Annotated in this window: 49 protein-coding genes and 1 pseudogene (2 of these 50 cut by a window edge); 37 read left to right on the top strand and 13 right to left on the bottom strand. The window is 47.6% G+C overall.

Annotated features, from left to right (window positions below):
• Positions 1-742 carry the 5' portion of a peptidase T gene (gene pepT, locus B7991_RS12115; protein ID WP_088631059.1) on the bottom strand. It extends 506 nt beyond the left edge of the window, so the window shows 742 of its 1,248 coding nt (coding positions 1-742); its start codon is at positions 740-742; its stop codon lies off the left edge, out of view.
• Positions 743-830: 88 nt separating this feature from the next.
• On the opposite strand from pepT, the gene B7991_RS12120 reads away from it, so the two are divergent.
• The 14 genes from B7991_RS12120 to B7991_RS12185 all read left to right on the top strand — a co-directional run bounded on the left by B7991_RS12120 (position 831) and on the right by B7991_RS12185 (position 17,176).
• Positions 831-1,337, top strand: coding sequence for a very short patch repair endonuclease (locus tag B7991_RS12120; protein ID WP_088631106.1), 507 nt, complete (start codon positions 831-833; stop codon positions 1,335-1,337).
• 50 nt (positions 1,338-1,387) lie between these two features.
• Positions 1,388-2,098 (top strand): nitroreductase family protein, encoded by a 711-nt coding sequence (locus tag B7991_RS12125; protein WP_088631060.1) that lies wholly within the window; start codon positions 1,388-1,390, stop codon positions 2,096-2,098.
• 285 nt (positions 2,099-2,383) lie between these two features.
• The gene (locus B7991_RS12130) at positions 2,384-2,887 is read left to right on the top strand and encodes an RNA polymerase sigma factor (RefSeq protein WP_088631061.1); all 504 of its coding nucleotides are present in this window, start codon (positions 2,384-2,386) and stop codon (positions 2,885-2,887) included.
• Positions 2,884-3,729, top strand: a complete 846-nt coding sequence (locus B7991_RS12135; protein ID WP_217898063.1) for a hypothetical protein — start codon at positions 2,884-2,886, stop codon at positions 3,727-3,729. Before B7991_RS12130 ends, B7991_RS12135 begins: the two co-directional genes overlap by 4 nt.
• A 5-nt stretch (positions 3,730-3,734) precedes the next feature.
• A complete protein-coding gene (locus tag B7991_RS12140; protein WP_176421826.1) occupies positions 3,735-6,008 on the top strand; it encodes a caspase family protein in 2,274 nt (757 codons plus the stop codon).
• Positions 6,009-6,308: 300 nt separating this feature from the next.
• Positions 6,309-8,759: a TonB-dependent siderophore receptor gene (locus B7991_RS12145; RefSeq protein ID WP_254917965.1), complete on the top strand. Its 2,451-nt coding sequence runs from the start codon at positions 6,309-6,311 to the stop codon at positions 8,757-8,759.
• Positions 8,743-10,467 carry a hypothetical protein gene (locus B7991_RS12150; RefSeq protein ID WP_088631065.1) on the top strand — a complete coding sequence of 575 codons (1,725 nt, stop codon included), beginning with the start codon at positions 8,743-8,745 and terminating at the stop codon, positions 10,465-10,467. Before B7991_RS12145 ends, B7991_RS12150 begins: the two co-directional genes overlap by 17 nt.
• A gap of 91 nt (positions 10,468-10,558) precedes the next feature.
• Positions 10,559-11,395 carry a DUF3450 family protein gene (locus B7991_RS12155; protein WP_088631066.1) on the top strand — a complete coding sequence of 279 codons (837 nt, stop codon included), beginning with the start codon at positions 10,559-10,561 and terminating at the stop codon, positions 11,393-11,395.
• A complete protein-coding gene (locus tag B7991_RS12160; protein ID WP_088631067.1) occupies positions 11,392-12,972 on the top strand; it encodes a MotA/TolQ/ExbB proton channel family protein in 1,581 nt (526 codons plus the stop codon). Before B7991_RS12155 ends, B7991_RS12160 begins: the two co-directional genes overlap by 4 nt.
• Before the next feature lie 45 nt (positions 12,973-13,017).
• Positions 13,018-13,764 carry a MotA/TolQ/ExbB proton channel family protein gene (locus tag B7991_RS12165; protein ID WP_254917966.1) on the top strand — a complete coding sequence of 249 codons (747 nt, stop codon included), beginning with the start codon at positions 13,018-13,020 and terminating at the stop codon, positions 13,762-13,764.
• 24 nt (positions 13,765-13,788) lie between these two features.
• Positions 13,789-14,193, top strand: coding sequence for a biopolymer transporter ExbD (locus B7991_RS12170; protein WP_088631068.1), 405 nt, complete (start codon positions 13,789-13,791; stop codon positions 14,191-14,193).
• Between the two features lie 98 nt (positions 14,194-14,291).
• On the top strand, positions 14,292-14,939 hold the full coding sequence (locus B7991_RS12175) for an energy transducer TonB (RefSeq protein ID WP_088631069.1): 648 nt from the start codon (positions 14,292-14,294) through the stop codon (positions 14,937-14,939).
• A 1-nt stretch (position 14,940) separates the two neighbouring features.
• Positions 14,941-15,963 (top strand): tetratricopeptide repeat protein, encoded by a 1,023-nt coding sequence (locus B7991_RS12180; RefSeq protein ID WP_088631070.1) that lies wholly within the window; start codon positions 14,941-14,943, stop codon positions 15,961-15,963.
• Between the two features lie 103 nt (positions 15,964-16,066).
• Positions 16,067-17,176 carry a hypothetical protein gene (locus B7991_RS12185; RefSeq protein WP_088631071.1) on the top strand — a complete coding sequence of 370 codons (1,110 nt, stop codon included), beginning with the start codon at positions 16,067-16,069 and terminating at the stop codon, positions 17,174-17,176.
• A gap of 7 nt (positions 17,177-17,183) precedes the next feature.
• On the opposite strand, the gene B7991_RS12190 is transcribed toward B7991_RS12185, so the two are convergent.
• From B7991_RS12190 to B7991_RS12220, 8 genes and pseudogenes are all read right to left on the bottom strand, one after another.
• On the bottom strand, positions 17,184-17,849 hold the full coding sequence (locus B7991_RS12190; RefSeq protein WP_088631072.1) for a hypothetical protein: 666 nt from the start codon (positions 17,847-17,849) through the stop codon (positions 17,184-17,186).
• A gap of 25 nt (positions 17,850-17,874) precedes the next feature.
• Positions 17,875-18,030, bottom strand: a complete 156-nt coding sequence (locus B7991_RS14885) for a hypothetical protein (RefSeq protein ID WP_170861496.1) — start codon at positions 18,028-18,030, stop codon at positions 17,875-17,877.
• Positions 18,029-18,403 (bottom strand): annotated as a pseudogene (locus B7991_RS12195) (class I SAM-dependent methyltransferase); the annotation flags it as partial. The pseudogene B7991_RS12195 and the gene B7991_RS14885, both read right to left, overlap by 2 nt.
• Positions 18,404-18,881: 478 nt before the next feature.
• The gene (locus tag B7991_RS12200; protein ID WP_072831146.1) at positions 18,882-19,244 is read right to left on the bottom strand and encodes a nuclear transport factor 2 family protein; all 363 of its coding nucleotides are present in this window, start codon (positions 19,242-19,244) and stop codon (positions 18,882-18,884) included.
• A 58-nt stretch (positions 19,245-19,302) separates the two neighbouring features.
• Entirely contained in the window at positions 19,303-20,088 is a 786-nt protein-coding gene (locus B7991_RS12205) for an ABC transporter permease subunit (protein WP_026667057.1), read from the bottom strand.
• A gap of 12 nt (positions 20,089-20,100) precedes the next feature.
• Positions 20,101-20,895 (bottom strand): ABC transporter permease subunit, encoded by a 795-nt coding sequence (locus B7991_RS12210; RefSeq protein WP_035769273.1) that lies wholly within the window; start codon positions 20,893-20,895, stop codon positions 20,101-20,103.
• Positions 20,896-20,908: 13 nt separating this feature from the next.
• Positions 20,909-21,796: an ABC transporter ATP-binding protein gene (locus tag B7991_RS12215; protein ID WP_073053486.1), complete on the bottom strand. Its 888-nt coding sequence runs from the start codon at positions 21,794-21,796 to the stop codon at positions 20,909-20,911.
• Positions 21,793-22,410: a TetR/AcrR family transcriptional regulator gene (locus B7991_RS12220; protein WP_073053488.1), complete on the bottom strand. Its 618-nt coding sequence runs from the start codon at positions 22,408-22,410 to the stop codon at positions 21,793-21,795. The genes B7991_RS12215 and B7991_RS12220 overlap by 4 nt, the downstream gene beginning before the upstream one ends.
• Positions 22,411-23,224: 814 nt before the next feature.
• On the opposite strand from B7991_RS12220, the gene B7991_RS12225 reads away from it, so the two are divergent.
• Together B7991_RS12225 and B7991_RS14890 are read left to right on the top strand one after the other, a co-directional pair.
• A complete protein-coding gene (locus tag B7991_RS12225) occupies positions 23,225-23,905 on the top strand; it encodes a PD-(D/E)XK nuclease family transposase (RefSeq protein ID WP_088631073.1) in 681 nt (226 codons plus the stop codon).
• Positions 23,877-24,014, top strand: a complete 138-nt coding sequence (locus B7991_RS14890; RefSeq protein WP_176421816.1) for a hypothetical protein — start codon at positions 23,877-23,879, stop codon at positions 24,012-24,014. Before B7991_RS12225 ends, B7991_RS14890 begins: the two co-directional genes overlap by 29 nt.
• A gap of 41 nt (positions 24,015-24,055) precedes the next feature.
• Here B7991_RS14890 and B7991_RS12230 read toward each other — a convergent pair whose 3' ends face one another.
• Complete coding sequence (locus tag B7991_RS12230; RefSeq protein ID WP_254917967.1) at positions 24,056-24,490, bottom strand: Rrf2 family transcriptional regulator; 435 nt, start codon at positions 24,488-24,490, stop codon at positions 24,056-24,058.
• Between the two features lie 154 nt (positions 24,491-24,644).
• Here B7991_RS12230 and B7991_RS12235 point away from each other — a divergent pair, with 154 nt between their 5' ends.
• The 6 genes from B7991_RS12235 to B7991_RS12260 all read left to right on the top strand — a co-directional run bounded on the left by B7991_RS12235 (position 24,645) and on the right by B7991_RS12260 (position 33,429).
• Positions 24,645-25,532 carry a sulfide/dihydroorotate dehydrogenase-like FAD/NAD-binding protein gene (locus tag B7991_RS12235; RefSeq protein ID WP_015731853.1) on the top strand — a complete coding sequence of 296 codons (888 nt, stop codon included), beginning with the start codon at positions 24,645-24,647 and terminating at the stop codon, positions 25,530-25,532.
• On the top strand, positions 25,532-27,031 hold the full coding sequence (gene gltA / locus B7991_RS12240) for an NADPH-dependent glutamate synthase (RefSeq protein WP_088631074.1): 1,500 nt from the start codon (positions 25,532-25,534) through the stop codon (positions 27,029-27,031). Before B7991_RS12235 ends, gltA begins: the two co-directional genes overlap by 1 nt.
• 220 nt (positions 27,032-27,251) lie before the next feature.
• On the top strand, positions 27,252-28,844 hold the full coding sequence (locus tag B7991_RS12245; RefSeq protein WP_088631075.1) for a glycoside hydrolase family 5 protein: 1,593 nt from the start codon (positions 27,252-27,254) through the stop codon (positions 28,842-28,844).
• Between the two features lie 219 nt (positions 28,845-29,063).
• Complete coding sequence (locus tag B7991_RS12250; protein ID WP_088631076.1) at positions 29,064-29,897, top strand: TIGR02147 family protein; 834 nt, start codon at positions 29,064-29,066, stop codon at positions 29,895-29,897.
• The gene (locus B7991_RS12255; protein WP_088631077.1) at positions 29,890-30,564 is read left to right on the top strand and encodes a hypothetical protein; all 675 of its coding nucleotides are present in this window, start codon (positions 29,890-29,892) and stop codon (positions 30,562-30,564) included. Before B7991_RS12250 ends, B7991_RS12255 begins: the two co-directional genes overlap by 8 nt.
• Positions 30,565-30,735: 171 nt before the next feature.
• A complete protein-coding gene (locus B7991_RS12260; RefSeq protein WP_088631107.1) occupies positions 30,736-33,429 on the top strand; it encodes a beta-L-arabinofuranosidase domain-containing protein in 2,694 nt (897 codons plus the stop codon).
• A gap of 202 nt (positions 33,430-33,631) precedes the next feature.
• Here B7991_RS12260 and B7991_RS12265 read toward each other — a convergent pair whose 3' ends face one another.
• On the bottom strand, positions 33,632-33,820 hold the full coding sequence (locus B7991_RS12265) for a hypothetical protein (RefSeq protein ID WP_088631078.1): 189 nt from the start codon (positions 33,818-33,820) through the stop codon (positions 33,632-33,634).
• Positions 33,821-34,269: 449 nt separating this feature from the next.
• Here B7991_RS12265 and B7991_RS12270 point away from each other — a divergent pair, with 449 nt between their 5' ends.
• The 12 genes from B7991_RS12270 to B7991_RS12325 all read left to right on the top strand — a co-directional run bounded on the left by B7991_RS12270 (position 34,270) and on the right by B7991_RS12325 (position 48,236).
• A complete protein-coding gene (locus tag B7991_RS12270; RefSeq protein ID WP_014545640.1) occupies positions 34,270-34,953 on the top strand; it encodes a DUF4956 domain-containing protein in 684 nt (227 codons plus the stop codon).
• 13 nt (positions 34,954-34,966) lie between these two features.
• Complete coding sequence (locus B7991_RS12275) at positions 34,967-36,076, top strand: HlyD family secretion protein (RefSeq protein WP_072827835.1); 1,110 nt, start codon at positions 34,967-34,969, stop codon at positions 36,074-36,076.
• Positions 36,076-37,473 carry a TolC family protein gene (locus B7991_RS12280; RefSeq protein ID WP_088631079.1) on the top strand — a complete coding sequence of 466 codons (1,398 nt, stop codon included), beginning with the start codon at positions 36,076-36,078 and terminating at the stop codon, positions 37,471-37,473. Before B7991_RS12275 ends, B7991_RS12280 begins: the two co-directional genes overlap by 1 nt.
• A 3-nt stretch (positions 37,474-37,476) precedes the next feature.
• Complete coding sequence (locus tag B7991_RS12285; RefSeq protein WP_088631080.1) at positions 37,477-38,295, top strand: polyphosphate polymerase domain-containing protein; 819 nt, start codon at positions 37,477-37,479, stop codon at positions 38,293-38,295.
• A gap of 33 nt (positions 38,296-38,328) precedes the next feature.
• A complete protein-coding gene (locus B7991_RS12290; protein WP_088631081.1) occupies positions 38,329-40,038 on the top strand; it encodes a lamin tail domain-containing protein in 1,710 nt (569 codons plus the stop codon).
• A 126-nt stretch (positions 40,039-40,164) separates the two neighbouring features.
• Positions 40,165-41,934, top strand: coding sequence for a TolC family protein (locus B7991_RS12295; RefSeq protein ID WP_088631082.1), 1,770 nt, complete (start codon positions 40,165-40,167; stop codon positions 41,932-41,934).
• Positions 41,934-42,932, top strand: coding sequence for an HlyD family secretion protein (locus B7991_RS12300; RefSeq protein WP_088631083.1), 999 nt, complete (start codon positions 41,934-41,936; stop codon positions 42,930-42,932). The genes B7991_RS12295 and B7991_RS12300 overlap by 1 nt, the downstream gene beginning before the upstream one ends.
• A 17-nt stretch (positions 42,933-42,949) precedes the next feature.
• Positions 42,950-44,161, top strand: a complete 1,212-nt coding sequence (locus B7991_RS12305) for an ABC transporter permease (protein WP_088631084.1) — start codon at positions 42,950-42,952, stop codon at positions 44,159-44,161.
• Positions 44,158-45,339: an ABC transporter permease gene (locus B7991_RS12310; RefSeq protein ID WP_088631085.1), complete on the top strand. Its 1,182-nt coding sequence runs from the start codon at positions 44,158-44,160 to the stop codon at positions 45,337-45,339. The genes B7991_RS12305 and B7991_RS12310 overlap by 4 nt, the downstream gene beginning before the upstream one ends.
• Positions 45,340-45,446: 107 nt before the next feature.
• Positions 45,447-46,283 (top strand): zinc metallopeptidase, encoded by an 837-nt coding sequence (locus B7991_RS12315; protein ID WP_254917968.1) that lies wholly within the window; start codon positions 45,447-45,449, stop codon positions 46,281-46,283.
• A 235-nt stretch (positions 46,284-46,518) separates the two neighbouring features.
• Complete coding sequence (locus B7991_RS12320; protein WP_088631087.1) at positions 46,519-47,376, top strand: TIGR02172 family protein; 858 nt, start codon at positions 46,519-46,521, stop codon at positions 47,374-47,376.
• 11 nt (positions 47,377-47,387) lie between these two features.
• The gene (locus B7991_RS12325; protein ID WP_088631088.1) at positions 47,388-48,236 is read left to right on the top strand and encodes a TIGR02172 family protein; all 849 of its coding nucleotides are present in this window, start codon (positions 47,388-47,390) and stop codon (positions 48,234-48,236) included.
• Positions 48,237-48,255: 19 nt separating this feature from the next.
• On the opposite strand, the gene B7991_RS12330 is transcribed toward B7991_RS12325, so the two are convergent.
• The gene (locus B7991_RS12330) at positions 48,256-50,253 is read right to left on the bottom strand and encodes a ScpA family protein (RefSeq protein ID WP_088631089.1); all 1,998 of its coding nucleotides are present in this window, start codon (positions 50,251-50,253) and stop codon (positions 48,256-48,258) included.
• A gap of 617 nt (positions 50,254-50,870) precedes the next feature.
• On the opposite strand from B7991_RS12330, the gene B7991_RS12335 reads away from it, so the two are divergent.
• Both B7991_RS12335 and B7991_RS12340 read left to right on the top strand, forming a co-directional pair.
• On the top strand, positions 50,871-54,566 hold the full coding sequence (locus B7991_RS12335; RefSeq protein ID WP_088631090.1) for a UvrD-helicase domain-containing protein: 3,696 nt from the start codon (positions 50,871-50,873) through the stop codon (positions 54,564-54,566).
• 383 nt (positions 54,567-54,949) lie between these two features.
• A complete protein-coding gene (locus B7991_RS12340; RefSeq protein ID WP_088631091.1) occupies positions 54,950-55,540 on the top strand; it encodes a hypothetical protein in 591 nt (196 codons plus the stop codon).
• A gap of 91 nt (positions 55,541-55,631) precedes the next feature.
• Here B7991_RS12340 and glmS read toward each other — a convergent pair whose 3' ends face one another.
• The gene (glmS, locus tag B7991_RS12345; RefSeq protein WP_088631092.1) at positions 55,632-57,461 is read right to left on the bottom strand and encodes a glutamine--fructose-6-phosphate transaminase (isomerizing); all 1,830 of its coding nucleotides are present in this window, start codon (positions 57,459-57,461) and stop codon (positions 55,632-55,634) included.
• Between the two features lie 128 nt (positions 57,462-57,589).
• Here glmS and B7991_RS12350 point away from each other — a divergent pair, with 128 nt between their 5' ends.
• Positions 57,590-57,671, top strand: the beginning of a protein-coding gene (locus B7991_RS12350; RefSeq protein ID WP_088631093.1) for an FKBP-type peptidyl-prolyl cis-trans isomerase. It continues 731 nt past the right edge of the window; 82 of the gene's 813 nt are visible here — the first part of the coding sequence; its start codon is at positions 57,590-57,592; its stop codon lies beyond the right edge, outside the window.

Consider the following 57,671-nt stretch of genomic DNA (forward strand, 5'->3'; position numbering starts at 1 on the left):
TGAGGCTTGCGTTTTTCATGATGCCCTTGGCTTCGCCGGGATGCACGCCCTTGCCGTGAATCTTGAAGGTGGCACTTGCGGCGTTGAAGTTTTCGTAAGCGATGTCGCCTTCGTATCCGCCGTCGACGGTGTAGGCGTATTTAGCCGTGAAATAGCTCAAGTCCAGACGGTCGGCGCCGCGTCCGATTTCTTCGTCTGGAGTGAAGCAGACCCAGATGTCTCCGTGGCCTGAGAGATTCTCGTAGCCGCGGCTTTCGGCGTGGCGGTCGATTTCGATGAGCTCTTCCATGGCGGTCACGATTTCGGCAATGCCTGCCTTGTCGTCGGCGCCGAGGAGCGTTGTGCCGTCAGTCGTGATGAGTGTGCGGCCCTTGAGCCATTTGAGCGTGGGGAAGTCTTCGACCTTGAGCACAGCTCCCGAGCCCTTGAGGGGTACATCTTCACCATCGTAATCTTCGATGATTTGCGGTTTCGGGTTCACGCCCGAAAAATCCGGTGACGTGTCCATGTGACTGATGAATCCGATGGGCGTGTCGCTTTCGCGGCCTTCGGTGGCGGGTAGAAGCCCGTAGACGTAGCCGTTCTCGTCCATCTTCACTTGTGAAAGTCCAATCTGTTCAAGTTCCTCGGTCAAGAACTTGGCGAGTTCAAGTTGTTGCTTGGTGCTCGGGCAACTTTCGCTCTCTTCGTCGGAGGTGGTGGTGAAGCTCACGTATTTTAAAAAGCGGTCTTGGACTTTCATTTTGTGCCTGCTATTAAAAAATCAAAATAACTTGCGATTTTATTCTGCAATTAAATTTATCTTTTTTAACGTAATTGGGAACACGATAGTGGATAAAGTTTCAAAAAAATCAAGTACCAAGAAAAGGGTGGCTAAAAAGCGCAGGGCTCGCAAGCCGATGACCCGCTCGCAGATGATGCAGGCGGTCCATTCGGAGGATACAAAGCCCGAGATGATTGTGCGCAAGGCGCTTTTTGAGGCTGGGTTCCGCTATCGGCTTCACCGTCGGGATTTGCCGGGGACGCCGGATATTTTCGTACAAAGGTATGGGGTTGCGATTTTTGTGAACGGGTGTTTCTGGCACCAGCACGGTTGCAAGCTCACGAGCCGTCCGAAGTCGAATTCTGCATTTTGGAACGACAAGTTTGACCGCAACATTGTGCGCGATATTAAAACGCAACACGAACTTTCGCTCTTGGGGTATCGCGTGGCGATTGTCTGGGAGTGTTCCTTGCGTGTAGAAGGTGTTGCCGATGCGGGGAATATGGGGGCAGCCCTCACGTTGGAGCGCTTAATTGATTTTATCAAGAGCGATGACGAGACAATTGAGCTGTAAAATTGTAGTTTAGAATAGTAATTCTTGGGAGCTTTTGAGAAGGAGAATTTATGACTATTGAAGAGGCTGTTTTAGCACGACATTCTGTGCGTAGGTATGCTTCGACGCCTTTGACTAAGGAGCAAGTCGAAGAATTGCAGTCGCGGATTCGTCGGCTGAATGAAAATTTTGCCCTCCACATGCAGCTTGTTTTAAATGACGATGTGGCATTTAGCGGTCGCTTGGCGCATTACGGATCGTTTCGAAATGTGAAAAATTACATTGCGATTGCGGGTCAAAAGTCAGTGGCGGGGTGCGAAGCTTCGCTCGATGAACGCGTGGGGTATGCGACGGCGGATATCGTGCTTTTGGCGCAGATGATTGGGCTCAATACTTGCGTGGTTGGGCTTACGTTCAAGAAGACTCCGACAATTGAAATTGACGATGGCGAAAAGCTGGAGCTTGTGATTGCGATTGGCAATGGCGAGACGCAGGGCGTGCAGCACCCGATGAAGCCTGTGACGCGAATCGCGCCGGATTACGATAAAGCTCCGGATTGGTTCAAGAAGGGGATTGACTGCGTGATGCTTGCGCCATCGGCTTTGAACCAGTTCAAGGCTAAATTTACCGTTGACGAGAGTGGCCGCGTTTTTGCGGAGAAGCGTTTGGGCTTTTTTAGCAAGGTCGATCTTGGAATTTTCAAGTATTTCTTTGAAATTGGCTCTGGCAAGGAAATTTTCCGCCGTTCCATGCAAACTTTAAGAAGTTCAGACACGATTTAGCGCTGTTTTGTCATGCCCGATTTAATCTCTTTGATCACTTAGTGCTTTGACGCTTTGCGTCAGCATCTTCGGCTCAATCATGACAGTCTGCAAGCAGCCTGTCGCGACACTCGCCTTGAATGCAACTAGCACTTATGTGAGCATGATCCGCGTATGGGGAGGGCATCGCCCTCTTGGGCTTGAAAAAAAAGGAGATTCCCGCTCGGAGGCGGGAATGACTGGTTATACTCAAATTTTTTTAAATTTTATGGTAACACTTTTGAATACCTCCGGTGTTACATAAACGTGAAAAGCCTAGAAACCTTAAAAAAAGCAGGATTTGCAAAGATTTACGAGAAGTACGCGCCTATGGTCTATAGGCGCTGCCTGCAACTCCTTCGCGATGACGCTGAAGCTAGCGACCTCATGCAAGACGTTTTTTTGCGGATTTACTCTGCATCGGAACGCCTGGATATGGAGTCGCCGAGCAGCCTTTTGTGGAATACGGCAACGAGACTTTGCCTCAACCGCATTCGTGACAAGCGCCGTCGTGGACTTGACGTAGATTCTTCTAGCCTGCTTTTGAGCATCGCCTGTGCCGAAGATGAGCATGACGATTACGAAACGAAAAATGTGCTGGCAAAGCTCTTTTCGAAGGAACCCGAATCTAGCCGCACAATGGCAGTCCTCCATTTTGTCGATGGAATGACGCTCGAAGAGACTGCCCGTGAAGTGGGGCTCTCGGTAAGCGGTGTGCGCAAGCGTTTGCGCGGGTTACAGGCCAAAGTTAAAACTCTGGAGGTTCAGTGATGATTCCCGATTGGAAATTAGAACGATTCCTGACTGGCGATTTGCCGGATGAAGAAATGAATAAGCTTCGCGAGCTTGAAGCGAATGATGCGGTATTTGCAAATCGCGTAAAAATGCTCCGTGAAGACAACAAGGCGATTTTGAGCAAGTTGCCGTTTGAAACGCTTGCCGAAAAAATCGCCGATGCAACGGATGTTGCTGAGGAAGGTCGCACGAATCTTGGAACGGGTGCCGCCGGGATTGCCGCGAAAAATGATGCAAAAAATGCGGTGCGCTTTATGCTCGTGAAATTTGCGGCTGCGGCTATGTTCGTTTTTGCGGTTGCATTGGTGGCGTTCTTTGCCCCGCGCGAAACTTCCGTGATGAACGAACGCGTGGGTGGCGATGTCGCTAATGTTAATGGCTCGCAAAACACGCAGGTTGCTCTTGCCGAAAATGAATCCGATACGCGCATCAAGGGACTTGACGCCCGCATGGAAGTATGGAAAAAGACTCCTGCCGGGATTGTCCAGCTGAACGATCTTGATTCTGTCGGCGAAGGCGATGAAATCCAGTTGCGCTATGCCGTTCCTGAGAAATGCTTTGGACTCCTTTTTAGCATGGACGGCAATGGCGCTCTGACTCTCCACATGGGCAATGGCGTGAAGGCGATTGAACTTGCTCCGGGCAAGATGAATTCGCTCCCGTTTGCGTACAAGCTTGATGATGCTCCGTACTTTGAAAAGTTCTTCTTTGTGACTTCTCCCAAGGAATTTGCGGTTGAAGAAAATGATGTTGATAAGTTGCTTAAGAGAAGCGACGTGAAGGTGATTGGTTTTACTCTCAAGAAGGTGGGTAAATAATGTTTATGATGTCGAATAAGGCTTTTGGGGTGTTGTCTGGTTTGTCTTTTGCGTTTATGCTCATTTTGTTGGTTTTTGCATCTAATGCGAATGCCGCAAATGCGACGACAGAGGGCCGTATCAATCGCTACGTTGTTGCCGTGAGTGCCAATAACGGTGGTGCTGGCCGTCCGATGCTTCGCTATGCGGAAAGTGATGCCCGTTCGTTTGCCAAGGTGCTTAAGGAAATGGGTGGCGTGCTTCCGCAGAACGTGATTCTCGTGAAGGAACCGTCTGTTGTTGCTTTGCAAAAGGAATTTGCGAATCTCGATGCAAAAATTTTGCAGGATAAGGCGTCTAACGGCCGCGACGAAGTGCTCGTCTATTACAGCGGTCACGCCGATGAAAAGGGCCTCCGCTTGGGCGAAGAAACTTACGCTTGGAAAGACTTGCGCAATCGCATTGACGCGCTCAGTGCCGATGTGAAAATTGCTGTGATTGATGCTTGCGGTTCAGGTGCAATTACCCGTGTGAAGGGCGGTAAGGCGGTGCCTGCTTTTATGGTTGACCAGAGCAGTGACATGAAGGGCTATGCGTTTATCACGAGCAGCACGCAAGATGAATCTAGCCAGGAAAGCGATAAGCTCAAGGGTTCCTTCTTTACGCACTCGCTTGTGAGTGGTCTCCGTGGCGCAGGCGACTTGAGTAGCGATGGCCGAGTGACGCTCTCGGAAGCGTACCAGTTTGCGTTCAATGAAACTTTGCAAAAGACGGAAACCACGCTGGGTGGCGCACAGCATCCGAGCCGCGATATGAATCTTGCGGGTACGGGTGACGTGGTGATGACCGATTTGCGTGCAACAAGTGCAGGCCTCGATTTGGACGAAAGCGTGGGTGGTCGCCTTTACATTCGCGATGCTGATGGCGAACTCGTCGCAGAACTCAATAAAAAGCAGGGACATGCGATGAGCCTTGGCCTCCCGGCAGGGAATTACACGGTGAATCTCCAGCAGAAAACCGATTACATGGGCGCAACAGTTGCTCTTGTGAACGGCAAGCGTGAAAAGATTTCGATTAGCAATTTCAAAAGTGTTATGGCTGAACTGACGGTGTTCCGCGGTGAAATTGGCGGCAATAGAAGTTGCCCAGGCGGCGATACGATTGCTTGCTCGCTTGATTCTCTGGATCATAATGGCAAGTTCCGTACGACGTTTAACTTCGTGGATACGGATAGTGATCCGCGTAAGGGCTTGCAGTTGGGCTTGTTTGTCGCTCGCACGAAGGATTACATGCTGGGTACGCAAGTGAGCTTGATTGCGAACATTGCCCAAAAGGAAATGCACGGTTTGCAGGCAACAACGATAGTGAACGTGGCTAAAGATCATTTTGAAGGCGCTCAGCTTTCTTCTGTGGCAAACTACGCAGGGTCTTTTGATGGTGCGCAGGTTAGCTCAACTGTGAATATTGCAAAGGACAAGTCCTCGGGGGCGCAGATTGGTATTGTGAACATAGCAGCCGATACGCTTAATGGTTTGCAGGTCTCTGCCGGTGTGAACTATGCAAAGGCTACGGATTTGCAGGTGACTGCAGGCGTGAATGTTGCACAAACTACAAAAAGCCAAGCGGTTGCTGGTGTCAATTATGCGACAAAGTCGAAAGTTCAGGTGGCTGCGGGGGTAAATGCTTCTCACGTTAACGAAAAGGTGCAAATTGGTGTTGTCAACTATGCCACGAATGAAAAGGGTCGCCAGTGGGGTATTATCAATATCTGTGCGCATTGCGAAAAGTCTCCGGTGGGTATCGTCAATATTGTCGGAAACGGCGTATGGAGCGCAACCCCTTACATGAACGAAATGGGTGCACTTGGAGGATCCCTTCATTTGGGTACTGCCTACTTCTATACCAACATTGAATGGGCGGCATTCTTCAAGAAAGGCCACATCTTTAAGGATTTCGAAAAGTTCTATGAACACGGTGTGGGTGTTGGCACTCAGTTCGGAAAGTACGGTAGCCATTGGGAACTCGAATACACATTCTTCAACGTCTACGATAAATTTGGCATGGATGAAGATGATTGGAAGTCTGGATACCACCATCGCGGTCGCGTCGGCTATGTTTATCAGGTGTTCCCAGGTTTCGGCCTCTCGGTGGGTGGCTCGCTGAACTTGACGAGCGAAGGCTATCTGAACAAGCTATTGCTCAAACCGCTTGGCGATTATCACGATGACGTGAGCTACAAAGACCATAAAGGTCGCTGGTGGCCGGGATTCTACGCTGGGCTTACCTTCGGTAGATTCTAAATACTTTACTTTATTAGCTTGTCATGCCCGCCATCGCGCGGGCATTTTCTGTATGCTCTTGTCATGCCCGCCACTGAGCTCTTTGATCACTTAGTGCTTTAGCACTTATGTGATCATGATCCGCGTATGGGGAGGGCATCTCCTGTATGCTCTTGTCATCCCCGACTTGTTCGGGGATCTCCTTTTGTATGAAAAATTTTGAGTTTACTATAAATTTTTAAATTTCTCTATTATGTGGTAACACTTTTTGTACCTTAAGGTGTTCCATTGGGGAAAGGTTTAGGAACTGTAATGAGTTTTATGTTGAAAATTGTTGTTTTTGTGTCGATGTTGGTTGCGCTTGCAGCAGCCCACGAACGTATTATCTTCAATGGAATTGTTCAGGATGACTCGTTTGAAGCTCACGAAAAGCTGAATGTCGAAATTCTTGAAACGGGCGAGGCTTTGCAGACGACCGTGGGGACGCCTTTTAGCGTCGTTCTCCCTGCCGATACGCTTTGGAACATTTGCGTGACGAATTCGGATACTTCTGGTGCCGAAAAGGAAAAATGCTATGAACTTCTGTATTTCGGTAATGATAGCACGTTCAGCAAAACGCTTGGCCCCGACGAAGTCACTGTTGACGAGGTTGGTTCCGGAACGGAGTCCGGGATAAACTCCGCGCAAGCGGAGTCGAAGGATCCAGTAGACTCTGCCAAAGGCGCGGCAATCTCTGATAGCACATCCGATGTCGATGTTGAAAAGCTTCTTGCTTCGGGCAGCACAAATTCCAAAGTGACCGAACTCAAAAAAGTCGTGGTGCAGTTGCGCCGTCGCCCCAAACGCAAGCCGGGTGAATCTGTCGTTTCCGCAAAGTCCATCAAGCGCATGCCGGGCCTTGCCGAAGCGGACGTGATCAAGAGCATTCAGGCGCTCCCGGGCGTTGTTGCGAGTTCCGATTTCAGTTCCAAGATTTACGTGCGTGGTGGCGCTGCCGATCAGAATCTATTCTTGTTCGATAACGCTGTCGTCTATTCTCCGGTGCATTTCTTTGGACTTTTCAGCACGTTCCTCGTCGAAGGCATTGACGATGTGCAGTTCTACAAGAGCGGATTCCCAGCGCAGTACGGTAACCGCTTAAGCTCTGTGCTCAAAATGGAAGGCCGCGCGGGTGGCCAGGATTCTGTCGAAGAATGGTTTAGCAAGTCGAGTGTCAAAATCAGTACGTTTGCAGCACAGCTCCATACCGAAGGCCATAAAGGTCCAGCGCGTTGGGTGCTTGCAGGTCGTACAACTTACATCGGCTACATTCTTGACTTGTGCAATGCGATTGGCCTCTTGGATTTGGATCTGGATTATGAATTCACGGATTTGCAGGGAACGTTTATGTACGATTTCTCCAAAGATACGCGAATGAAACTCAGTTTTTATATTGGCAAGGATAAACTTGAATTCGACCCGCTTTATATGGACTGGGGCAATGTTGCCATTCCGCTTGGCATTTACCACCGCATTGATGGTGACTGGGAATACAATGCCACATTTGCCTATAGCCAGTTCTATCAGACGATGAAGGTGAGCGACTTGATGTCGATTGAAATGCTCCTTTACACGTTTGCTGGTAAGCAATGGCTGAACTATCGCGGTATCGATAAGCACACGTTTACGTTTGGCTACGAGTTGGAATACGTTTATGAACGTTATCAGGAAAAGATGGCGTCCATTGGTGTGGCCGATATTGAAGAGGCATTCCACCATGTAGCCTATGCGCAGGATGCTTGGAAAATTTCGCCAGATTTGTTATTGCAATATGGCTTGCGTTTCAATTATCAATCAGCTGCGGAACATTTCGGCATTGAACCGCGTGCATCGCTAACGATTAATCTTGACGATACGAAATCTCTGGAACTTTATGGCGGCTATTATTTGCAGTACATGAATTCAATCGTCTATACCGATCAGGAAACGTTAAACGAATTCTATTACCCGGCAACGACAACGACGAGTGGCAAGCATATCAAGCCGGCTTCATCGTGGCTCTTTGCTGCGGAATATAGCCAACGCGATCTTTTTGAAGGTTATGATTTTACCGCAGGCGTTTATTATAAAACTCAAAATAACTTGAACACGTTTGCTATGAAATCAGACACGAGTGATAATTCTTCTAAGAGTCTTGTGCTGGCAGATAATTTTGGCACGGCGGATGGCTATTCTTTCGGTTACGAACTTTCGTTACGTAAAGATAAAGGCTGGTGGTTTGGTGGAATCAACTGGAGCCAAAGTATAAGTGTTGCTCGAGCCAATGATGGATCCAAACCTTATTTCCCGAGTTGGCATCAGCCCTATGCGTTGAAGATGGATTTGGGCATTAACTGGAAAGGTGGCGAAGATGCTTTATGGCAACACAAGAAAAAAGGTCGCTATTTCCGTTCATCGCTTGCACTCAAGTATTCATCGGGCATGCCGATTAGCGAATACAAGGGATATTATTTGCAACAGGAAATCGGATCGCAAAAATATTCTGATGAAGTTGTCGTGCTACCAGGAAGCCGCAATGCGGGACGCCAGACGGATTATTTCAGAATTGACTTGAAAGCGATTGATATCGGTCGCGAAGGCAAGTGGAATTTCAGCTGGACAATTATCAACTTGACCGATCACGACAACATGTTCTTTACGTTCTACGATACGCGCAAGAACCCGCCGAAAAAGACTTCGATTTCTCAGTTCCCCTTTTTACCGATTATGCTGAATTATGAATACTATTTCTAGACAAAAGAAAAATTGTGTCATCCTGAGCGAAGTCCGTAAGGACGTAGTCGAAGGATCTTGTAGGCGATTCCTTTCGTCTCTCGTCTGGATTCTCTCGTCTGTTTTGCTCGTTGCCTGCGATTTTCATGGCCCATGGGAATACTATCCCGAAGAGCGCGAAGTCTATACGGGCGTTTATACGTACGGATACGTGATGGCGCACGGAAATCCTTATGTTTGTTTCTCAAAAGTCTATCAGCTCGACGAAACTTCATCGCAAGATTTTGCGTTTTACGATAGCGCAAATGTGACTGTTAGCGGACGATTTGTGTTCGGCGGAGAAGCTAAAGAACTGGATACAACTGCGGTTCTTAAACCCAAATCATCGAACCCGAATTGCTTTTATACACCTTATATGTTTTACGGAGTTTCTGGCGAATCATATGAGCTAAGCGCCTCATTTAAATGGGATAGTGCAGGCCATACTGTGCAATCAACCTATAAGGCAATCGCAACGATTCCGAATCGAGTGACCGTCAAGGGTATGAATGTGCCGCAACAGAAGGGTGGCTATGTGTGGCAAGAAAATCGCAGTGAATCTAATTTGTTCTATGTGAACTTTTTGGAATATCCGATGGATATGGAATTTGTGAAGGCTGCTTTGGATTATGATAAAACTGTACGAGGCGTTCTTTCAATTATGAACTACGACATAAGAGGCGGTGAATCGCAAAATACCACGATGAATCAGATGTTCAAAGGAATGAAGGATGCCGATGATGAGGGATATAGGGGAATTGCCATGCACGATCCTCTGGAAGAACAGCAAAATCTGGGCTTTTCATCGAATCGCTCCGTCGCAGGCAACAAGACTCTTGACACTCTTTATCTGATGAATATGATGCTCCCGATAGGGACAATTTCGGTAGACCTTTATTCGACCGATGATGCGTATGTTGATTATGTGGAAAAGGTAAAACAGTCTGTATCGGATTCGCGTGTTGTTCCAAAGTCTAATGTTAAAAATGGAATGGGCGTATTTTGTGGAATGGCAAAAACGACAATTAACATAGAAGTTAGTGGTGATGCTGTAGGCTTTTCACACATGGCTTGGAGTAATTGCAAAGATACAGAAGGCGATAATGCCGATAGCTGGGATTCTCGTGCCTGTAGGCTTTATCAGGATGTTACTTGCTCTGGAATGCCGGATGAAGATGTTTCTTTACAGGGCTTGCAAAATGCTAATGAAAAGGCTCCCTTGTATTATCGGGATTCCGTTTATAATAGACATGTGAAGGCGTGTTATGCATCAAACGTAAAGGCGGCAATGATGCTGGATACGACGAAGTGGTCTCTGTTCTTGCCGGATTCCATCAGTGAAAAAGCAAAGGCAAATGCATATGCCGATGGCCTTAAGCGCTACTGTGTGGCAAGTAATTTTGAAAGTAACAAAATAGCGGATTGTTCTGCGCTTGAAAACGAATGCCTGGAAAATCCGAAAAAGACCAATTGCAAGGAATATCTGTGGCTTTGGTGCGCTGACCGTGGCTGGGATTTGGATGAGTACGAACAGTGTAAGTCCGCACTTGTGAGCCGTTATTATCTCCAGGAATTAAAATCTAGTGTTTTGAAACGCGAAGTCGAGAATGTGTGTTATGGCTTGGGTGCAGAACCTAAAATTTGCGAAAACTGGTGCCGTATCAAGGATGGTCATATAGAATGTCAGTAATTCTTGAAATTTTTTATCAAACACGGTGACACTTTTGATGGGTCCAGGTGTTTAAATAATGTAATTTAGAGACAACCTATTTGGAATAGTTATGAAACGATTGAATATATTGCCTTTTGCGGTCCTTGTTTTCTCGCTTTCGGGCCTAGCTTTTGCAGACTACGAATCCGAAATTCGCGATTTGAAACTGCAAAAGGAAAAGCTGAATTCTGAAATTCAAAATTTGAATACTCGAATCGCATCGACTGATTCGATGCTACGTGCAGATGCATCACATCGCCAGTTGCTTGAACAGCGCTACAAGGCCGATGTGGAACGCCGCAATCTGGAAATCGATAGCCTGAATGCTAAGATTCGCAAGGTGGCAGCAAACCTACAGCAGGAGCGCAACAAGCAGGCTCGCGCAAAGAACAAAAGCGATAACGTGGCCGCAAAGCGCCGTGCATTGCGCAGTGAACTTGCCAAAATCTGTAAACAGCTCGAAGTCCAAATTGCACAGACGCTCCCGTGGGAACGCGAAAAGCGTCTTGACAGAGCAAAATCCTTGACGCGCGAAATCGAAAGCGGTAACGTGACCGAAGAAGAAGCATTTTCTCGCATGAAATCGCTCGTGAATGAAGAAATCAAGTTTGGCGATGAAGTTTCTGTAGTCAATAGCCCGCTCACTCGCAAGGATGGCGAAATCGTAAATGCTACGATTCTTCGCATTGGCAACCAATGGATGGTCTATGTGGATGAAAATGGGGCGCAGTATGGCCGCCTCGAACGCAAAATCGAGAATGGTAGTGTTGTGTACGAATGGAATGAAAACTTGAATCTGGAAGAACGCGCTGCTGTGAAACTTGCCATCGACGTGAAGCAGGCTAAAAAGCCTCCTCAGATTGTGAAATTGCCTGTAAGTTTGTCTGTTGTGGGAGGCGTGAGATGAATCCAAACGTCATTCTGAACGAAGTGAAGAATCCAGTGAAGTTTTTGGCAATTGTCTTAATGCTCGCCTCTTCTGCTTTTGCATGGCCGTGGTCGAGCGACAAGAAGAGCGCCGAAGACGAAGCCCGTATCAAGGATTCCTTGTTGCAAATCGAAGTGCGCAATTTGCAACGCGAAGTCGAAACGCTCACTCGCATCCGCATGCAAAAAGCCGATTCCCTTGAAAAGCTCGATGCCAAGCACTGGAGCAACCGCTATGCTGAATCGCAGTTGACCGAAGAACACCAGAATAAAACTCGTGAACTGGACGGTCGCTATTCCAAGCTCTCGACAGATCTTGGCCGCGTCACCGAAGAAGTGATGGCAAACAAGAATGTCACTGAAGAAGCAGAAGAAAAGTCCAAGAGCGAAGAAATTGCATTCGATGCGCTCAACACGCAAGTGAAGCTTTCGATTGAAAAGACGCTTGGCGATGTGGCGGGCGATTATCCGGTCGGGATGAACAAGCGCCTTTTGAACTTGAAACGCGCCAGTGCTGAAGCCGAAAAGAAAGTGCCGAATACAATTGCTGCGGTGCAGGGCTATATGGCAGATTTGCTAGCCCGTCACGAAGTCACTTACACGCAGTCTTATGGTGCTGAACTTTCGCAGGTCGGTACGCGCCCGGATGTGAACGTGAATCGTTTGCGCTTGGGAACGGTGTTCCTCGGCGAAGTGGCGAATGACAATGGCGATGTGCAGGCGTTGTTGCGCTCTGGTGCTTTGCAGGGCAAGGTCTTTGAATGGAATGCAAATTTGCCCACGGAAATGGCGGCAAATATCAAGGCTGCCGTGAACCAGGCGGGCTCGGTGGCAAGTGCTGCAACGGACGCACAGGCTACTATCGCGATTCCGTTGGATGTGCTGCAGAATAAGGCCATCAAAAATTCTATCACCGATGCAAAGGAACTCACTTGGACCGAAGAATTCAAATCGTTCTTCAAGAAGGGCGGTATCGTGATGTATCCGTTGATGCTCGTGGCGATTATTGCACTCCTCCTGTTCCTTGAACGTTTCGTTATGCTTTCTTATCGTGGTCATCTCGGCCGTCGCTTTACCAAGAAGATGGATGCGCTTGTCGCCGAGAAAAAGTACGAAGAAGCCGCCAATCTCTGTCTCAAAAAAGAGACTAGTCTTGCGATGGTCTTGTTTGCTGTGCTCAACAAGGTGAACGATACGCGTGAAAATGCGGAACGCTCCTTGCAAGAAGCTTTGCTCCGTGAACAGCCGAAACTCGAACGCCGCATGGGCCTTTTGGCGGCGATGGGAACGATTGCTCCGCTCTTGGGCTTGCTCGGTACGGTGACGGGTATCATTACGCTCTTTACCGTGATTACCGAAGTCGGAACGAATGACGCTCGCGTGCTTGCAGGCGGTATTTCCGAAGCTCTTGTCACGACTGAAATGGGCCTTGTCATTGCAATTCCGGTGATGATTTTGCATGGCCTCCTGAGCGAAAAGATCGAAAAAATCACCAGCGAACTCTACGTGCAAAGCACTTCGCTTATGAATAAAGTCTTTGGAAAGGAAAGTAAGTAAAATACGTCATTGCGAGCCGAAGGCGAAGCAATCTAATCATGAATTATGACTGATTTTCATTACATATTCATAGAATCCCTGCGGAATACGTATGAGGCGGGTGGCGTGGTAATGCTACCCATCCTCTTGTCGGGCGTTGTTGGATTCTATTTCCTTTTCTCGAGCTGGTTTCGCATCGGTAGCGATTTTTTCAGAAAGGATATCACTAAAGTCGTGAGGCGTATGCAGCGCGGTTTGACCGGCGAAAGAACTGTTGCTGGAACCGAATCTTCCTCTGATGAACAGCGTGTGCAGACGACTTTGACAAACCTTCGCAAACGCGGTGGATTTCTTTCAAGAGAACTTTCTTACGCGATTGAAATTGCGCAAAAAAATTATGACGAATTTCGCGATTACATGCAAGTACGCATGATGAAAAGTGTGCGCTACATGGAACAAGGAAACCACATTGTTTCTGTGATGGCTGCAGCCGCTCCGCTCTTGGGCCTGCTTGGAACGGTCACGGGAATGGTCTCGACTTTTGAGGTGATCACGTTGTATGGAAACCAGAATCCGGTGCTGATGGCGGATGGAATTTCAGAAGCCTTGATTTCGACGCAGAGCGGGCTCTTGATTGCGTTCCCGCTGACGCTTTTAAAGCAACGTTTGGACGAACGCATTGAAATCTTGAAGCAGGAAATGGAACTTGGCGCAACGGTAATCGACAACTATTTTGCAACTCGCGCTAACGATTTTTGCGTTAATGAAACTTATGCAGAAGGTTCTCGCATTACTCGTCATTGCGAGCCGTAGGCGAAGCAATCTAAGAGGTTTATTATGGACTTTAATTTACCGAGAAGAAAACAGAAAGACGTGGGCATTGAAATGGGTCCGCTGATGGATATCGTGTTCATCTTGCTCATCTTTTTTGTGGTGACGTCGTCGTTCACTCGCGAAACGGGTGTGGATGTGACGAAACCGCAGGCGCAATCGGCGAGCCAACTTGAAAAAGAAAACTTGCTCATAGCCATCACGCGCGAAGGGACGATTCACATGAATGAACGCCAGGTGGATTTGGCGAGCCTGCAAGACATCTTGAAACAGTCTCTCGCCAAAGCGCCTGACCGCGAAGCCGTCGTGATTGCGGACAAGGAATCCGAAACTGGCGTGCTTGTTCAGGTCATTGATATGTGTAATTTGGCCGGAGTCAAGAAAGTCTCCATCGCCGCCCAAGCAGAGTAAACGTGATTGATGTGGAACGGGCTTTCAAAAAAGTAATTGCGTCATTCTGAGGACCGTAGGGACGAAGAATCCAGTTAAGTCTTGTATTTGAGTGAATAATGCGAAAGTTTATAAAAAAGTTTTTAAAGCGTTTTTCAATCCTTCTCGCGGCGATTCTTGCGAGCATGGTTCTCGTATTCTCCGTGACGATGGCGAACTTGTTCTTGACGGGTAAAATCTTCCACGAAAAGAAATTCGTCAAGACCGAAGTCTCCGTGAAAAAAGTTGAAGAAGTCGAAAAGAAGATTGAGAAAAAACACACGGCACGCAAGCCAAACCGCCAAAAGTCGAATTCGCGCTCGCCCAAAGCGGGACCGCGTTTTGCCATGGCTCTTGGCGCCGTTTCAGGAACTGCGGGTGCTGCCATCAATAGCGAGCTCGTTGCCGATTTTCGAGGTGGTGCTCTGTCCACTGAAAAAGGCGATGTCGATAAAAAGCCCGAAAGCCGCTCTGTCGCAAACTTTCAGGTGCCGCCGCAAATCCGAGACCGCGAAATAGATGCCATGCTTCGTCTCAGTTTCTGTGTGGATGTTGGCGGACGCGCGTATGATATCAAAGTCATCGAAGAATCTCCCGCAGGTTCAGGGCTTGCGCAAGCGGGGAAGGATGCTATTGCTCGTATGACTTTTGCTCCCGCCGAAAAGGACGGCAAAGCCGTTGCTTTCTGCGGCATGGAACAACCCTTCGAAGTGAAGTTTAGAGACTAGTATGAAAGTGTTTATTCTTGTTTTGCTTTTTGTAATTTCGTCGTTTGCAGCGCAATCTTCCTTTGACTTGATGGATCGCGCGAACGCCCTTTATCGCAGTGGAAAATTCAAGCAAGCTATCCTCTTGTACCGCAAGGCCGAAGCCCGCGGCGCTGATCCCGTTGCCGTGAGTTTCAACATCGCCAATAGCTATTACCAGATGGACAAATATCCCGAAGCTGCCGCCGCCTACCGCAAAGCCGTGGACTATTCCGAAGGCAATTTTGCACCCGCACTTTTCAATATGGCGAGCGTCTACTTCCGCTTAAAGCAGTTCCCGGAATGCATTGCCGTTTACCACCGTGCGCTCAAACTCGACCCCGATAACATTTCCGGCTGGCTTTACCTCGGCGAAGCCTACACCAAAACCGGCGACAAAGTCGGAGCCCTCCGCGCCATCGAAAATGCTTACCGCCTCGACAAAAATGACATCAGCATCGTTTACCAGCTCTCCGAGGCAAACATTGCTCTGAACGACTTTGACCGAGCCGTTGCCGTAATTCGCGAAGGCTACACGCTCCATCCCGAAGAATCCGATTTTCTCGTCTACCTCGGCGACGTGTACCGCCTGAACAAGAATTTCGAAGAAAGCGCCAACGCCTACCGCGAAGCCCTCAGCGTGAAAATCGACGACACGCAAATTATGTACAAGCTTGCCGATGTCCTCGCCGAAGATAAAAAGCCCTACATCGCCATGGAAATCTTGAATAACATTTTGCAAATCAAACCCGATTTCTCTGATGCCGCCATTTTCATGGGAAACCTTGCGTACGATGCCAAGTTCTATGACCGCGCTGAATATGCCTACGAACTTGCTGCTAAAAACGGGAATGCCGAAGCCGTCTTTGGTTTCAAGAATATGGCCTACGACGCCCACGCACAAAAGCGCACCGAAGAATCCGTGCGCCTGCTGAAAGTCGCTTTAAAATATTTCCCGAACGATGCGACCCTCACCGCAGACTTGCTTGAATTGCAAGCTGAGTAGTAAAATCCATTTTGGGACGACAATGTAAAGGCGTAGAGTCCGGCTTCCTTTGTTTTAACTCCGCTCACAAAGAGCCCCTATAAGACATAAAGCTCTCGCCGAAGTGGAACGGCTCATTGACTGGGAAACGGAACTTGGCCGCGTGGACTCCATCAAGATATTCCTCAAGAATCACCCCAAGTCCGCAGTTCTCAAGAAGCTCACCAGCGACATGGACGCGCTTATCGCCAAGGGCGACAACGCCGCGAAAACGGAAATCAAGGAACTGCTCAAGAAAGCGGAAACGAGAAGGAAGGAAATCGAATACAAGGAAGGACTCGAACGCCTCAAGAAAATCAAGGCTGGCATCAAGTCCGGCTCAAGCGTCCCGTTCTCGACAAACATCAGCATCGACGACCTTCGCGCCCTCAAGGGCGACAAGTTGCCTCCCACGCTCGGACACCTTGATACAGCCATCGAGAAATATAAGAAGGGACATTACTACGGCTCGGCGACAAAGAAACACGCCGCAGAAATCGAGGCGACGATGCGCGAGCTGTTCCAGAAGCACGACTTGGGGATGCACATAGAAGACGACCTGCTTGAAAAGGTTTTCAACACGCATTTCAAGAACACCTTCGAGACAGGAAGCTCCGGCGGGTATAGCGGCCCGTCGCTAAACGCGGACGGTTCAATCAAGCAGAGCCATTTGAGACTATCCGCAGCACACAAGCTCTTTGACCTGGGTTCAACGGAAAAGGCGAACCAGCTCAATATCTCGCAGTATGAAAAGTACGGAAACCTTCTCGACCATGACAAGCTACGTGAGGCGACGACGCACAACCGCGCCACCCAATACGGAAATGTCGCGGTACGTTTCAAGAAGGACAAAGTGACCTGCACATGGACGGCTGGCGACAGCCTAAGCGAAAGATACCAGCCCAGTCTCGTCACCGACCCGAAAGCGGTTTCCTACGACGACATGTATGAAAGCAAGCTGCCAGTGAAGGGAACGCAGACGAACGACATGACGAAATTCCGCAGCGACAACATCAGCAGCTATCTTGAACTGCAATTTCACGGCGATGTGACGGTCGATTGCGTGGAGTCGCTGACGTTCCCTTACGACCTAACAGAAAAGACGAAGTCCAAGTATCTTGGCTTCGCCCAAAAGTGGAAATCCATCGGAACAGAGGTTTTTTACATAAAAAACGGCAAGCTGGAGAAGCTCTAGTTGCAGATTATTGTCTTTGCTTAGACAAGTATTCATTCAAGGCTTTATTGCAAGACCCATAGCTGGTATAACGCAATGAGCTAACTTGATTTGCTGGATTTTTAGTTCCTTCGAGCACGACTCTGTAATCCCCATAAAGTTCTATGCACTCGTATGCAACAGGAGTCTTTTTGCCATTTAAGTAATTATCCAAATCGCGATTGCAGGATTTATAGTTTGAATAACGTTTTGAACTAACTTGATTTGCCGGATTTTTAGTTCCCGCAAGCACAACTCTAAAATCCCCGTAAAGTTCTATGCACTCATATTCAACGGGAGTCTTTTTACCATTTAGGTAATTATCCAAATCGCGATTGCAGGATTTATAGCTTGAGTAGCGTTTTGAGCTAACTTGATTTGCCGGATTTTTAGTTCCTTCAAGTACGACTCTGTAATCCCCATAAAGTTCTATGCACTCGTATGCGATAGGAGTCTTTTTACCATTTAGGTAATTTTCCAAATCACGATTGCAGGATTTATAGCTTGAATAACGTTTTGTACTGACTTGATTCGCTGTATTTTTAGTCCCTTCAATTACAACTCTATAATCTCCATAAAGCTCTATGCACTCATAATCCGTTGCATAAAGACAAGCAGATAAAAGGAGATACACTGAAAGAAATTTCTTTAGCATAAAGGGCCTTTATGACATTCAAGATTTAATCTTTGTCCCAATGGGGAAAACCAGCCGGGTCAACATAATCGCAGTCAATGACTTTATCTTGAGGATTCAAGTCTAAAGTTTGCTTTTTGACTTTCTTGACTTTGCATGGAACGTTATATTTTTCCATGAGCTTTTCCAAGTCTTTATCCATATATACCTTGTATGGAACGATGATAATAAATCTGCTCTTTCGGTTGCCCTTCAATCGCTATATCATAGTAACTGTGCGGTGTCATATATTTTTCAGTCAACGTGACAAAACAAGGGTGTTGCGTTGCAAAGACAAAAATTCCGCTTTCCTGCAACAGTTCATAAACAGCCATAAGAAGTGGTTCAATATCCGTAATATCCATAATTGCCATATTAGAAACTGCTTTCGTAAAGGCTCGATTTCTTTTTAATTCTAATATACTTTTTCTATCGGTCGCATCCGCCACACAAAATTCAATTTGTTTTGCATATTGTGATTGCCGTCTTTTAGCCAATTCTATCATTTTTTTGCTGTAATCAAAAGCGACAACCGAAGGGCGTGTCCGCACAGGGACATCTTGAAATTGAAGGTACTACACCAGCCGATTGAGGGATGAAACGAAAAATCCGAGGCAGAGAGATATTCTCTTCCTCGGATTTTTTTATTTCAATAGACTCTCCGCCTCGAACTTGGTATATTGTGTTGCTGAGAAATGCGGTGCCATACACCACACATGGTTCGGAAAGTATGCTGTGAAAAAATTGCATCTTTTTTAATGCTGTCAGCGGTCTTTCCCTCTTTTCTCTTGTACGCATTGTATCGTCAGAGGCGTGGTTCAGAGCTTCCTTGTAACCCAGAGAGCAACGACCTGTATGTTTGGCTTCAGGAAGCCGCCCGCATCGACGAAGAAGAATATTCCTTCCATGGCATCCATACTGTCGATTTTCCAGTTCCCGGAGGGCCTGTAATTACAATAATTCTTCCTCGCTCCATTTTCGCCCTTCCTTCAACTTCGTGCTCTGTTCACCTTTTCACAACGATTCAATAGGCAAATTATGCTGCTTCAGAAAAGACAGCTTATCCCAATATCCTCTCTGAAACAGAATTTTACCATTCACAACATGGAAGAAGCCGCATCCCCGCAGTCCCAGAGGGTCCTTCCATTCTAAAATCGCCCACTGTCCATCTTCAAAGATATTCTCTACAATGGCAGTCATATCGGCAGTGGCAAATTCTGCTGTAAACATTTCACGGATTGCATCTATCCCAATCACGGGATCATTGGTCACCTGATGATTGGTTGCGTTATCATGGTACAAGCTCATAATTGCCTCTACATCATGGTTGTTAAAGGCATCTACCCATTTACATACTATTTCTTTTGGCCGTAACATAAATATTTCCTCCATATATCGTTAGCTGCTGTTTTCAAGATACACGATTCATGTAACATCACAATTCCCGCCGTTTCCACTGATCCAGGGCAGCTGCGACACAAATACCTGCCACAACGATCGTTAAGACGAGATAGGGAAGGTGGAAACCGTGCAGTGCTACCTCGTACACATCAAAATAACGCAATGGGGTCAGGTAGTCCAGGAAATGATTTCCTGTGTACTCGGCAGTAAAGGCCAACCCATAGGCAGCCAGCATGGAAATTGTTCCTGTCCGCACCGCAGCCTTATAGGATCGAAGCACACTGGAAAACAGCAGACCCAGGGCAAAAAAGAGAGTCTGGGTAAAGAACATTCCCATCGTTGTGGAAAGCACCGCTCCCGGCTGATCCAGACCGCCCAAAGGAAGAACGATCGTGAAATAATTACACACGCCGCTGAACAGGGCGAACACCAGCAGGTTCACTGCCGAAACGATCACCTTCGCCAGAACAATGGTTTTCCGCTTCACAGGCTTTGTGAACAGGTATTCCGATGTTCCGAATTTCTTTTCCCTTGCCACACAGGACAGTCCCAAAGACATGGCATAAGGAAACGCCAGCAGTCCCTCCCAGAAATAGATGCACACATACCAGCCGGTGGATGTCGTCAAGTCGCCTTTGACTCCGAACATGATCATGATCAGTCTCGGAAATTGGCTGACCATCGCTGCCATTTCATCCAGACTGTCCCGTAGGGACAGAAGCTCAAAATAGCAGAAACCGCACAGAAGCAGCATGATTCCCAGCCAGATCAGCAAAAGTCTTCTGGTTTGGCGGAATTCATTTTTAATCAATGTTTTCATGTTCACACCTCCTTAGCTGCGGAACTGAATGTCTTTTTTCAGAAAGACACCGTAAGAAAGCACCAAAAACAAGGCAAACAGCAGCACGCACCACCCAAGATACCGGAGGTCATAGAAGCCGGCTTTGGAGATCTCGGCGGCTCCGAAGAACGAGTAGGGAGACAGAAAACTGATAGCCCGGTTACTGACGATGTTGGAGAAGCTGGTAATGCAATACTCAACGAACACAACCAAACCGGCAGTCAGCAGCGGACTGCGGTTGCGGGAAAACAAAACTCCCACCATCAGCCCCATTGCAGCGAAGAACAGCGTCACAAGGGTCAGGGACAGGGCAATCAGGAAAAACTCTCCCCAAGGAGTTCCGGAACGGAATGTTGCCATGGCGAAAAGGGAAGCCAGCAGATACGCCGCACCCACGATCGCCACGCCGACAAACACCGTCCATGCCTTTGCCCAATAAATTGCTTTCCGGGGAAAGGGCTTTGTAAACAGGTATTCCGAGGTTCCTTCCGTACATTCTCTGGTGTGAATGGAAATGCCGAAGTGCATCCCGAAAACGCCGGAGGCAATCATGAAAAAGCTGGTCAGGAACCCGTAAATACCCAGCGGAGAGGTCAGGTATTCCATCGATACGCCGACGCTCCTGTAAAAGTCCGTGGTGCCCATGGTTTCAAAGAGTTCCACGGAGGCCGCATCCAGAAAGCTGTAATAAGTCGGTGTCATGAAAAAGATGCACGCAGCCAAGGCGATGGCCCAGCCCAGGATATAGGTTCGATGCCTTCTCAGTTCATATTTCAAAATGACCATGCCTGACACCTCCTTACGCATAGTAGTGCAGGAAGATCTCCTCCAAAGAGGGTTCTTCCAAAAGCACATCGTCCAAATGCAGCAGGTGAAGCTTGTCAATGATCGCCGTGATATTGCCGTTATACACAAAGGAAACAGAGGTCTTGTCAGGACTCTCGGTGTAGTTGGCAATGCCGGGCAGGCCCCAGAACTCACGGGGGATGGCCGTTTCAGCGGTAAGGCTGACCTTTTTATAGCCGCTTTCCCGCAGCTCTCGGATGGACTGAATGCCCACGAGCTTGCCCTCTTTTAAGATCGCCACCCGGTCACACAGCTTCTGCACCTCACTGAGGACATGGGAGGAGAAGAAAATGGTGGTTCCCCGGCTGTTCTCCTCCTTCAGAATATCGTAGAAAGCCTGCTGGATCAACGGGTCTAAGCCGCTGGTGGGTTCGTCCATGATCAGCAGCTTGGGCGAGGTCATGACGGCAGACACGATCCCCACCTTCTTCTTGTTGCCCAGAGACAGGTCTGCGATTTTCCGGGTCAGATCCAGATTGAGGCGCTCGGAGAGCTCATACATTTTCGTTTCGCAATTCATGCCGTACAGGTCTGCGCTGTATTGCAGCAGTTCCCGCACCTTCATGTTTTCATAATAGCTGTTTTCGCTGGGAAGATAGCCCACATCTCTGGCAATGACACTGGCCTTGGTCTGGCAGTCCAGGCCGAAAATAGATGCGCTGCCGCCGCTGGGATGGATCAGGCCCATCAGGGTGCGGATGGTGGTGGATTTTCCCGCACCGTTTGGGCCAATGAAGCCGAAAAACTCGCCCTGGTCAACAGAGAAGCTAAGTCCGTCAATTCCCCGATGTTTCCCATAGTGCTTGGTCAGCTTTTCCAAAACAATGATTGGCTCGCTCATTTCAGATACTCCTCCTTATAAAAATTTTTCCGCAGAATTGCGATGTTCTTCTCAAAATCATCCATGACGGTCTCAAAGTCAAAAGCATTTGCCCCACGGTACCGGGCCGCATATCCCTCGCCCATCAGAAGCAGCATCTGAAATACCGGCCGGGCATCCTCCGGGTTTTTGAATTTCAAAGCGTCCTCCTCCCGAAGAACCATATCGTTTCTGAAGCTGCAGGCTTCCTCTGTCAGAATCACCAGCGCATCGGCTACTTCGGGAGAAGTTTCTTCCCAGACGCTGGTAATAAACTGCAGGGTGAAGGGCTGATTTTGGAAGCTCTCCATTTCCATGCGGCTGGATGCCAGGATCCTGTCGAACAAATCCGTTTTGGAATCCAGATGTGCTTTTTCAAATATTTCTTCAATGACCTTTTTACAGTATTCCAGCAGATAAATATAGAGCTGTTTTTTGCTTCCGAAATACTGAAACATGGATGCCTTGGAGATATGAGCAGCCACTGCAATATCATTGACGGATGCTTTTTCATAACCAAATTTTCCGAAGCACTGAAGTGCTGCGTTCAGGATCGTCATTTTCTTTTCTTCCGTCAGCGCCAAAAATTTTTCCACTTTGATCCCTGCCTTTCAACGAAATAACCGAATCGGTTATTTATAATATAACACCAATAACCGATTCGGTCAACCCTAAAGATAAACAAAAAGAGGGTGAGTTTTCCAACTCATCCTCTTTCGTGGAGCCTCCCGGACTTGAACCGGGAACCAACGGGTTTACGTTTGTGATGCTTTCGCACCTCCGTGGACTATGTCTTCGCCATGCCCTTGCGGGTTTAGACGTGGGAGGCTTGTGCGGTCATTAAGCAGGCTCTACTGCTCCGCTAGTCTCTACACCTTCCAGGAGTGTACCCCTGGCTCGGCTCGGCGTTGCCGTGCAGCGTTGCCGCTGGTTAGGTTTCACCGATTTCTTCCCATTCGCATCCAACTCTTTCAAGCTGGTGCCACAATTTTTATGAGTCCGACGCTCTAACCGATTGAGCTAAGGCTCCGAGCGCAAAGATAGGTTTTAACTCCGCTCCAAAAGAGCCCCTATAAGATCTACTTTTGAATATACCTTATTTTATGCGGCTTCGCAAACGATTTGGCTTTGGAAAAATCAGAAAAATTGAATAGATTCTTGTATTTTGGGCCAATTTTGGGGAGGCTTTGTACTTTTTTGCTAGTGAAGTGTTGAAATCCATAGTTGACAAAATAAACATTTTTGCTAACGGTTGTTTGCAGAACAACCAATCGCCTCGGTCATGACAACTTTTGCGAGCAAAGTTGTCGCGACTCTCGGCTTAAAGTTGTTTGCAAAATTTGCAAAGTTTCGCTTTTTGAAAATTCTCTATTGTAGATTAGAACCTCCAAACTTAATGGAGGTATAATTATGAACATAAAGTCTTTTGACGACCTTGACATTACAGACCCGATTATGTTCGGGCTAGTTTTTAGCAATAAACACATTGCAAAACCATTTATAGAACATTTGCTAGGCATCAAAATTGACCACTTAGAAACCCCAGTCCCAGAAGCCGTTTTGAGCTACGATGCCGAACATAAGGGCGTACGCTACGATGTTTTCGCACGAGAAACCAACGAAAACGGTGAAACAATCCGTTCTTTTGACCTGGAAATGCAGATGGTTGATACCAAGGAACTTCCGCAGCGTGCTAGATACTATCAAAGCGTGGGTGACGGAGTAGCCCTTTCAAAGGGTGGGTATTATACTAGTCTAAAGGAACAATACATCATTTTCTTGTGTCCTATGGATATCTTTGGTCAAGGTTTTCCTATTTATCATTTCGAAAATAGGGCGCGGGAGGACTCAAACATCTGTTTGAACGACCGCACTTTCAAAAATTTTTATATTTTCAAAAAGTACGAGGAATTCACAAATCCCGTCGTAAAGGCTTATATGAAGTATTTTGCGACTAGGAATGTTGACTCTCGTGAAACTGAAGCAATAAATGACCAGGTGTCTTTTTACAAAGCCGACACTCTCATAAGGAACAAGTATATGACTTACGAATTTGACCTTCATGAAAGCAAGGAAGAAGGAAAAGCCTAAGCTTGAAATGGTCGATGCGATGCTTGCTAACGATATTCCTATTGAAAAAATCGCTATTATTTCCGGTATTTCTCTGGACGAAATTAAAAAGCGTAGCGCGCAGCGCTGATGTTCAGTCCGGAAAGTGACTAGATTTCGCTCTTTTATTTCTCATTGCAGAGCGGGCGCGCAATTTTGGGGGGCTTTGCGGGCCAATTGCTCGATCGTAATACCCGTGAAGTAATCCTTGATGATTTTCGACAAGTCCTTCCACATCGGGAGTGTCGGGCAGACGTCTGCACGGTCGCAACCGTTTTTCCCGTCGGCAACGCATTCCACCGGGCTAATGGATGTCTCAATGACACTCAGGATTTCCCAGACCGTGAGTTCAGCCGCTGGCTTTGCAAGCTTGTAGCCGCCGCCCTTGCCACGTGCGCCTTCGAGTACATTGTTCTTTACGAGGACTCCAAGAATCGCTTCGAGATATTTTTCGGAAAGTCCCTGACGTTCTGCCAGGTTGTGCAGTGGGTGGAATTCGGCTTCGCCGTTTTCTGCCATATCAATAATAACGCGAATAGCGTATCGACCTTTCGTTGATACTCTCATGATTCATGACTCCTTTGAACTACAATATAAATATAATTACAATTATTGTAAATTTTTTCCTACAACTTTGGTTGGCTTTTTTGTGCCCTGTAAGACCCTTTACATATTTTTTTACTATCAGTGGCCAAAAAAAATTTCTATATTGCCTCGCATTATGGCAAAAATTCTCTTTAAAAAGCAGTTATCTCCCGCGGTATTCCAATTCCGCGTCCACGCCCCGCTGATCGCGCAAGAACGTAAGGCAGGACAATTTATCATCCTCCAGACGAACAAGGACAATGGTGAACGCGTTCCGCTCACCATCGCCGATGCCGATACGAATGAAGGTTCTATCACCCTCATTTTCCAGACGGTTGGCAAGACGACGACTGAACTCTCCAAGTTCGAAGTCGGTGACGATATCCCGGTCTTGGTCGGCCCGCTCGGTTCTCCGACCCATATCGAAAACTTTGGCCACGTGGTCTGCGTTTGCGGTGGTGTCGGTATTGCCCCGATGCACCCGATTGTCCAGGCTCTCAAGGCTGCTGGCAACAAGGTAACGATTATCATGGGTGCCCGTAACGAAAGCCTCTTCCTCATGAAGGAAGAAATGACCGCTCTCGCTGACAACATCATTTTCATGACCGACGACGGTTCTTATGGCCGCAAGGGTCTTGTGACCGAACCGCTTAAGGAACTTTGCGAAGACACCAAGGGCAAGCCGGACATGGTCATCGCTATCGGTCCTCCGATCATGATGAAGTTCTGCGCTCTCACCACCAAGCCGTATGGTGTGAAGACTGTCGTTAGCCTCAACAGCATCATGGTCGACGGTACGGGCATGTGCGGTGGTTGCCGCGTCACTATCGGCGGCAAGACGAAGTTCGTCTGCGTCGATGGTCCGGAATTCGACGGCCACGAAGTCGACTGGAACAACATGCTCCAGCGTATGGGCGCTTTCAAGCCCCAGGAACAGGAAGCTTTGCATCGCTTCGGTGCAAATGACGGCCACAAGTGCAATATCGACAAGATGGCAGATGCCAAGGCTAAGGAGAGCAAATAATGTCTGAACATATGACTCGCGAACAGTTGGACGCCGCCGCCAAGGTGGAACTTGAAAAGATTAATGCCCTTCCGAAGCCGCTCAAGCCGAAGGACAAGACTGCTATCCCGGCTCAGCCGATGCCGCAGCTCGAACCGTCCTATCGCGCACGCGTGATGGAAGAAGTGGCTCAGGGTTATACCGAAGCTCAGGCTATCGTCGAAGCTAACCGCTGCCTTAACTGCAAGAAGCCGTTCTGTGTCGAAAGCTGCCCAGTGCACATCGACATTCCGGCCTTCATCGCAAAGATTGCCGAAGGCGACTTCAAGGCTGCTATCGCAAAGATTAAGGAAACGAGCTTGCTCCCGGCAATCTGCGGTCGTGTTTGCCCGCAGGAACGCCAGTGCCAGATGAACTGCACGATGGGCAAGATGCACAAGGATGTGAACCAGGCTGTTGCAATCGGTCGCTTGGAACGCTTTGCTGCTGACTATGAACGCAACAACGGTGGTGCTACGGTTCCGGCCGTTAAGCCTGCTACCGGCAAGAAGGTGGCTGTGATCGGTTCCGGTCCTGCCGGTTTGGTCGTCGCTGCTGACGTCCGCCGCGAAGGCCACGACGTGACCATCTTCGAAGCTTTCCACAAGCTCGGTGGCGTGGTCCGCTATGGTATTCCTGAATTCCGTCTTCCGAAGAAGATTGTGGACAAGGAAATTGAATCTCTCGCCGCTATGGGCGTGAAGTTCGAAACGAACTTTGTGATTGGCCGTACTCGCAAGCTCAAGGACCTCATCGAAAAGGATGGCTTTGACGCTGTGTTCGTCGGTACCGGTGCTGGTCTTCCGTTGTTCATGAACATCGAAGGTGAAAACCTCGTCGGTGTGTTCGCTGCTAACGAATACCTCACCCGCGCAAACCTCATGCGCGCCTACGACAAGGAAAATGCCGATACGCCGATGTGGCCGGGCAAGAACGTTGTCGTCCTCGGTGGTGGTAACGTCGCTATGGACGCTGCCCGTATGGCTCTCCGCCTCGGTGCAGAAAAGGTCCGCATCATTTACCGTCGTAGCATGAACGAACTTCCGGCCCGTAAGGAAGAAGTTCTCCACGCTCAGGAAGAAGGTGTCGAATTCTGCGTCTTGCAGAACCCGGCCAAGATTCTTGGTGACGAAGCCGGTCACGTCCGTGGCATGCTCGTCGACAAGTACGAACTCGGCGAACCCGATGAAAAGGGCCGTCCGCGTCCGGTCAAGATCGAAGGCGCAAGCTTCGAAATTGAATGCGACACTGTGCTCGTTGCTATCGGTAACGGTTCCAACCCGCTTATCAGCAACACCACTCCGGAACTCTCCGTCGACAAGAAGGGTCACATCCTTCTCGAAGATGCAACCGCCAACAAGACTTTCATGGAAAAGGTCTATGCAGGTGGCGACATCGTGCTCGGCGCTGCAACCGTGATTCTCGCCATGGGCGAAGGTCGTCGTGCTGCTGCAGGCATCAACGAGTTCTTGAAGAAGTAATTCTTGCTTGGACTGTCATTCCGGCCTCCGTGCCGGAATCACCTTACGCACTTTAAAAAGAGGATGGCTTCGGCCATCCTTTTTTGCGTTGTCACCCCGGACTCTGTTCCGGGGTCGCCTTTAACCCCGTTCCTTTTTGTCAATTCTTCCATTTTTCTGACATCGCCTTTTCCCAAATCTTTTGATTATATTCAAAGGAAAGGTTATTTAAGGAGATGTTATGGATTGGTCTAAAATTCTTGGAATCACCTGTGGCGTTGCATTTTTAGCAGGCTCTGTTTCCGCAGCCACACTTCCAACAGCAAAAGAAGTTCAAGCCAAGATGGGCATGGGCTTCAACATCGGTAACTCGATGGAAGTGCCTAACGACCCGACCAATTGGGGCAACCCTTTCCCGACTCAGGCTTTGCTTGACTCCGTGAAGGCGGCAGGCTTCAATACGGTGCGTATTCCTTGCGCTTGGGACAGTCACACTAGCGGTGGCAAGGTCACCGAAAGTTGGCTCGATTCCGTGAAGACGGTCGTTGATTACGCCATGCGCGCAGGCCTCTACACGATTTTGAACATCCACCACGAAGGTGAAGGTGGCTGGTTCCAGAGCAACATCGGCACGAGCGTCGATAACACCATCGACAACAAGATGAAGACTTACTGGACGCAGATTGCGAACAAGTTTAAGAATTACAACGAATGCTTGCTCTTCGCGGGCGCAAACGAACCCGGCCCGAATGTGAACACGTGGACATCGCAGCATGTGTCTACGCTTATGCATTACTACCAGACGTTCATTGACGCAGTACGTGCTACGGGTGGCAACAACGAAACCCGTACTTTGATTATCCAGGGCCTCAATACTGACATCGACAAGTCGGTCAAAAGTGCTCCGGTAAGCACCTTCCCGAAAGACAAGGTCGAAGGCCGCTTGATGTTCGAAGTGCATTACTACGATCCGTACCAGTACACACTCATGACGAGCCAACAGGACTGGGGCGCCAGCGAACCGATTCAGCCGCAGTACTACTATGGCGATTACACCAAGGCTAGCGAACCCAAGCGCAATGCGGGTTATAACGCCTGGGCGGGCTCTGTCGATTCCAAGCTCGGGAGCATCGTGCATCCGCAGGAACAGTTTGCCAAGATGAAGACGAATTACGTGAACAAGGGTTACCCGGTCATTGTCGGCGAGTTCGGTGCAAACGTCCGCTCTCCGGAATTGAGCGGCTCCGACCTGAATCTCCACAAGCAGGGGCGCGTGCAGTGGCACAAGGATGTCGTCTCGGCGGCTAAGCAGTACGGCCTTACCCCGATTCTTTGGGATATGGGCAACGAAAGCAATTCCGGCTACGACAACATGGCTTACATTCGCCGTCAAAGCTCGCCGGTGGGCAAGGTTCTCGAAACGGATGTTATCAATGCCATGCGCAGTGTTTATAGCCTCGGCAATTACGTGAACAATGGCGTCACGCACGTCGAAGACTTTATCAATGGTGGCTCGGAAACGCAGTCTAGCTCGAGCGTGGTCGTCTCCAGTTCTAGCGTAGCCGTTTCAAGTTCAAGTGAAATTGCTCAGTCCAGCAGCTCGGTGACCATCGCTTTGCCGACTGTTCTCGCGGGTGCCCAAGTGAAACTCCACCGTGATGGCAATACGATTTATGCTTCCGGCGATATTATGTTGTTTGATGTGAACGGAAATCTTGTCCGCTCCACGAATAACGTGTCCGCTGGGCAGGCCGAAATGCTACTGCATGGCCTCCGCCAAGGCAACTACATCGCCAAGTGCAAAAATAGCGTCTTGCAAGTCAAGATTCGCTAAATTGCTATACTTGCGCGTTTTTATTGAACATGCCCCGGCCCCCATGCCGGGGCTTTCTCATAGCCATAAGCCCTTTATTTCCCGCTATTATACGTTTTGTATAATATAGACTTTGCTGCTCCTAAAAAATCGAAAATATTGTTTTCCTGACAGCAAAATAACATTTCCCGTATAATACAAATATTGACTTCTGTATTGTAAAAATTTATTTTATGTATTATGAAGTCTATTTTCGAGTACCGCGATTACCATCTCTATTTGCAAGATTATTACGACGAACGCAAATGTCTCGGAGCGTTCTCGTGGCGTGAATTTTGCCGCAAGGCAGGCTTTTCGTCCCCGAATTTTTTGAAGCTTGTTTCCATGGGGCAAAGCAAGCTCAGCAAGATCAAGGCGAGTCAGGTGGCCAAATCGATGGGGCTCGTCGATTACGAAGAGGAATACTTTTACCAGTTAGTCGCTTATTGCAATGCGGAGAACAACGAGGCGCAGCGAGCCGCATATCTTGAAATGCAGCGTATTGCGTTGGAACACCAGGTTCGCGTTGTTGAAAAGGATGCGTTTCAATATTATGAATCATGGAAGTACCCGGTCATTCGAGAACTCGCTCCGATGATGCCCGAAGCAACGCCTCGCGACCTTGCCGAAGAATGCAAGGAATATGTCTCTGCCGAAGAAATCCGCGATGTTCTCGAGTTTCTTGTCAAGGCGGGATTCCTGAAAAAGGAAGGCGAAAAAAACTATGTGCAAACGGAACAGACCGTTATCGGTTCCAAAGAAGCGCTCCCCATTGCCATCCGCGCCATGCACAAAGAGATGGCCATTATGGCCGCCCGTGCTGTAGATCGCTATTCTACAAGTGAACGATTCTTTAACGGTGCTACGCTTAGTGTGAATCAGGATGCCTACAATAAAATCGTCGAAGAAATCAAGGCTTGTTGCAAAAAGGTTGTTGCTATTGCGAATGAAAGTTGTAATTTTGATCAGGTCTGTCGAATAAACTTTCAATTTTTCCCACTCACCAATAAAATAACGAGGAAGAGCCGTGCTTAAGAATCTCTATTTAATAGTCCTTCCTTTACTTGTTTTAGCAGCTTGCTCTAATGATAATTACGCCACAGGAACAGTGGATCCGAATGCAGGTCCGGGAATCGCTGAAAACGGCGTTTCTTCAAGCAGCTCTGTTACTGATGAGCCTGATTCAAAGGGTGATTTGAGCAGTTCGTCTGATGGCGAAATCTTTATTGTGAGATACAAGAGTGTTATTGTTAAAGATGAAGAAGTACTGAGTGTCACTTTTGAAAACGTGGCTTCTGTATCGTACACTATAGTTGAAGTTGTAGAGAGTGATGGAAAAAATAAGGGCCAAATAGATGTGTACTCCGAAGAAAAGGGCGCCTCGGCATTTTGTAAAATTGATGAGAAAAACTATTCTACCCAGTTTAAGATTGGGCCAAACAATCGCGTAGAAAGAAGTATAAAACTGGAAAATTTTGGCAGCAGCTGCGACGGACTTTTCGAACAATTCAAAAATCTTTGCTTACTCAAAAATGCAAATGATGAATTTAGTGGCGCCTGCGATGAAAGCGGAACCCTCGAAGCCTATTGTGCCTATTTTGACGAGTCTGCCGTTTTCGACACCCTTTTGGAAGATTTTTCCGCCGAATCCACAACCAACTGCGGCGACAACAGCGTCCATATCGATTCGTTTGGAATTTAGCCCTTTGTCAAATCAGCAAAACTAATTGCCCAAACCCCATACCTAACGCCTGCTCTGCAATCTATTTTCTAAACAGAGACGGTACTTTTTCTTTGAACTTGTCATGCCTGCCGCCGAGCAGGCATCTCCTTTATGACAAAAAAGATGAAGTCGCAAAAAAAGGTGGCTCTTATGAAGTTAGGATGGTTTGGTAAACATTTTCGCACGGCGCTCGCCTTGACGGGGCTTGCGTGCGGTCTCGGATTTTCACAGGATGTACTTTATCCCGACATGTTCGCATTGTCGGATGTACAGCTTTTGGATGGCGTTTTGAAGGAACGCCAGGACTTGAACGTCGAAACGCTTCTCAGCTACGATGTGGACCGCTTGCTCGCGCCTTTTTACGAAGAAGCGGGAATGCGCCCCAAGGCGAGCAAGTTCCCGAACTGGGCGGGTCTCGATGGCCACGTTTTGGGGCATTACCTGAGTGCCTTGGCGATGCATTACGCCGACAATGATGACATTCAGGTCAAGGAACGCCTCGAATACATCTTGAAAGAACTCAAGACGATTCAGGACCAAAATTCCAAGGACAATAACTTCAAGGGCTACATTAGCGGCGTGCCGAACGGCAAGCAAATGTGGCTCAAGATGAAGAATGGCGATGCTGGCGCACAAAACGGCTATTGGGTGCCGTGGTACAATATCCACAAGCTTTATGCGGGCTTGCGCGACGCTTATGTTTATGCGGGCTATGAACAGGCAAAGACGATGTTCCTTGCGCTTTGCGACTGGGGCATCACGATTACGAACGGCCTGAACGATTCCAAGATGCAACAGATGCTCGGCACGGAACACGGCGGCATGCCTGAAGTTTACGCTGACGCCTACAAGCTCACGAAAGACGAAAAGTACCTGAATGCGGCCAAGAAGTGGTCGCACCAGTGGCTTTTGAATCCGATGTCGCAGGGCAATGACAATTTGACGAATGTCCACGCGAATACGCAGGTGCCGAAGGTTGTGGGTTTTGCACGAATTGCAGAACTCTCGGGCGATGAAAAGTACAAGAAGGGCTCCGATTTCTTCTGGCAGACGGTCGTGAATAAACGCAGTATCGCCATTGGCGGCAACAGCATTTCGGAACATTTCCCGGCGCTCAACAACCATAAAAAATTCGTGGAAGAACGTGAAGGACCAGAATCCTGTAATACGTACAACATGCTCAAGTTGACGGAACGTCTGTTCAACATCAAGCACGATGCGCATTACACCGACTTCTACGAACGCGCCCTCTTCAATCACATCCTTTCGACAATCCACCCGACGCATGGCGGCTATGTCTACTTCACTCCGGCTCGTCCGCGCCATTACCGCGTGTATTCCAAGGTTAATGCGGGTATGTGGTGCTGCGTAGGTTCGGGCATGGAAAATCCGGCCAAGTACAACCAGTTTATTTATACGAAAGACAAGGACGCTCTCTATGTGAACCTCTTTGCGGCTTCCGTCTTGAATTGGAAAGACAAGAGCGTCAAAATCAAGCAGGAAACCGCCTTCCCGAAGGGTGAATCTTCCAAGTTCACGATTACGGGTAGCGGTGAATTTGACATGCAGATTCGCCATCCGTACTGGGTCAAGGAAGGTGCATTCAAGGTCATCGTCAATGGCGATACTGTCGTGAAAAAATCGACGCCGTCAAGCTACGTTTCGGCAGGGAAGTCCTGGAAGTCGGGTGATGTCGTCGAAGTGCTTTACCCGATGTACACGCACGTCGAGGATTTGCCGGGCGTGACCGATTACGTGGCGCTTTTGCACGGTCCGATTGTGCTCTCGGCAAAGACAGGTACGGCTAACCTGAACGGCCTTGTCGCCGATGATGGTCGCTGGAGCCACATTGCCTCCGGTGCGCTGGAATCGCTGGACCAGGCGCCGATGCTTGCAAGCAAAAAAGAAGATATCCCCTCGAAAGTGGAACCCGTGAAGGGCGAACCGCTGCACTTCAAGGCGCCTTACCTCTTCGCAAAGCAAAAAGACGCAAACCTGCTTTTGCAGCCCTTCTACGAAGTGCATGACGCTCGTTACATGATGTACTGGATGGTGCTTACGGACCCGAGCATTCTCGACCGCCTTGAAAAAGAGCAAAAAGAAGCCTTGGCGCTTGACGAAAAGACTGTCGATAAGGTCGCTCCGGGCGAGCAGCAGCCAGAAGTAGACCACAAGATGAAAATCGAAAATTCCACTTCCGGCACGCACCAAGGTGAATTCTACCGCGATGCTGGTAAGTGCTCCGGCGGCGATGGCGGTCTCATCAGCTACGAATTCGAGACGAATAGCGAAGATTCCTTGAGTCTCATGGTGCGCTATTGGGGCAACGAAGGATGCACTCGCGAATTCGACATTTCCATTGACGGCGAAAAGCTCGTGACCGAAACGATTTCGAACCGCTGGAAAAAAGATGAATTCGTGAACGTGACTTACCCGATTCCGGACAAAATGGTGAAGGGCAAAAAGATTGTGCGTATCTCCTTCTCGGCAAGCTCTGGAATGGTGGGAGGTATCTTTGGCGTGCGCCTCCTCCGCAACAAGCCAAAGCCCGTTGTAGAAGACCCGCCGATAAGCATCAAGCCGGTTGCCGCTGTAAAGCAGGGCCTTCGCGTGCGTGCAGACCGTCAAACGCTCCAAATTGCATCTCCGAGCGCTCTTTCCCGCACGATGAACGTAAAAATTTATTCAATGGATGGGCGCCTAAAACTCACGCAAATGCTCCCCGCAGGTGCAAGCGAATTTAACATTGATATCGCAGGTCTCAAGAACGGCAATTACATTGTTCGCCTTTTCCAAGATGGCCTCGTTCGCGGCTACACGTTGTTCAATAAAAACGGGCTTTAGACATTTCACTCCTAATACCAAGAAGTCCTCGCTCCGCGAGGACTTTTCTGTACGCTTTAAATTTCTTCTTTTCTCTGAAAGTCATTCGCTGTTTTTAGTGATAGCGGTGGACCTCGATCAATTAAAAAGAATACAATATCATCGTTTTGGCTAAGGCAATTTAACGAATCAATGTGAATACTTGCTGTAAAACATTCCTCTTCTATTTCAATTTTTTATCATTATCTTTGCCCACAATGCCGTAATCAAAAATGCCTTTTTCTTTTAATAAATCTTGCTCTTGAGAAGAAAGAGGCGTGTTCTTGATCATATAAAATCTTCCCGCAGGAATAATCTCAGAAGTGTCTCCGCTATATTTGGCGATGACGGTGTCTGCTAAATTGGGTCGCATCCTGAATATATGAATTTTATGGACTTGTGTTGATGAATCTTAAACTCCGAAATACTTCAATCACTCCATTCTGTTCGCCATTGCTCCACGGAGACTTTTTTGTAACTTTCTATTAACCAAACGGCGTGAACAGCTGATATTTGCCGCCTACAAACCGCGTTTCTGTTACCGAAAATAAACATACGTTGCGACTGGCTCAATGCGTTGTTGTGGTAACCAACATGTAATTATTTTTTTCAAGAACGAAAAAACTAGTTTTATTATTTTTAGCGTGGGTTCTACAGCCTGGAATAAAAAAATTGGGTGAAATTCGCCCAAATCCGAAATTCACAAGCGGATTGTAATTTTTTTGTTAGTCCATTATTTACATAAGAGTGAGTGTGAAAGCCTTGTTTTTAAGTAGATTTTGGGAAAACGGGCTAAAAAAAGAATTAATTAACGGAGTTATTATGCTTGACCTTCTTGCTGTCCAGTCCAGCTCAACAAACGCAACGATTATTACGCTTGCATACACCCTGATTCTCGCGTTCGTCCTGTCTTCGACTATTGCATGGACTTACGAAAAAACGTTCCTCGGACTTTCGTACTCGCGAAACTTTGTGCAGGGCATCGTGCTCAGTGCTGTGGTCGCTGCCATGGTGATGCAGGCTATCGGCGATAATGTTGGTCGTGGTCTTGGCATGATGGGTGCTCTCTCGGTCGTCCGCTTCCGTACGAGCTTCAAGGACCCGCGCGATATCATGTTCATCTTCGCCGCTCTCGGTGCCGGTATCGGTTGCGGTGTTTACGCCTGGGGTGCTGCAGTCGGCGGTACAATCGCTTTCAGCTGTGTTGCATTCCTCCTCTCTCGCACTGGTCTTGGTACCAAGCACTTCTTTGACGGCATGCTCCGCTTTGCTCTCCCGAACGAACCCAAGGTTCGTGGCCAGGTCGAAGATATCATGAAGGGCAACTTGAAGACGTTTATTTTGATTACGATGCGTGAAGTTGATGGCGGTGCCCGCTTGGATGTCGCTTACCAAATCCGCCTCCGCGCAACGAAGCCCGCTGCCGAAATCCTCACGCTCCTCTCAAAGGTTGAAGGCATTTCGGATGTCCAGTTCATGATGCAAGACGCTACGACGGAAATGTAAGGAGGTTTGAAAAATGAATAAGCTCGAAGATCTTCTCGACAATTTCTGGAATACCCACAAGAACAATGCGGGTGTCGCTTACGTCTATACCCACAAGCTTTCTATTGCCTGGGTGGCATGCGTTGTGTTTGCCGTGATGCTCGGCTTCATTTACCAGGGCAAGGCGGCCATGTTCCGTGGCATTGCCGAATCCAGTGAAACGATTATCAGCCTTCCGTCTCCGACTGAAATTGTAAAGGTTTACGTGGTGCCGGGCCAGGAAGTCAATGTGGGCGATACCATCGTGGTGATCAACCGCCCGGACTTGACTCTCCGCATTACAGAACTTACCCGCGAACTCGACGCTCTCGAAGGCCGTAGCAACTTGAGCTCTGCCGAAATCGACCAGAAGGTGGCCGAAGTCAAGGCTAACCTCGAATCTCGTCGCCTCACACTTTTGGCTGAAATTCGCAACCTTGAAGCGGAATACGAAAGCAACAAGGCTATTTCTGCCAAGCTCAAGAGCCTCTCGAACTCCAAGTCCAAGGCCGATGGCAACGATGCCATGGCTATGCGCATCAAGAGCCTCAAGAACGAACTTGCTGTTGCAACCAGGAGCGCCAACGAACAGATTGCCCTCCTCCGCGGTAGCAACAAACTCCAGAAGTCTAGCGGCAAGACCGAAGCTGCAAACATCCGCAAGGAACTGGCCGAACTTCGCAAACAGCAGAAGGAACTCACTCAGATTGCTAAGGAAAACTGGGTTGTCGGTGACGTGAACGTTCGCGATGGCGAAAAGGTCTCGAGCTTTGCTCCGATCGTAACGCTTGCCCACAAGTCCCCGACGCTTATCCGCGGCTACATCAACGAACAGATTTACGAAAACACGAACCTCGGCGAGGCTGTGAAGGTGACTTCCCTTACCGGTAAAGGCAAGGCCGTGATTGGCGAAGTGGTTGGCCTTTCGAGCCGCATCGTGCCGTTCCCGACCCGCATGTGGAAGATGCCGGAAATTCCGGTTTATGGCCGCGAAGTGACCATCAAGATCCCTGAAGAAAATAAGTTCTTGCTTGGCGAAATGGTGACCATCACCGAAACGAGCAAGCGCAACTTGGAAAAGCAGCAACAGAAGGCTAAGAAGTAATGAAGACTGTATCCTTTTTAACGCTCGCACTGACTGCGGCGGCAATCGCAAGCCCTCTCACATGGGAACGCCTGATCGAATCCGCTAAGGCAGATCCGAGGTACGAGGCTGCTGCAAAGCGCGCTGAGGCGACATCGAAAGAACGCAACCTCAAGCTTTGGGACAAGGTGGAACTCCGTTACCAGCTGGACGGTTTTAGCTTTGCCAAGCATGACTTTGAACTTCGCGTGACTCCGCAAGCTTTTGGCGAACGCGCTGCCGACAAGGCACACTATGAGGCCGTTAAGAATTACCAGCAGGCTACTTTTGCCGTTGAACGTTCGATCCTCCTTTACGACCGTTACGAACGCGGCGTGCGCTATGTACTTCGCCAGAAGATTAACGAAATCAACAAGCAGCTTTTGCAGGTTATTCAGGACCGTATCGAGGTTCTCCACCTCAAGTCCGGTTCTGCTTCGTTCAATGCCGAAGACTTGATGACTTCGCTCGAAAAAAGCGCCTCGCTTAAGGCAAACCTGCTTTCGGATAGCACGGCGCTCCGCGATGCCGAACTCAAGATGTTGAGCTGGGCTCCGGATTATGACAACGTCTATTTGGATTCTACGTTCCTCCCGTCGATGGAAGAACTTGCCGAATTCCTGAAGAATGGCGTGACTGTTGACGAAAACTTCCCGCTCGTGGCTCTCGCCAAGGGCAAGCGCGATTCCGATATTTCCAAGGCTCAGCAGGACGCCAGCAAGGACCGCAACTACATTTCTCATGTCGGTATTGGCTATTCGCTCCAGATCGAATCCTTGATGGAAAAGTACAAGGATTTGGAATACAAGGACATCAAGAATGGCGCCAGGTATGACGAGTTCGAATCAGAGTGGATGTCTAAGGCTTGTACTAAGAAAGTCCAAGGGGAATGCGCTTCATACGATGCTTCTTATAAGCTAAGGAAGCTTTTCCCGGATACGGATAACCGCAAGACTGCAGACAAGTTCTTTGTAAACCTCGCATTCCGCTTGCCGTTCTTCGATAGCAACAAGGATGCTTCTCTTCGTGAACAGGTCGAAAAGCTCGATGCCGAAAGCAAGTACTTGGACGAAGTCCGCGAAGTGAACCAGAAGGTCGCCCGCCTCACCGAAGAAGTGCTCACGCTCATCGACCAGTGGAAGGTCTTGAAGGAATATGCCGAACAAGTGAATGCAAGCGGCTTTATGGAACAGTTTGCCCACAAAGCCGGTTCCGACCCGCTCCTTCTTCTCCGCGCCCGTGAAAGTGCACTCGAAAGCGACTTGAAGGCTGCTAAGCTCGAATACGACATCTTTGCACGTTACTTGGCTTTGCTCGATTACGCAGGTGGTCTTGCCCGTCAGGATGTTGCAAATCACCTTCGTGAAGGAATCAGGTAATTTATGGCTGAAGCCCGTGGATTTAGTCTTCTAGAACGCTTCGAACTGAAGTACCATATCCCCGTCGAATGGGCGGACCGGATTGGTGCGTTCTTGGCGCCGTATTGCGAAGAAGACTACTATTCCAAGATTACTCCGGGTGGATTCTACTGGATTACGAACCTCTACCTGGACACACCGACGTGGACGTTCCTCGGCTGGAAAAAGAAACAGCTCCTGGACCGTTTCAACATGCGTATCCGCACGTACGGTGAACACCCCGCTCAGGATGGTACGTTCCATTTCGAAGTCAAGCGTAAGATTCGCAACATCTGCTACAAGAGCCGTGCAACGATCAAGGGTATCAATCCCGGTGAAGTCTGGAATATGAAGCCCGAGGAATGGCCGTGCAAGAGCGATAAAGACCGCATGTACCTCAAGGATTTCTTGTACAAGACGGAACTCCATGGTGCACACCCGCGACTCCTTACGCAGTACAAGCGGCGTGCATGGTTTGGCCTTCGCGAAGAATACTCCCGCGTGACGATTGACACCGGCATGCGCTTCCGCGAAGAAAACGGCTTTGACTACACTGTGGACCCGCACTACATGCACTCCACGGGGCTCCCGCGATTCTTCCAGCCGGGTGCCGATGCCGTTCTCGAACTCAAGTGCCCGGCAGCCCAGATGCCGTACTGGATGTTCGACTTGATTCGTGCATTGAATTTAAAGCACGGTGCATTCTCCAAGTTCGGGAACGCCGCTGCAGAATGGAAAAGAGTTTACGAAAATCCGCGTCGTTTCAAGAGCCCGTACTGGACTTCTCTCGCGGGAAATTTCTAAAATACGTTTAACATTTAAAAAAGGAAGGCGCTCATGAATACAAAAAAATGGCTTGCTGTAGGCACTTGTGTCACCGCTCTTGGCCTGTTCTCAGCCTGCTCCGATGACGAAACTAGCCCTGTCAATGCGGTTTCTGAACCGTCTAGTTCTTCGACAATTACTCCGAATAGCAGTGGTGATATCGCGACCTCTTCTTCTGATATTTCTACTGGGTCGTCGTCTTCTGCGAAAAATCAGAATCCGGTGCTTTCTAGCTCTAGTGCCGAAGGTGTCGTCGATTCTACGATTACGAATATGGGCGTCTCCGAAATCATGTACAATGCGCCGGGTGGCTCTGCATTGGAATGGGTCGAAGTCTATATCAAGAAAGGCCCGGATATTACGGACATGCAACTCAGCAACCTCCGCTTGGACGGTGCTGTGTCTTTCAGTTTCCCGAATGGTTCCTTGAAGAAGGGCGAATACGTTATTGTTACCAATGATGTATCTCTGTTCAAGCAGACTTATTCGAACTTGCCAGCTGGCTGTAAAGTTTATGGCCCGTGGGATAAGGATTCCAAGACGAATGCTGTGGCAAAGCTTGTGAACGAAGGCGATGTCGTCGAAGTGAAACTTCGCGGTGAAGGCGACGTGAGTGCTGCATTCAGTAACTTGCCGCCTTGGCCGAGTCTTGCCGATGGCAATGGCCGTACCCTTGTGTATCGTGGATCCGGTAACGAAGCGGACCCGAACTCTTGGGGTGCTAGCGCTGTTGAAAATGGCAACCCGTGCTCTGGTGATGATCAGGTTCTCGATGCAACTACGGTTCGCTTGAACGAAATCAAGCCGTATGTTCTTAATGAAACTGAAGGCTGGATTGAACTTTACAACTACGGTACCGCTCCTGTCGATATTAAGGGTTGGGAACTTGAATCCAAGCTTAAAGGCAAAAAGTGGACTGTCGGTGGCGCCAATACGGTTGTTCCGGCCAATGGCTATTTGCTCCTCGACGCTTCTGCCGATGTCTTTGGTGAAGGTCTTTACTTGAGCGAAAATGGTGATGAAATTTATCTGTACGAAGCTGCAGCCGGTGTTCGCACGGGTAAGGAAACGAGCTTGCTGATTTTCGCCGGTAAGCAGTCTAGCGGTATTGTCGAAGTTGCTGGCGGTACGGTGGCTCAGGGTGCCATGGCTACGGAAACTCCGGGTGCCGCAAACTCTGCGCTTAAGGCTGGTCCGATTTTCATCAATGAAATCCATTACCACGAAAATGAAAATGACCCGAACGATCTGGAATTCCTTGAACTTGTGAACAAGGGAACAACGGATGTGACGCTTGTTGAAAACGTTAACAACACTCCGCAGGGCTGGAAGATTGAAGGCGTGAACATGGAATTTGCAGCCGGCGATGTGATTGCTGCTGGTGGCAAGATGGTCCTGTTTAACGATTCTCTCAAGGCGAAGGAAGCTTTGCTCCGTGCACGTTATTCGATTGCCGAAACAGTTCCGGTTCGTTTCTATGCAGGTAAACTCTCTAACCGCGGTGAAACTGTTGCCGTCAAGAAACCGTATTCTTACGTGACCAAGTCCGATAACACAAAGCAGTGGTATTATGAAATTTCTGATGCTACGCTTTATAGCGACCGCTGGGCAGGCCTTACAGAAACCGATGGTAAGGGCAAGAGCTTGAACCGTAAGGATTTTACCACATCGGGTTACGGTTCTGCAGTCTGGAGTGCTCTCGCTCCGACTCCGGGCAAGTAAATTTACTCAAATTGAGTTTTACGCCAAAAGTTCCGACATTTTGTCGGAACTTTTTTTATTACATGAGGGAATTGCGTCGTTTTGGAATTGCAGCTGTTGTCATCTTTTTGTATTATTATTGTAGCTATGAAACGGTACTTTGCTTTTATTCTCAGTGGTTGCGTGGCTGCTAATGCGACATCGCTTTCTCTACAGGATGCGTTGGACATGGCCATGGCTAACAATTCAAAAATCAAAGCTGAAAAGGCTAAAGTGGATATTGCCGAAAGTGGCGAAAAGGAAGCTTTTGCCCGATTCCTCCCGACAGTGAGTCTGTCGGCTGGCATTACCAAAATCAATGATCCCATTAATATCGACCTTGGGCGCATTCAGCAGCCCTTGAGCGATATCGCGGGTGCGGCCGCCTATTCCAAGGCTTATGTCTCCACGTACAATGGGGCCTACTCCAAGGCTTATCAGGAAGCTCTTGCTCAAGCAAAGAGCCTGGGTTTAGACGATAAATCTGCAAAAGCCGCTGTGGATGCCAAGTCTGCTGAAATTTGGAAAGGTGTTGTCAATAGCAAAGACGCAAATGATGCCGCAGTGCAAAATGCGGAAAAGTATGGCGCTGCAGCGACCAAGAACATCAACGATGCCGACTTCAACATGAAGGTGCAAGACGATTGGTTCTTTAATGCCCGCTTGACCGTCGTGTGGCCGATCTTTACTGGTCTCAAGATTTATTCCGCTTATGATGCCGCCAAGGAAAATGTGAATGCCCGCAAGGCCGAATTTGAAATGGCGCAGAACACCGTGCTCATGGATGTGGCGACCAAGTACTTTACGCTCCGCCTTTGCGAAGAACTTGTCGGCATGCGCGAAACGACCAAGAAGGACTTAGCGGAACATCTGGAACGTTCCAAGAAGCTCGAAGAGGGCGGCCAAATTAGCAAGACCGAACGCCTCCGCGCCGAAGTGGCCCTCGCCGAAGCCGAGAACGCTTACGAAGACGCCCTTCGCGACCAGTCTCTTGCCCGTATGGCTCTTGCAAGCATGCTGCACACGGACACTAGCCTCACCGCGACAACGCCTGTTGAATCTCCGGAAGACATCCGTTCGATGGATGAATTCAAGGCTCTCGCCATGGAAAAACACCCGGGCCTCCGTCAGCTCCGCATTGAACGCAAGCGCAACCAGAATGCGATTAGCGCTGCCCGTGCCGATTATTTCCCGACAATCGCGTTGTTTGGCTACAAGGAACTTTACACCAAGGACTTGACAATCCTCGAACCGGAATGGGCTATTGGCGCCAAGATGCAGTGGGATATCTTCAAGGGTGGCGATACCCGCGCTAAGGTGAGCTCCGCAAAGGCGATGGACCGTTCTTTGGGTAGCCTTGAAGAAGAAACGATGGACAATTTGAAGCTTTTGGTTGAAAAGCGCTGGCGTGAACTGGAACATGCAAAGGGTAGGCTCGCAAGCCTTGCCAAGACGCGTGAACTTGCTGACGAAGCTTTGCGCAGCCAGAACAAGGCTTACGAAGCAGGGCTTGCTACAGGTCTTGATGTCGTCGATGCAGAGCTTGCTCTTTCTCGCTTGCAGGTGGCTGACCTCAAGGCTCATTACGATGCCGTGGTTGCATGGCTTGGACTCCTCGAAGCGGCCGGCGAAGTCTCTACCGCAGGTACAGTTCTTGTATCTAAGCAGCTTGTAGTTGAAAAGCCTGTCGCCGCTAGTCATCCTGAGCAGAGTGTAGAATCCAGTGAAGCCTCTGCTGCAGATCGTCATCCTGAGCAGAGCGAAGGATCCAGTGAAGCGACTTCCGCAACTCGTCATCCTGAGCAAAGCGAAGGATCCAGTGAAGTCCCGACCGGAACTCAACCGGTTGAACAGAATTTAGAAACGGAGAATAAATAATGAACGCATTGAAAATGATTGGAAAAGTTGTTGTCGTTCTGGCTTTGATTGTGCTCGTCATTATGGGCATCTCCCAGCTCCAACAGTTTGCAACGCAACCGCGTGAACAGTTCTTGCAAGGCCAGATGGAAGCCCGCCGCGTGCTCGTGGCAGGGAAGGTCCCGGGCCGTATCGAACGCTTGTTCGTTCACGAAGGCGATGTGGTCAACAAGGATTCTCTCGTTGCTGTTATCAGCAGCCCGGAAATCGAAGCAAAGAAGATGCAGGCTCAGGGCGCACTCGGTGCTGCCAAGGCTCAGGCCAGCAAGGCTCGCAATGGCGCTCGCAGTGAAGACATCACGGCGCTCAAGGCAATGGCTGATCGCGCTCAAGAAGCCGCAACGCTTGCCAAGAACACTTACAACCGCGTGCAGAAACTCTACAACGAAGGTGTGCTTCCGCTCCAAAAGCGCGATGAAGCCGAAACGCAGATGAAGGCTTCCCAGTCTGCTGCTGATGCGGCCCGCGCTCAGTACAACCAGGCTGTTGCCGGTGCCCGTAGCGAAGACAAGGCCGCAGCAAACGCTCTCGTGATGCAGGCCAAGGGGGCCAACGCCGAAGTTGATGCCTATCTCGAAGAAACCAAGATTCGTACGCCGATTACCGGTGAAGTTTCCCTCAAGCTTGCCGAAGAAGGTGAAGTTGTCGGTTCCGGTATGCCGATTATCGCCGTGACGGACTTGAATGATTCCTGGGCTGTATTCCACCTCCGTGAAGATTACCTCAAGAACGTTTCTAAAGGCAAAAAGTTCTATCTCCAGGTCCCGGCTCTCGACAAGACCATCGAAATGGTCGTAAGCTATATCGCTTCTGTCGGTGACTATGCTACATGGCGCAGCTCCAAGGAAAGCTCTGGCTTTGACCTCAAGACGTTCGAAGTCCGCATGCGCCCGACGCACAAGGTCGAAAACCTCCGCCCGGGCATGAGCGTTTTGCTCCCTGCCGATGATGTTCAGTAATTAGATAGAAGGTTATCGTGCTGAAAGGTCTTTTAAAGACAATCGGGAAGATTTACTTTGGCCACAAGCTAGTCTTGTGGATGATTCTTGCGGTGCTCCCCGTAGGCGTTTCCGTGTTCATGCTGGAAATGTTCTCGAATGAAATTGTACAGCACATTCCGGTAGGCATTCTCAAGCAGGACCATAGCCAATTGGCAGACCGCTTGGAACGCGCGCTCCAGTCGAGCCCCGTGCTCGATGTCAAGGTGAATTGCCATGACATGAGCGAATGCGAACATGCGGTGATTCGCGGCGACTTGCAGACGTTTATTGTTCTCCCGACAGATTTGGAACGCCGTGCTTTGCGTCTCGAAGCGCCTGTGATTCCTGTTTATTCTAGCGGCCAGAACTACCTCACAAACATGTTTGCGACAAAGGAAATTCGTGCGGTTATCACAAGTATCGGCTCGGACCTCTTTACAGCTTCGTTCGATGATCCGGTCAAGACAGAGATTCATTCAGTCGGTAACATCGAAGGCAATTACCAGGGATTTTTGGCACTTGGGCTTTTGTCTGCAATGTTCCATTTGGCGGGAATGCTCGTGGCTGTGTATATTGCCTCGTTCCCGCTTCGTGACAAGCGCGTTCGTGAATTTTACAACTATGCCGAACGTTCCTGGGTGACGCTTGGAATTGCATCATTTGTCCCGGCGGTGATTATCCTCTGGCTCGAATACATGGGCTGCTATGCTTACACGCACCGCATGCTTATGCCGATGGGCTTTGAAGAATTTGTGATGGTCTCCGTGGCGCAACTTTTGATGGTGATTTGCTGTGTTGGTGCGGGCATGGCCTTTGTGGGCGTGACTGGCGTGATGCGTATTGCAACTGGCGTTTCTGGCGTGATCGGCGGCCCTGCTTTTGCATTTGCCGGCCAGACGTTCCCCGTGATGGCAATGCCTTTTGCGGTGCGCTGCTTTGCATTTGTACTCCCGCTCACTCACGTGCTCCGTGTGCAATCCATGATGCTCCTTGGCGATGTCGGCATGGCCGAATCCTGGAACGTCATCAAGCTTATGGGAGGCATGGCTTTGTTCTGGACTTTGTTTGGAAGCTTTGCAATGCTGCTCCGCTGGCAGTACCGCTTAAAGCATGATTCCCAGATTCCTGTCGTTGTTGAAGATGAGGATGTTGTCACTATTGATTCGCTGTTCAAAGGTTTGCTCAAAAAAATCAGGAGGCGCAAATGATTAGTCGTCTTTTGAAAGTTACTTTGACAGAATGGAAATTGTTTGTAACGGACCCGGCTGCAGTATTGTTGCTCGTGGTTGCAGGCATCCTCTATGCGTTCTACTACCCGACGGCATACGTGAACCAGACGGTCACGCGAGTTCCTGTGGCTGTAGTGGATTTGGATCATTCGGCAAAGTCTCGCGAACTCACGCGAATGGCTGCGGCAACGCAACAGGTCGAAGTCAAGGCTGTCTATAATGACATGCTCGAAGCCGAATCTGCAATGGCTCGCGAAGACATTTTCGGTTTCATGGTCATTCCCGAGAACATGGAACATGATTTGCTCAACAAGAAGTCGACCAAGATAAACATCTTTACGCATGGCGCCTACGTGATGCTCCACGGTACGATTGGAACGGCGTTCTCGACGTGTGCTTTGACGGTCGGTGCGGTGAGCAAAGTGAAGGCCATTGCGCTTGGCAAGAAGGTGCCTTCAGCAAAGGCGATGGCAATGCGCGACCCGATGCCGTTATCGATACAAACGATGTTCAACAACACGGGAAGCTATTCTAATTATGTTGTTCCTAGTGTGCTCGTGCTGATTTTGCAACAGTCCCTTGTGATTGGAATTTGCGTGCTTGGTGGCGCTCGCGGGCATCGCCGTTTCCGCCGCAACCAGCGCTATTCCGAAGTCGAAAATGAAAGCATGCCGTACCGTTACTTAGGGCGTTCGCTTGCGTACTTCTTGCATTATTGCTGCTTCATCTTGTTCTACCATTGTTTCATCTACAACTTGTTCGACTTCCCGCGTCGTGGTGAACTCTTGCCGATGATGATTTTTGCAGTGGTGTTCCTTGCTTCGGTCATCAACTTTGGCATGTGCCTCTCGCAGGTGTTCTTGCACCGTGAATCGAGCATGCAGCTGTTTTTGAACCTCTCCATCCCAATCTTGTTCCTTGCGAACTTTAGCTGGCCGAGCTATTTGATGCCGAGCTGGATGGTGGGGCTTTCGTACATTCTGCCGAGTACGTTTGCCGTACCCGCATGGCTCTCGATTGAACAGATGGGCGGTGACATTTACGATGTGGCGCCTAAGCTTTATCTGCTAGCGATACAGGCGGTCATCTACTTCGTGCTGGGCATGTTCCTCACGCATTTGCGCGACAAGAGCAAGTTCACCACCGGTGACATGTAAAAATCGGCGACAATAAGCAAAAAAGAGTGACGAAATCACAGTCGCTTTCGCCATTCTTTTTGTAAATTGAATAGTGAAAAATACCGCATGTCGTCATCCTGAGGCGAATGCCGAAGACAACCTCGAAAGGCGAGTGTGGCAACCATGCTTGCATGGTTATAACCGAGCCAAAGAGGTTGGGGCTTGCCCCATCTAGTGACATTGCTGATAACAAGGAACTAAAAATTATGATGTTCGATCCTTTATACATGATGATCCTCGTGGTGACGCTCGTGCTTTCGGGCGCCGTTTCCCTGTTGGTTAAGAAGCGCTTTGCCGCTGGCCAAAAAGTAACGATTTCTAGCGGCCTCACCGGTGCCGATGTCGCCAAGGCCATTCTCATGGAAGCTGGCATTACTGACGTGAAAATCCTCAAGCACCAGGGCTTCCTTTCGGACCATTACAATCCGCTGAACAAGACGCTTAACTTGTCGCCCGAAGTCTATTCCGGCCGCAATGCAAGTGCCGCAGGCGTTGCCGCTCACGAAGTTGGTCACGCTATCCAGCATGCCGAAGGTTACTTCCCGCTGTGGCTCCGTTCTGCCATTGTGCCTGCCGCCAACATCGGTTCTAATCTCGGACCATGGCTTGTGATTATCGGCATTATGCTGATGGGCATGGGCAAGGCGCTTGGTCAATCTCTCGCGGTTGTCGGCGTGGTGCTCTTTGCTCTTGCAACGCTCTTTACGCTTGTGACCGTGCCTGTAGAATTTGACGCTTCGGCACGAGCCAAGAAGGCTCTTGCCCGCATGGAGGTTGTTGCCGCAGGTCGCGAATACAATACCGTCTCTGGCGTGCTTTTTGCCGCAGGCCTCACGTACGTCGCCGCAGCAATCTCGTCTATCTTGCAGTTGCTCTACTGGGCATACCGCGCAGGGCTCCTCGGCGGTCGCCGCGACGATTAACGATCAATCTGTCATTTCGGCCTACCTGTCCTCGCTTGACGGGGACGAGCCGGAATCTCCTTTAAGCCTCGCTTCGGCGGGGCTTTTTTTTTACTGATTTTGCGGCAAAATTCGCCAATATCAAATAATAACTCGCCAATATTGAATAATTTGGAGTATCAGCTAAATTCTTTTTGTCCTTTTCTAAAGAAAAAGCGATATCTTTATAAGGAGAAACATTTTCTAGGGAGCAAAAATGGAATACCAGAATATTGATATTAGTACCTGGACGCAGGTGGGCGAGGGCGGTAACGGGAAAACTTATGTGCATCCCGGTCATCCTGATTTCCTTTTGAAAGTGAATAACCCGCCTCGTTGTGATGAGGCGACCGTAAAGCAAGAACGTGATGCAGCCCAGCATGTCTTTGATTTGGGAATCCCGACTCCTCGTATGTTCGATATGGTGCGCGTGGGGGATGGTTACGGTCAGCTTGTAGAAATCATTAAGGGGAAGAAATCGCTTTCGCGTATTTGCTCCGATGAACCGTCTCGTATCAGTGAAATGGCTAAGTTGCTTGCTTCATTGGGCCTGCAACTGCACGCGACGATTTGCGATACGGAGTTTTTCCCAAGCCGCAAGGATCTTGCCCTGAAGGGTATCGATGCGTCTGATTTTGTTGCAGATGATGATAGAGAAAAAATGCGGGCGTTTGTTCAGAGTATAGAAGACGAGAAAACCTGCTTGCATGGTGATTTCCAGATGGGTAACTTGATTATTTCTGGTGACGGTAAACCTTATTGGATTGATCTTGGCTGGTTTAGTCACGGTTCGCCAATGTTCGATATAGGGCATTTTTTCATGACTTGCCAAGTTTATTCTCAGTTCCCGGCAGCGCAGGAAATTTTCCACATGTCGCAGGAACAGTTGAAAAACTTCTGGAATGCGTTTGCTGAGGCCTACACGGGGAATAAGGACATTTTCGCCTTCACTGCTCTTGCTGGCAAGTTTGCTCCTTTGGATGCTTGTATCCGTTCAATCTTGATGCCGACTCCTGAAGCTTATAAGAAGTTGTTTGCAGGATTGGTTCATTCCCTGGTCGAAAAGTTTTATTAAGAGAGGCTGTTATGTCTGAAGAAGTTGAAAAAATCAATTTGGATGATTATGTAGCGACCGGTGAAGGTGCGACTGCAATCTCGTACACGCACAAGACACGCGATACGATTGCGAAACTTTATCACCCCGGATTCGAAGCGGACTGTGCTAAAAAAGATTTTTTGACATCTTGCTCAGCTTTTGATTTGGGAGTCCCGACTCCAAAACCAATTCGCTTGATAACGGATGGCGAACGCTTTGGTGCTGAATATGAACTTATCCGGAACAAACGCTCTTTTTCGAGAATTATTTCAGAAGAGCCGGGTCGTTTGCAAGAGCTTTCTTTGACTTTTGCAGAGATGGCTAAGAAACTCCATTCGACGAAAGCAGATACGACGAAGCTTGTGTCAACAAAGGAAAAATTCCGTCGCTTTTATCTTGAAAAGGCTGTAGTTCCTGACTTTTACAAGCAAAAGGCCTTGGCTTTTATCGATACGGTTCCCGATACTCCGTATTGTCTTCATGGCGATTTGCAAATCAGCAATGTCATTACCGATGGAAAGCGAACGCTTTGGATTGATATGGGCGATTTCGGCTATGGTGACCCTGGTTGGGATTTGGGGATGTTGTGGAGCATGACGCACAGAATGGATGAGCAAAAGGCGGATCTTGTTTTCCACATGAGTAAAGAAAATCTTTTGGCTCATTGGAATATTTTCTTCCCTGCTTATTTGGGAACGACGGACCCGCAGAAAATCGCGGAAGCCACGAAACGGATTTTGCCGTTTGCAGCAGTCAAGATTCCTTATATGTTCTATATCGCAAAGCATTTCACTTTGCCGGATGAAGCCTACCCGTATATCGCTAAATTATTTGGATAAATTTTAGGTAAACGAAGAATTAATCCTTACCGGCTCCGTAGACAACGGGGCCTTCTTCGTCATCATCGTCGCCATGTTCGGCGAGATAAGCCTGGTATTCTTCATCGGTCATTCCGCCTTCATCGTCTTCGGGCATGAAGGACTTTTTCTTGGGTTTCTCGGGAGCCGCGCTTGTGGATGCTGCGGACTTCTCGGAACCTGCCGCCGGCTTCGATTCTTCCTTACGGCTTGCGCGGGCGCTGCGGTTCAAATAGGCGATGTATTCCTCGTCCGTCATTTCGTTGCCGAAACTGTAAGAGGAATAACGGTCTTCTTCTGGTTCTTCTTCTTGAACCGTTTGAACTGCTGCCGGTGCGAGCTCATCCCAAGAGTTCTTGCTGGAACTGCTGTAAGAATCGTTGGACTTGTAAGAGGACGTGCTACGAGATGCCGCGGAGGTCGGCTGAGCAACGCTTGACTGTGCCGTTGTTGATGCTGACTGCGTTGAGCTTGTTGCTGATTGCGTATTGCTAGACTGCGCAGAACTTGCGTTGTTGTAGAATGCCTGTGCCTTCTGCATAAAGGCGGCGAACTCTTCGTCGCTCATCTGTTGAACTGACTGTTCGTTCAAACCTTGGAATGAACTTTCTGCACTGGAGTCGTCCGAACTTTCGGCGGGTTCGTCTTCTTCAAGTTCTTCGATTGGTTCGTCGACCGGCTCAAATGTGTGGGCGCGTTCTTCAGAATCGTCATCGTCGTTCACGCCGAATTCAGGAATTGAACTCTTGCTCAGTACAGGGGCATCGTCCTCGCTAGTGGACATTTCTGCACTTTCCAAAGTTGCGGACTGCGCAGCTTCTTGAGCCGAAACAGCTTCCGTATTTTCGACCGGGGCCGCTGCGTTGTCATTTGCAGGTGCGGAATCTTGACTTGGCGCGGCTTCTGCGTTGTCTGCTGAAGTTGTGGGCTGCTGTGCATCTCCAGCGGGGGTGCTTGCAGCCTGCTGAGCACCTTCGGCGGCGTCCGCTTCTGCAATCATGTCGGCAAACGGATTGTCCTGCACTTCGGAAATATCTTCGCGACCTTCCAACATCGCGTTGAGGTCTTCTTCCGTAACGTTCCTGCCGCGTTCCGTCCAAAGTACGGCTTCGCGCATCGTAGCGGCAAGGTCGCCCACGCTCTTTTCCTTGGAACGCGCGATTGCCTGGCTGCGGATTGTTTCCACAAGCCCCGCCTTGACCTCGGGATCCTTGCTGAAGAACACGGTCTCGTGCGCCATTTCATCGGCGTACTCGGGATTGTTCTTCTTGCGGTAAATCCAGATTGGTCCGAAAAGTTCACTCTGACGGAAAACGATATCGTCCGTCTTGATCATTTCGAGCATAGCCATGAACGTCACCGCCGCGACAATTGGGTGCGAATCGTTGTCGAGCAAGTCTTCAAAAAGCGCACGTCCATGCACGTTCAAGAAGTTGTTGATGGCCTGCTGACGGTCCTGAATGGTCACGTAGTCCAATTCAATATGGTGGATTGTCTCGGAAATCTTTGTCTTTAAGCTCTTTTGGTAGGCGCGGAAAAGCTGCCAGATGTTTGCGTCGGCGAGCGTATCGTCGTCGCTCTGCGTCTTTTCAAGACGCCCACGGGAATACGTTCCGAAGTTCTTCGCTTCCATTTCCTGGAGACCACTTGCGACCTGCTTGAAACGCTGGTATTCCAACATTTCCTTCATGAGCTTTTCGCGGTCTTCGTTGTATTCCTCTTCCATCTCCGGATCGCGTTCTTCGGCCGGGAGCAGCTCCTGCACCTTGAGCGCCATCAAGCGGCTTGCCATGAACAAGAAGTCGCCCGCCTTGGAAAGGTCCGTTTCGGAATACTCGTTCACCCATTTGAGAAAGTCGTCTGCGATTTCTGCAATGGGAATCTGGTCCAGCGTCATTTCCTTTTTCTGAACGAGATAGACGAGCAAATCCATCGGCCCGTTAAACGAACCGATTTTTACTTCGTAGTCTTCTTGTTCAAGAACTTCGGAATCAACCATTGAACGATAATATAGAAATTAGACGGGGGAGCTAGGCGAATTATCATGCGCTATTGTGGAAATGTCCAATAATGTCCAATAAAAAGTCCAATAAAATGTCCATTAAATGTCCAATAAAGATCGAAAATAATTGGAAAAAAGCATGGATATCGCAATTTGCGATTTCCATTTTTTGAATACATAATTTCCCAAATCTTACTAAAATTTTGAGATTTGGGGAATTATCGGCTATTTTTGATGGATAATTTCCCAAAATCTCGTAAAAAATGTCACTTTTGGGGAAATATCCGGTTGTTGTTTGAAAAAGTAAAATGCAAAAATTGCATATTACTCTTATTTGGCGTTTGAACAGTCTAGTATTTCTTGATAGTTCGAACTATTCGGCTAATTTCGTCTACCATTGATCAAAAGACCATTTTTTCACGATGTGGGAAAATAAGTGGGGCACTTAGGGGATTTTTTCGTCCTTTATTTGTTTTATCTGTTGTTTGTTTTTATATAAATTTGGGTGTGCGTAAATAAATATGAAAATACATGATGATATCTATTGATTATTATAAAAAAGAGATGAATGCTCGCTAAGAAAAATCTTTAACCCTCCATTGGAATTTTTAAGCATGTATGTTTTAGTAATTGTATTGCTTGTTTTGTTTGTTGTTTTTTACACAGTTCGTCGGAGACGACTTGCTAAAGAATTTGAAAAAAAAATAGAGAGTTTCATAGAAGAATGTGATTCTTTTTTTGCTGAATTTGATGACATCTTTGATCACTATATTCAGGATGCAGAACGGGATGCTTTTGTTTTTAAGTATAAAGCACTATATCATGAGTTGCAAAGATATAGTAGTATTTCGTCAAAAGTAGGTAATTCCGTAAAGTTTGAAGATTTTAAGAAGAAGTACAAAAATTTTCCAAGACTTGTTTTAGACTCAAATGTGGAAATCAGGTGTAGAGAATTATTAAAAGAAGTTGATGCCTTTTCAGTAGAATTTGATGAATTATTTAGTCATTATATTCAGGATGAAGAAAAAGATGCTTTTATTCGTAAATACCAAGCGTTGTATTTTGAATTGCAAGGGTACAGACGACTTTCATCAAAGGTAAAAGCATATGTAAAATTGGAAGATTTTGAAAGTAAATACGAAAATTTTCCAAGGCTTGTTTTAGAATCGAATGTGGAAATCAGGTGTAGAGAGTTATTAAAAGAAGTTGATGCCTTTTCAGTAGAATTTGATGAATTATTTAGTCATTATATTCAGGATGAAGAAAAAGATGCTTTTATTCGTAAATACCAAGCGTTGTATTTTGAATTGCAAGGGTACAGACGACTTTCATCAAAGGTAAAAGCATATGTAAAATTGGAAGATTTTGAAAGTAAATACGAAAATTTTCCAAGGCTTGTTTTAGAATCGAATGTGGAAATCAGGTGTAGAGAGTTATTAAAAGAAGTTGATGCCTTTTCAGTAGAATTTGATGAATTATTTAGTCATTATATTCAGGATGAAGAAAAAGATGCTTTTATTCGTAAATACCAAGCATTGTATTTTGAATTGCAAGGGTACAGTCGGATTTCATCAAAAGTAAGAGCATATGCAAAATTGGAAGAATTTAAAAGTAAATATGATGTTTTTCCAAGGCTTGTTTTAGAATCTAATGCAGAAATTAAACGTAAGGAACATCTCAAATTGCTTTTACAGTGTGTAAACGTTTTTCTTGATGAACTTGTTTTCTTGACAAGTCATTATGTTACGGATGATGATGGAGAAATGTTTCGCCAGAAGTGGGAAAAATTGTCTCGAGATGTTGCAATTTGTGATTTGAAATCGAATGATGAAGAATATGAGAAAATAAAGCTTTTTGAAACAATCTATAGGGACTTTTCTAATTATATAAAAAAAGCAAACAAGTCGTTTGTTGAACAGGAATGCCAAAAGTATGATTCTCTTTTTTCCAACATAGATGGCAAGTCTTTGGATTTACAACAAAGAGAAGCTGTCGTAACTGATGAAAATAGAATTCTTGTGCTTGCGGGAGCTGGTAGTGGAAAAACGCTAACGATTGCAGGCAAGGTTAAGTATCTATGTGATGTAAAAAATATAAATCCAGAAGAAATTCTGCTTATTTCGTTTACGAAAAAATCTGCTAAAGAAATGACCGATAGGATTCAGGGAAAGTTGGGAATCCCTGTTAAATCGATGACTTTTCACAAATTGGGACTTGATATAATCGAATGTGCTGTTGGAAAAAGGCCTGATGTTCTTGATAAATCTCTATTTGAAGGATTTATACATAATTTTTTTGAGAAAGAGCTTGTAAATTATCCTGAATTAGTGAAGAATTTAATTGAGTATTTTGCGTACTATATTGATATCCCTAAAAATATGGAAGATTATTCGTCGTTGGGCGAGCTGTATGAGGCTGAAAAAAGTATAGACTTAGAAACGCTAAGGTCGAAATATGATCAAGAGAAATATATTCGTGAAGAAAAAATAAAGAAAGCGCAGAATCATACAACTTTAAAAAATGAAAAAGTTAAAAGCCTCGAAGAAGTTCAAATCGCAAATTTTCTTTTTTTGAACGGTGTTGATTACGAATATGAAAAACTCTATCCGTTTGAATGTCAGGATCCTTTACGAAAAGGGTATAGACCAGACTTCTATTTGAAAGATTACGATATTTATTTGGAACATTTTGGAATAACAAGAAATTATACTGTTCCGTGGCTTTCTCCTATTGAAGCTCAAAAATATTTAGATGGGATTGAATGGAAAAGGGAGTTTCATAAGCAGAATAATACCAGACTGATTGAAACTTATTCGTATTATAATTTAGAAGGTATACTCTTGCAAAAACTTGAAGGACTTCTAGAACACAATGGAATTGCTTTGAAGTCAAGAGACTTCATGGATGTTTTCAATACTGTTTATGCTTCTAAAACGAATAAGTTTTTCTCTGAATTTGTACAGTTATGCGAAACATTTATTGTGCTTTTTAAATCTAATAATTATACTGTAGAAACGATTGATAATTGGACTGATTGGCTTTCGTTGGAAGAAAATTGTTTCTCAAAAAGAAGAAACTATACCTTTTTGAATATAATAAGAGTAATATTAGAAGAATATCAAAAATACTTAATAGTAAATAAATCGATTGATTTTTCAGATATGATAAATGATGCTACAGAAAATGTTAATGGTGGTTGCAAAATTCCTTTGTATAAATATGTAATCGTTGATGAATATCAGGATATTTCGAAGGCTAGATTTAATTTGTTGAAAGCGGTTGTCGATAAAACAAAAGCGAAGCTATTTTGTGTGGGGGATGACTGGCAGTCTATATATCGATTTGCCGGTAGCGATATCTCGTTATTTACTGGTATAGAAAAGTATTTTGGAAAAACGAAAATATTAAAAATTGAGAAAACTTATCGTAATTCGCAAAAGCTGATCGATGAAGCTTCGCGTTTTATTTTGCAAAATCCGCTTCAGCTCAAGAAAAGTTTACTCTCTGATAAAAAATTAGATTATCCCCTTGTTTTTTGGGGATTCGATGATAATCCGAGAAATGCTTTGCAGACGATAATCAATAAAATTGCTTTGGATTTTGGAACGAATTCTTCTGTTTTGCTTTTAGGGAGAACAAATTACGATATAGAAATAGCAAAAAATACCGGATTATTCCGAGAAATTAGGAAAAATGGTGTTGATGCATTAGAGTTCATTCAAAATCCGATGTTGCCGATACAATTCCTTTCTGTTCACAAATCAAAGGGATTGGAAGCAGACAATGTTATTCTTCTGAATTTTAGAAATGACAAACTCGGTTTCCCGAATCAGATAATTGATGATCCTGTTTTGAATTTTGTCCTTACAAATGCAGAAGATTATAGATTTGCGGAAGAACGCCGTTTGTTTTATGTTGCTATTACTCGAACAAAAAATAGAACCTATGTTCTTGTGGACAACAAGAATCCATCGCCTTTTTTTAAGGAATTTTCGGAATCTACATCAGTATTCTTCAAATCAACAGGAAAACGAACAAGCGAAAATCAGACAAAATGTCCAGTTTGCAAAACGGGAGACTTGTTGAAAGTTGAACATGACGGAAAAACTTTTGTGGGGTGCTCTAATTTTCCGCGGTGTCACTATACACAAAGAGACGTGACAATATTGTCAAGCCCTAAAGTGTGTCCTAATTGTGGTGGTTTTCTTGTAAAGCGGAAAGGCTATAATGGACATTATTTTGTTGGGTGTTCTAATTACCCTGCTTGCGAATATAAGGAAAAGTTGATTTGGAATCGGTTTGGTAATTGATTGTGCTTTCTCCCCTATCCAACAAAAACCTCGCTATAATTCTCTAAATGTGCTAAAAAATATGAGATTTAGAGAATTATAAGCACTTTTTTGCGGTATAACTCTCTAAATGTGCCTTTTTCGGTGGTATGAGGGTGCTTTTCCCCGAAATTACGCCCTCTTGACTGCTTATTCTCCCTTATTGTATATTTATGGCATAGAGGTATAATTATGACTGAAAATTTGATAAAAGACACTTTACATGCCATCGAAACGATGGATCACTCAAGGGAGGCCGCTCTTCGACGGTTGCAAAGAGCGGGTATCCTTACTAAAACGGGCAGAATGACTGCTCTTTATCGTAGGTGTATCCAGGCTCAAACGCCTAAAGGATAGACCTTTTTATGGACGATATCTACTTGGACCGTCCTAATTTATATATTGGATTTCATGGTTGCGAAAAAAAAGTGGGGATAGATTTAATTCTTCATCCTAATCGCATTCACATGAGTGCTCATGATTATGAATGGCTTGGTCATGGATTCTATGTGTGGGAAAATAACTACGATAGAGCTTTAGATTGGGCTAGTAATCATTATCCGAAATTTAAGGAACCGTTTGCAATTGGCGTCGTCTATACGCTGGAAAAATGTCTTGATTTGACAGACAAGCATTTTATTGAATTGCTTTCTAAAGATTATCCTGAATTTCTCATAGATCTAAAGCGAATGGGGGCGCCTATACCACAAAATACGGATTTAAAAGGAAAACCAAATCCTAGTGGAGTTCTAAGGTATTTGGATTGTTTTTTGATAGAACATTTGCATTCTTTAAGGGATATTGCCGAAGATATTCCTTATTTTGATACTGCTCGCGGTGCATTTACTGAAGGAGCTCCAGCTTATCCGGGAACTCAATTTGGAGATAAGAATCATATCCAAGTGTGTGTTCGTAATAAAGAATGTATTAAGGGATTTTTCTTGCCTCGGTATTGAATCTGACTTTCTGGTGAGCTTGTATATAGCACAAAGCCCCTCCCGTCAGGGAGGGGTTTGCGCTTTGGAAATTCCTAATTCCGAATTACCCTTACTCCACCGTTACGCTCTTGGCGAGGTTTCTCGGCTGGTCCACGTCGTTTCCGCGCAACACGGCGATGTGGTAGGCGAGCAACTGGAGCGGAATACAGGTGAGGATCGGCATGAGCATCGGGCGGGTCTTCGGGACCGTGATGATGTGGTCTGCGATTTCGTCGAGCGGGTGGCAGTCTTCCGTCGTGACGGCGATGACCTTGCCACCGCGGGCCTTGATTTCGCGGATGTTGCTGATAATCTTGTCGAAGAGCGAATCCTTCGGGGCGATGACCACGACCGGCATGTTTTCGTCGATGAGGGCAATCGGGCCGTGCTTCATTTCTGCAGCGGGGTAGCCTTCGGCGTGAATGTAGCTGATTTCCTTGAGCTTCAACGCACCTTCCATGGCGACCGGGTAGCAGAAGTGGCGACCGAGGTACAAGAAGTTGTTTGCCTTGCAGAGCGTCTTTGCAATTTCGGCGATGCTGTCGGAGAGCTTGAGCGTTTCGGTCACGAGATCCGGGAGCTCCAAGAGGTCCTTCACGATGTCGGCGCCCGTTTCAAAGCTGAGTCTGCGCTGACGGCCGAGCAAGAGGGCAATCATGGCGAGCACGGTGACCTGGCTTGTGAATGCCTTGGTGCTAGCCACGCCGATTTCTGGACCGGCGTGCAAGTAAACGCCGCCATCGCTTGTGCGTGCAATCGTCGAACCGACACCGTTACAGATGGCGAGTGCTGTTGCGCCTTTCTGCTGGGCTTCGCGGAGAGCGGCGAGCGTGTCTGCGGTTTCACCAGACTGGCTGATGGCAATGACGAGCGTACCCGGCTTGATAATCGGGTTTCTGTAGCGGAATTCCGAAGCGTATTCGACTTCGACCGGGACGCCGGCCAAGTCTTCGATCATGTATTCACCGACCATGCCTGCATAGTAGCTCGTGCCGCAGGCCGTGATGATGATGCGGTTGATGTTACGGAGTTCCTTGATGTTCGTGTCGAGGCCGGCGAGCTTTGCGTTACCTTCGGCGGTGAGCAAGCGACCGCGCATTGTATTGCGCAACACTTCGGGCTGTTCGAAAATTTCCTTGAGCATGAAGTGCGGGAATCCGCCCTTGGCGACTGCGTCGGCGTCAAATTCCACGTCCTGGACTTCGCGCTGCACTTCGTGGCTGCTCATGTTCACGATGGAATAGCCGCCATCCTTGATTTGGACAACGTCATTGTCATCGAGGTAAACGACTTTCTGCGTGTGGTTGATGATGGCGGAAACGTCACTGGCGAGGTAGAAATCACCGTCGTTTCCGATACCCAAAATGAGCGGACTTCCGCGACGGGCACCGATCAAAACGTTCGGTTCATCGCTGCAGACAACGCCAAGGCCAAATGTACCTTCAATCTGCTTGAGAGCCTTGAGTACGGCGGATTTGAGGTCGCCATTGTAATAGCGGGCAATCAGGTGGGCTACGACTTCGGTATCGGTCTCGGACTTGAATTCTATACCTTCGGAGATGAGCTTCGCCTTGAGGCTTGCGTAGTTTTCGATGATGCCGTTGTGGACTATCGAAATCTTTCCATCATAGCTTGTGTGCGGGTGTGCGTTTGTTTCGGTGGGGGCACCATGGGTGGCCCAACGCGTGTGGGCGATACCAACAGAACCCTTGAGCGGGGCGTTTTTTAATTTGTCTTCGAGAGCCTTGATTTTTCCGGATGCACGGACAACTTTTATTTGGCCGTTTTCGATGACAGCGACACCTGAGCTATCATAGCCTCGGTATTCCATTTTTTTAAGACCTTCAACGAGGACTGGCAATGCTTCCCCTTTCCCATTATATCCGATAATTCCGCACATAATAATTCCTGATATTTCAATTGTCAGCGGAAAATATACTAAAAGTAAAGGTAAAAAGAAAATAATTGTAAGCTTTATTAGGATTGTTTTACTATTTTAAGAACGTCTATTTTTCATAGAGGATAAAAATGAAGACTAAAATGCTTATTGCAGCTGGCGCTCTTGCCATGCTTATGACGGGTTGTGAACCGTGCAAATCTGCTTCTACCG

Source organism: Fibrobacter sp. UWB3, assembly GCF_002210405.1.
Taxonomy (GTDB): domain Bacteria; phylum Fibrobacterota; class Fibrobacteria; order Fibrobacterales; family Fibrobacteraceae; genus Fibrobacter.

Coding starts and splice junctions, on each gene's coding strand:
- B7991_RS12125 (WP_088631060.1), top strand. CDS start 1,388: ATGACTATTGAAGAGGCTGTTTTAGCACGACATTCTGTGCGTAGGTAT.
- B7991_RS12140 (WP_176421826.1), top strand. CDS start 3,735: ATGATGTCGAATAAGGCTTTTGGGGTGTTGTCTGGTTTGTCTTTTGCG.
- B7991_RS12145 (WP_254917965.1), top strand. CDS start 6,309: ATGTTGAAAATTGTTGTTTTTGTGTCGATGTTGGTTGCGCTTGCAGCA.
- B7991_RS12150 (WP_088631065.1), top strand. CDS start 8,743: ATGAATACTATTTCTAGACAAAAGAAAAATTGTGTCATCCTGAGCGAA.
- B7991_RS12155 (WP_088631066.1), top strand. CDS start 10,559: ATGAAACGATTGAATATATTGCCTTTTGCGGTCCTTGTTTTCTCGCTT.
- B7991_RS12160 (WP_088631067.1), top strand. CDS start 11,392: ATGAATCCAAACGTCATTCTGAACGAAGTGAAGAATCCAGTGAAGTTT.
- B7991_RS12165 (WP_254917966.1), top strand. CDS start 13,018: ATGACTGATTTTCATTACATATTCATAGAATCCCTGCGGAATACGTAT.
- B7991_RS12170 (WP_088631068.1), top strand. CDS start 13,789: ATGGACTTTAATTTACCGAGAAGAAAACAGAAAGACGTGGGCATTGAA.
- B7991_RS12175 (WP_088631069.1), top strand. CDS start 14,292: ATGCGAAAGTTTATAAAAAAGTTTTTAAAGCGTTTTTCAATCCTTCTC.
- B7991_RS12180 (WP_088631070.1), top strand. CDS start 14,941: ATGAAAGTGTTTATTCTTGTTTTGCTTTTTGTAATTTCGTCGTTTGCA.
- B7991_RS12190 (WP_088631072.1), bottom strand. CDS start 17,849: ATGCTAAAGAAATTTCTTTCAGTGTATCTCCTTTTATCTGCTTGTCTT.
- B7991_RS14885 (WP_170861496.1), bottom strand. CDS start 18,030: ATGGATAAAGACTTGGAAAAGCTCATGGAAAAATATAACGTTCCATGC.
- B7991_RS12200 (WP_072831146.1), bottom strand. CDS start 19,244: ATGTTACGGCCAAAAGAAATAGTATGTAAATGGGTAGATGCCTTTAAC.
- B7991_RS12205 (WP_026667057.1), bottom strand. CDS start 20,088: ATGAAAACATTGATTAAAAATGAATTCCGCCAAACCAGAAGACTTTTG.
- B7991_RS12210 (WP_035769273.1), bottom strand. CDS start 20,895: ATGGTCATTTTGAAATATGAACTGAGAAGGCATCGAACCTATATCCTG.
- B7991_RS12215 (WP_073053486.1), bottom strand. CDS start 21,796: ATGAGCGAGCCAATCATTGTTTTGGAAAAGCTGACCAAGCACTATGGG.
- B7991_RS12225 (WP_088631073.1), top strand. CDS start 23,225: ATGAACATAAAGTCTTTTGACGACCTTGACATTACAGACCCGATTATG.
- B7991_RS14890 (WP_176421816.1), top strand. CDS start 23,877: ATGAAAGCAAGGAAGAAGGAAAAGCCTAAGCTTGAAATGGTCGATGCG.
- B7991_RS12230 (WP_254917967.1), bottom strand. CDS start 24,490: ATGAGAGTATCAACGAAAGGTCGATACGCTATTCGCGTTATTATTGAT.
- B7991_RS12235 (WP_015731853.1), top strand. CDS start 24,645: ATGGCAAAAATTCTCTTTAAAAAGCAGTTATCTCCCGCGGTATTCCAA.
- gltA (WP_088631074.1), top strand. CDS start 25,532: ATGTCTGAACATATGACTCGCGAACAGTTGGACGCCGCCGCCAAGGTG.
- B7991_RS12245 (WP_088631075.1), top strand. CDS start 27,252: ATGGATTGGTCTAAAATTCTTGGAATCACCTGTGGCGTTGCATTTTTA.
- B7991_RS12250 (WP_088631076.1), top strand. CDS start 29,064: ATGAAGTCTATTTTCGAGTACCGCGATTACCATCTCTATTTGCAAGAT.
- B7991_RS12260 (WP_088631107.1), top strand. CDS start 30,736: ATGAAGTTAGGATGGTTTGGTAAACATTTTCGCACGGCGCTCGCCTTG.
- B7991_RS12265 (WP_088631078.1), bottom strand. CDS start 33,820: ATGCGACCCAATTTAGCAGACACCGTCATCGCCAAATATAGCGGAGAC.
- B7991_RS12270 (WP_014545640.1), top strand. CDS start 34,270: ATGCTTGACCTTCTTGCTGTCCAGTCCAGCTCAACAAACGCAACGATT.
- B7991_RS12275 (WP_072827835.1), top strand. CDS start 34,967: ATGAATAAGCTCGAAGATCTTCTCGACAATTTCTGGAATACCCACAAG.
- B7991_RS12280 (WP_088631079.1), top strand. CDS start 36,076: ATGAAGACTGTATCCTTTTTAACGCTCGCACTGACTGCGGCGGCAATC.
- B7991_RS12285 (WP_088631080.1), top strand. CDS start 37,477: ATGGCTGAAGCCCGTGGATTTAGTCTTCTAGAACGCTTCGAACTGAAG.
- B7991_RS12290 (WP_088631081.1), top strand. CDS start 38,329: ATGAATACAAAAAAATGGCTTGCTGTAGGCACTTGTGTCACCGCTCTT.
- B7991_RS12295 (WP_088631082.1), top strand. CDS start 40,165: ATGAAACGGTACTTTGCTTTTATTCTCAGTGGTTGCGTGGCTGCTAAT.
- B7991_RS12300 (WP_088631083.1), top strand. CDS start 41,934: ATGAACGCATTGAAAATGATTGGAAAAGTTGTTGTCGTTCTGGCTTTG.
- B7991_RS12310 (WP_088631085.1), top strand. CDS start 44,158: ATGATTAGTCGTCTTTTGAAAGTTACTTTGACAGAATGGAAATTGTTT.
- B7991_RS12315 (WP_254917968.1), top strand. CDS start 45,447: ATGCCGAAGACAACCTCGAAAGGCGAGTGTGGCAACCATGCTTGCATG.
- B7991_RS12320 (WP_088631087.1), top strand. CDS start 46,519: ATGGAATACCAGAATATTGATATTAGTACCTGGACGCAGGTGGGCGAG.
- B7991_RS12325 (WP_088631088.1), top strand. CDS start 47,388: ATGTCTGAAGAAGTTGAAAAAATCAATTTGGATGATTATGTAGCGACC.
- B7991_RS12330 (WP_088631089.1), bottom strand. CDS start 50,253: ATGGTTGATTCCGAAGTTCTTGAACAAGAAGACTACGAAGTAAAAATC.
- B7991_RS12335 (WP_088631090.1), top strand. CDS start 50,871: ATGTATGTTTTAGTAATTGTATTGCTTGTTTTGTTTGTTGTTTTTTAC.
- B7991_RS12340 (WP_088631091.1), top strand. CDS start 54,950: ATGGACGATATCTACTTGGACCGTCCTAATTTATATATTGGATTTCAT.
- glmS (WP_088631092.1), bottom strand. CDS start 57,461: ATGTGCGGAATTATCGGATATAATGGGAAAGGGGAAGCATTGCCAGTC.